Annotated in this window: 44 protein-coding genes and 2 pseudogenes (2 of these 46 cut by a window edge); 27 read left to right on the plus strand and 19 right to left on the minus strand. The window is 71.9% G+C overall.

Going from position 1 to position 57671, the window contains the following annotated elements:
* On the minus strand, positions 1-16 hold the start of the coding sequence (locus M2266_RS23990) for an ABC transporter substrate-binding protein (protein ID WP_277440042.1). The gene continues 941 nt to the left of window position 1, outside the view; 16 of the gene's 957 nt are visible here — the first part of the coding sequence; its start codon is at positions 14-16; the stop codon falls past the left edge of the window.
* 503 nt (positions 17-519) lie between these two features.
* Here M2266_RS23990 and M2266_RS23995 point away from each other — a divergent pair.
* Positions 520-1716 carry an NADP-dependent malic enzyme gene (locus M2266_RS23995; RefSeq protein WP_277440043.1) on the plus strand — a complete coding sequence of 399 codons (1197 nt, stop codon included), beginning with the start codon at positions 520-522 and terminating at the stop codon, positions 1714-1716.
* A gap of 281 nt (positions 1717-1997) precedes the next feature.
* Entirely contained in the window at positions 1998-2963 is a 966-nt protein-coding gene (locus M2266_RS24000) for a zinc-binding dehydrogenase (RefSeq protein WP_277440044.1), read from the plus strand.
* Between the two features lie 65 nt (positions 2964-3028).
* On the opposite strand, the gene M2266_RS24005 is transcribed toward M2266_RS24000, so the two are convergent.
* The 3 genes from M2266_RS24005 to M2266_RS24015 all read right to left on the minus strand — a co-directional run bounded on the left by M2266_RS24005 (position 3029) and on the right by M2266_RS24015 (position 5196).
* Positions 3029-4009, minus strand: coding sequence for a PadR family transcriptional regulator (locus M2266_RS24005; RefSeq protein WP_277440045.1), 981 nt, complete (start codon positions 4007-4009; stop codon positions 3029-3031).
* A gap of 1 nt (position 4010) precedes the next feature.
* Complete coding sequence (locus M2266_RS24010; protein ID WP_277440046.1) at positions 4011-4892, minus strand: DUF4097 family beta strand repeat-containing protein; 882 nt, start codon at positions 4890-4892, stop codon at positions 4011-4013.
* Positions 4893-5013: 121 nt separating this feature from the next.
* A complete protein-coding gene (locus M2266_RS24015) occupies positions 5014-5196 on the minus strand; it encodes a DUF6104 family protein (protein ID WP_269274433.1) in 183 nt (60 codons plus the stop codon).
* A 259-nt stretch (positions 5197-5455) separates the two neighbouring features.
* Between M2266_RS24015 and M2266_RS24020 the strand changes: the two genes are divergently transcribed.
* The 7 genes from M2266_RS24020 to fxsT all read left to right on the plus strand — a co-directional run bounded on the left by M2266_RS24020 (position 5456) and on the right by fxsT (position 18181).
* Positions 5456-7480, plus strand: a complete 2025-nt coding sequence (locus M2266_RS24020; protein ID WP_277440047.1) for a trypsin-like peptidase domain-containing protein — start codon at positions 5456-5458, stop codon at positions 7478-7480.
* Between the two features lie 100 nt (positions 7481-7580).
* Positions 7581-8630: a MoxR family ATPase gene (locus M2266_RS24025; protein WP_277440048.1), complete on the plus strand. Its 1050-nt coding sequence runs from the start codon at positions 7581-7583 to the stop codon at positions 8628-8630.
* Positions 8631-8634: 4 nt separating this feature from the next.
* Complete coding sequence (locus M2266_RS24030; RefSeq protein WP_277440049.1) at positions 8635-12063, plus strand: SAV_2336 N-terminal domain-related protein; 3429 nt, start codon at positions 8635-8637, stop codon at positions 12061-12063.
* A 96-nt stretch (positions 12064-12159) separates the two neighbouring features.
* Positions 12160-12387 (plus strand): FxSxx-COOH cyclophane-containing RiPP peptide, encoded by a 228-nt coding sequence (fxsA, locus tag M2266_RS24035; RefSeq protein WP_277440050.1) that lies wholly within the window; start codon positions 12160-12162, stop codon positions 12385-12387.
* A 220-nt stretch (positions 12388-12607) separates the two neighbouring features.
* Positions 12608-13714, plus strand: coding sequence for an FxsB family cyclophane-forming radical SAM/SPASM peptide maturase (locus M2266_RS24040; protein WP_277441331.1), 1107 nt, complete (start codon positions 12608-12610; stop codon positions 13712-13714).
* Positions 13711-15135, plus strand: a complete 1425-nt coding sequence (locus M2266_RS24045) for an HEXXH motif-containing putative peptide modification protein (RefSeq protein ID WP_277440051.1) — start codon at positions 13711-13713, stop codon at positions 15133-15135. Before M2266_RS24040 ends, M2266_RS24045 begins: the two co-directional genes overlap by 4 nt.
* Before the next feature lie 49 nt (positions 15136-15184).
* Positions 15185-18181, plus strand: coding sequence for an FxSxx-COOH system tetratricopeptide repeat protein (gene fxsT / locus M2266_RS24050; RefSeq protein WP_277440052.1), 2997 nt, complete (start codon positions 15185-15187; stop codon positions 18179-18181).
* A gap of 72 nt (positions 18182-18253) precedes the next feature.
* Here fxsT and M2266_RS24055 read toward each other — a convergent pair whose 3' ends face one another.
* From M2266_RS24055 to M2266_RS24065, 3 genes are all read right to left on the minus strand, one after another.
* Entirely contained in the window at positions 18254-22057 is a 3804-nt protein-coding gene (locus M2266_RS24055) for a multifunctional oxoglutarate decarboxylase/oxoglutarate dehydrogenase thiamine pyrophosphate-binding subunit/dihydrolipoyllysine-residue succinyltransferase subunit (protein WP_277440053.1), read from the minus strand.
* A gap of 230 nt (positions 22058-22287) precedes the next feature.
* The gene (locus M2266_RS24060) at positions 22288-23364 is read right to left on the minus strand and encodes an ATP-binding protein (protein WP_277440054.1); all 1077 of its coding nucleotides are present in this window, start codon (positions 23362-23364) and stop codon (positions 22288-22290) included.
* Positions 23365-23384: 20 nt separating this feature from the next.
* Positions 23385-24101, minus strand: a complete 717-nt coding sequence (locus tag M2266_RS24065) for a response regulator transcription factor (protein WP_277440055.1) — start codon at positions 24099-24101, stop codon at positions 23385-23387.
* A gap of 200 nt (positions 24102-24301) precedes the next feature.
* On the opposite strand from M2266_RS24065, the pseudogene lon reads away from it, so the two are divergent.
* Positions 24302-26720 (plus strand): annotated as a pseudogene (gene lon, locus M2266_RS24070) (endopeptidase La).
* Between the two features lie 129 nt (positions 26721-26849).
* Here the strand turns inward: lon and M2266_RS24075 are convergent.
* Positions 26850-27707: a lysozyme gene (locus tag M2266_RS24075; protein WP_277440056.1), complete on the minus strand. Its 858-nt coding sequence runs from the start codon at positions 27705-27707 to the stop codon at positions 26850-26852.
* Positions 27708-27918: 211 nt separating this feature from the next.
* On the opposite strand from M2266_RS24075, the gene M2266_RS24080 reads away from it, so the two are divergent.
* Positions 27919-28344, plus strand: coding sequence for a MarR family transcriptional regulator (locus tag M2266_RS24080; RefSeq protein ID WP_269274438.1), 426 nt, complete (start codon positions 27919-27921; stop codon positions 28342-28344).
* Between the two features lie 120 nt (positions 28345-28464).
* On the opposite strand, the gene M2266_RS24085 is transcribed toward M2266_RS24080, so the two are convergent.
* Positions 28465-29235 carry a protein phosphatase 2C domain-containing protein gene (locus tag M2266_RS24085; RefSeq protein WP_277440057.1) on the minus strand — a complete coding sequence of 257 codons (771 nt, stop codon included), beginning with the start codon at positions 29233-29235 and terminating at the stop codon, positions 28465-28467.
* Positions 29236-29603: 368 nt separating this feature from the next.
* Between M2266_RS24085 and M2266_RS24090 the strand changes: the two genes are divergently transcribed.
* Genes M2266_RS24090 through M2266_RS24110 form a run of 5 tightly spaced genes read left to right on the plus strand, consistent with a single transcriptional unit; the run spans position 29604 to position 34801 of the window.
* On the plus strand, positions 29604-31979 hold the full coding sequence (locus M2266_RS24090) for a nitrate- and nitrite sensing domain-containing protein (RefSeq protein WP_277440058.1): 2376 nt from the start codon (positions 29604-29606) through the stop codon (positions 31977-31979).
* Entirely contained in the window at positions 31976-32518 is a 543-nt protein-coding gene (locus tag M2266_RS24095) for a roadblock/LC7 domain-containing protein (protein ID WP_277440059.1), read from the plus strand. Before M2266_RS24090 ends, M2266_RS24095 begins: the two co-directional genes overlap by 4 nt.
* Positions 32518-32913, plus strand: coding sequence for a DUF742 domain-containing protein (locus M2266_RS24100; RefSeq protein ID WP_269274418.1), 396 nt, complete (start codon positions 32518-32520; stop codon positions 32911-32913). The genes M2266_RS24095 and M2266_RS24100 overlap by 1 nt, the downstream gene beginning before the upstream one ends.
* The gene (locus M2266_RS24105; RefSeq protein ID WP_277440060.1) at positions 32894-33502 is read left to right on the plus strand and encodes an ATP/GTP-binding protein; all 609 of its coding nucleotides are present in this window, start codon (positions 32894-32896) and stop codon (positions 33500-33502) included. The genes M2266_RS24100 and M2266_RS24105 overlap by 20 nt, the downstream gene beginning before the upstream one ends.
* A gap of 48 nt (positions 33503-33550) precedes the next feature.
* Positions 33551-34801: a styrene monooxygenase/indole monooxygenase family protein gene (locus M2266_RS24110; protein WP_277440061.1), complete on the plus strand. Its 1251-nt coding sequence runs from the start codon at positions 33551-33553 to the stop codon at positions 34799-34801.
* A gap of 58 nt (positions 34802-34859) precedes the next feature.
* On the opposite strand, the gene M2266_RS24115 is transcribed toward M2266_RS24110, so the two are convergent.
* The 6 genes from M2266_RS24115 to M2266_RS24140 all read right to left on the minus strand — a co-directional run bounded on the left by M2266_RS24115 (position 34860) and on the right by M2266_RS24140 (position 41344).
* Positions 34860-35975, minus strand: a complete 1116-nt coding sequence (locus tag M2266_RS24115) for a C40 family peptidase (RefSeq protein WP_277440062.1) — start codon at positions 35973-35975, stop codon at positions 34860-34862.
* Between the two features lie 228 nt (positions 35976-36203).
* The gene (locus M2266_RS24120; protein ID WP_277440063.1) at positions 36204-36908 is read right to left on the minus strand and encodes a PQQ-binding-like beta-propeller repeat protein; all 705 of its coding nucleotides are present in this window, start codon (positions 36906-36908) and stop codon (positions 36204-36206) included.
* Between the two features lie 602 nt (positions 36909-37510).
* Positions 37511-39121, minus strand: a complete 1611-nt coding sequence (locus tag M2266_RS24125) for a glycosyl hydrolase family 18 protein (RefSeq protein ID WP_346780956.1) — start codon at positions 39119-39121, stop codon at positions 37511-37513.
* A gap of 201 nt (positions 39122-39322) precedes the next feature.
* On the minus strand, positions 39323-39619 hold the full coding sequence (locus M2266_RS24130; protein ID WP_277440064.1) for a hypothetical protein: 297 nt from the start codon (positions 39617-39619) through the stop codon (positions 39323-39325).
* Positions 39616-40371: a TetR/AcrR family transcriptional regulator gene (locus M2266_RS24135; RefSeq protein ID WP_277440065.1), complete on the minus strand. Its 756-nt coding sequence runs from the start codon at positions 40369-40371 to the stop codon at positions 39616-39618. The genes M2266_RS24130 and M2266_RS24135 overlap by 4 nt, the downstream gene beginning before the upstream one ends.
* Positions 40372-40453: 82 nt before the next feature.
* Positions 40454-41344 (minus strand): diiron oxygenase, encoded by an 891-nt coding sequence (locus M2266_RS24140; protein WP_277440066.1) that lies wholly within the window; start codon positions 41342-41344, stop codon positions 40454-40456.
* 161 nt (positions 41345-41505) lie between these two features.
* Between M2266_RS24140 and M2266_RS24145 the strand changes: the two genes are divergently transcribed.
* The 3 genes from M2266_RS24145 to M2266_RS24155 all read left to right on the plus strand — a co-directional run bounded on the left by M2266_RS24145 (position 41506) and on the right by M2266_RS24155 (position 44742).
* Positions 41506-42621 (plus strand): ferritin-like domain-containing protein, encoded by a 1116-nt coding sequence (locus M2266_RS24145; protein WP_277440067.1) that lies wholly within the window; start codon positions 41506-41508, stop codon positions 42619-42621.
* Positions 42622-42725: 104 nt separating this feature from the next.
* Positions 42726-43865, plus strand: coding sequence for a CapA family protein (locus M2266_RS24150; RefSeq protein ID WP_277440068.1), 1140 nt, complete (start codon positions 42726-42728; stop codon positions 43863-43865).
* A gap of 106 nt (positions 43866-43971) precedes the next feature.
* Positions 43972-44742 carry a polysaccharide deacetylase family protein gene (locus M2266_RS24155; RefSeq protein ID WP_277440069.1) on the plus strand — a complete coding sequence of 257 codons (771 nt, stop codon included), beginning with the start codon at positions 43972-43974 and terminating at the stop codon, positions 44740-44742.
* A 24-nt stretch (positions 44743-44766) separates the two neighbouring features.
* On the opposite strand, the gene M2266_RS24160 is transcribed toward M2266_RS24155, so the two are convergent.
* Positions 44767-46218 (minus strand): penicillin-binding transpeptidase domain-containing protein, encoded by a 1452-nt coding sequence (locus M2266_RS24160; RefSeq protein WP_277440070.1) that lies wholly within the window; start codon positions 46216-46218, stop codon positions 44767-44769.
* Positions 46215-47600: an FtsW/RodA/SpoVE family cell cycle protein gene (locus tag M2266_RS24165; protein ID WP_277440071.1), complete on the minus strand. Its 1386-nt coding sequence runs from the start codon at positions 47598-47600 to the stop codon at positions 46215-46217. The genes M2266_RS24160 and M2266_RS24165 overlap by 4 nt, the downstream gene beginning before the upstream one ends.
* Positions 47601-47699: 99 nt before the next feature.
* On the opposite strand from M2266_RS24165, the gene M2266_RS24170 reads away from it, so the two are divergent.
* From M2266_RS24170 to M2266_RS24180, 3 genes are all read left to right on the plus strand, one after another.
* Complete coding sequence (locus M2266_RS24170; protein WP_277440072.1) at positions 47700-48350, plus strand: pentapeptide repeat-containing protein; 651 nt, start codon at positions 47700-47702, stop codon at positions 48348-48350.
* 31 nt (positions 48351-48381) lie between these two features.
* Complete coding sequence (locus tag M2266_RS24175) at positions 48382-48870, plus strand: glutathione peroxidase (protein WP_277440073.1); 489 nt, start codon at positions 48382-48384, stop codon at positions 48868-48870.
* 279 nt (positions 48871-49149) lie between these two features.
* Positions 49150-49785 (plus strand): hypothetical protein, encoded by a 636-nt coding sequence (locus M2266_RS24180; RefSeq protein WP_277440074.1) that lies wholly within the window; start codon positions 49150-49152, stop codon positions 49783-49785.
* A gap of 303 nt (positions 49786-50088) precedes the next feature.
* Here the strand turns inward: M2266_RS24180 and M2266_RS24185 are convergent, their stop codons facing one another.
* The gene (locus tag M2266_RS24185) at positions 50089-50280 is read right to left on the minus strand and encodes a hypothetical protein (RefSeq protein ID WP_277440075.1); all 192 of its coding nucleotides are present in this window, start codon (positions 50278-50280) and stop codon (positions 50089-50091) included.
* Between the two features lie 154 nt (positions 50281-50434).
* Complete coding sequence (locus tag M2266_RS24190; RefSeq protein WP_277440076.1) at positions 50435-51442, minus strand: LuxR C-terminal-related transcriptional regulator; 1008 nt, start codon at positions 51440-51442, stop codon at positions 50435-50437.
* A gap of 385 nt (positions 51443-51827) precedes the next feature.
* Between M2266_RS24190 and M2266_RS24195 the strand changes: the two genes are divergently transcribed.
* From M2266_RS24195 to M2266_RS24210, 5 genes and pseudogenes are all read left to right on the plus strand, one after another.
* A complete protein-coding gene (locus tag M2266_RS24195) occupies positions 51828-53648 on the plus strand; it encodes a fatty acyl-AMP ligase (protein WP_277440077.1) in 1821 nt (606 codons plus the stop codon).
* A gap of 356 nt (positions 53649-54004) precedes the next feature.
* Positions 54005-54310: pseudogene (locus M2266_RS32430) on the plus strand (acyl-CoA dehydrogenase); the annotation flags it as partial.
* A 155-nt stretch (positions 54311-54465) separates the two neighbouring features.
* Positions 54466-55608, plus strand: coding sequence for an acyl-CoA dehydrogenase family protein (locus M2266_RS32435; protein WP_346780928.1), 1143 nt, complete (start codon positions 54466-54468; stop codon positions 55606-55608).
* Positions 55566-55862 (plus strand): acyl carrier protein, encoded by a 297-nt coding sequence (locus M2266_RS32440; RefSeq protein WP_346780929.1) that lies wholly within the window; start codon positions 55566-55568, stop codon positions 55860-55862. Before M2266_RS32435 ends, M2266_RS32440 begins: the two co-directional genes overlap by 43 nt.
* Positions 55859-57671, plus strand: partial view of a beta-ketoacyl synthase N-terminal-like domain-containing protein gene (locus M2266_RS24210; RefSeq protein ID WP_277440078.1) — the 5' portion only. 1229 nt of this gene lie beyond the right edge of the window; only the first 1813 of its 3042 coding nucleotides appear in the window; it begins with the start codon at positions 55859-55861; its stop codon lies off the right edge, out of view. The genes M2266_RS32440 and M2266_RS24210 overlap by 4 nt, the downstream gene beginning before the upstream one ends.

The raw sequence follows: 57671 nt of genomic DNA on the forward strand, positions 1-57671 counted from the left end.
TGGTGCGTGCGGTCATTGCTGGTTCCTCCTGCGGAATGTGGGCGGAGTGGGGAAGCCGGTGGGTGGAGACCCCTGTTCGAGTGTCGCCACCCGGTGTGATGTGCGCATCTTGCCATCCGGACAGACCCAGACAGTGGTCCAGTTGTGTCAAAATCGGATAACGGGCGATCCCCGGGCTCTCACCGGGCCGGCACACCAAGGCCGGACCGCGGTGGGGCCACGCCGACCAGTCGCACACAGTATCCGCGGTTTCACCCTATTCGGGCTTTTTGCCGCGCTGTCTGCCGTGATATCCGATTCGCTCCCTGTTCATGGAACCGAATGGGCTCGTCAGCGGAATCGGTCTTCCGGTAGAACGGATCCTTACCCCTCATCCCGGGGCCCACGGCATGCGTGCGGCATGCCTGGCGCCGGTGCCTTCAGGACCACTCAAGTGCCTGGGTGTACCGATGCCGAGCCCGCCTATCTCCGTTTCTGGAGGTAGTACCCTCGACACCAAATCAGACAAAGGGGTCAATTGTGGCAGCGGAGATCGTCAATCCTCGGACCGATACGGATGAATTTCCCATCGATCCGGTCTTCGCCCTGCACCGCGGCGGAAAGATGGAGGTGACCGCGACCGTGCCGGTGCGCGACGCGGACGATCTGTCCCTCGCCTACACGCCGGGTGTCGCGAAGGTCTGCACGGCCATTGCCGAGCAGCCCGATCTGGTGAACGACTACACCTGGAAGTCCAACGTCGTGGCCGTGGTCACGGACGGCACCGCGGTGCTCGGACTCGGTGACATCGGCCCGGAGGCCTCCCTGCCGGTCATGGAGGGCAAAGCCATCCTCTTCAAGCAGTTCGGCGGGGTCGACGCGGTCCCCATCGCGCTGGCCTGCACGGACGTCGACGAGATCATCGAGACCGTGGTGCGGATGGCCCCGTCCTTCGGCGGCGTCAACCTGGAGGACATCTCCGCCCCCCGCTGCTTCGAGATCGAGCGGAGGCTGCAGGAGCGCCTGGACATCCCGGTCTTCCACGATGACCAGCACGGCACCGCCGTCGTGACGCTCGCCGCGCTGCGCAACGCCGCCAAGCTCACCGACCGGTCGCTGGGGCAGCTGCGCGCGGTGATCTCGGGCGCGGGAGCGGCCGGGGTCGCGATCGCCAAGATCCTCGTCGAGGCGGGCATCGGCGATGTCGCCGTCACCGACCGCAAGGGGATCGTGCACGCCGGCCGTGACGATCTGAACTCCGTCAAGCGCGAGCTGGCCTCGTACACCAATAAGGCTGGTCTTTCCGGTTCGCTGGAGACCGCCCTGGAGGGGGCCGACGTCTTCATCGGCGTCTCCGGCGGGACCGTGCGCGAGGAGGCGGTGGCCACCATGGCCAAGGGCGCCTTCATCTTCGCGATGGCCAACCCGACGCCGGAGATCCACCCGGACGTCGCGCACAAGTACGCGGCGGTCGTCGCCACCGGCCGCAGCGACTTCCCGAACCAGATCAACAACGTCCTGGCGTTCCCCGGCATCTTCGCCGGCGCCCTCCAAGTGCGCGCTTCGCGCATCACCGAGGGCATGAAGATCGCCGCCGCCGAGGCGCTGGCCGCCGTCATCGCCGACGAGCTCAGCGCGGACCACGTCATCCCGTCGCCCTTCGACGCACGGGTCGCCCCGGCCGTCACCGCCGCGGTCGCCGCCGCCGCCCGGGCCGAAGGCGTCGCCCGCCGCTGACCGCCTCCGGGCGGACCGTCGCAGAACAGGGAATGACGGCGGGCCGGCACCCACGGGGTGCCGGCCCGCCGTCACCGGTGCGCGGACGGCGGGCCGGCACCGGCCTCCTGCGTCATGTCGTCCCCACCCTCGCCCCCGTCCGGGGGACAGCCCGTCACTGTGTCGGTGCGCCGGGAGGTCCGCCGGGTTGCGGGGCCGGGCCGGTGGATCAGGGGTGACGTATGTCGCTTCGTGCGGCGGGCCCTTCACCGGACGTGGATCGCGCCGATAGTTTCTGCTGCATGTTCGCTGCCTATGCCGCACGTATCGACCGTGACCAGCCGCTGAACGGCCTGGAGCTGGGGGAGCGCCCCGAGCCGGAGCGCCGGGAGGGGTGGACGACGATCACGGTGAAGGCCGCGTCGCTCAACCACCACGACCTGTGGTCGCTGCGCGGGGTGGGACTCGGCCAGGAGCGGTTGCCGATGATCCTCGGCTGCGACGCGGCGGGCGTCGACGAGAACGGCGACGAGGTCGTGCTGCACTCCGTCATCGGCCAGTCCGGACACGGCGTCGGTCCTGACGAGCCGCGCTCCATCCTCACCGAGCGGTACCAGGGGACGTTCGCCGAGCGGGTGTCGGTGCCGGCCTGGAACGTGCTGCGCAAGCCGCCGGAGCTCTCCTTCGAGGAGGCGGCCTGCCTGCCGACCGCGTGGCTGACCGCGTACCGGATGCTCTTCACCAACGCGGGCGTGCGGCCGGGCGATTCCATCCTGGTGCAGGGCGCGGGCGGCGGCGTCGCGACGGCGGCGATCGTGCTGGCGAAGGCCGCGGGGCTGCGGGTGTTCGCGACGAGCCGGGACGAGGCCAAGCGCGAGCGCGCGGTGGAGCTGGGCGCGGAGGCGGCCTTCGAGCCGGGCGCACGGCTGCCGCGGCGGGTCGACGCGGTGATCGAGACGGTGGGCGCCGCGACCTGGTCGCACTCGGTGAAGTCGCTGCGGCCCGGCGGCACGCTGGTGATCTCGGGCGCCACGAGCGGTTCCAACCCGCCGGCCGCCGAACTCACCCGGATCTTCTTCCTGGAGCTGAAGGTCGTCGGCTCCACGATGGGCACCAAGGACGAGCTGGAGGATCTGCTCAGCTTCTGCGCGGCCACCGGAGTCCGGCCGGTGATCGACTCGGTGCTGCCGCTCGAACGGGCCCGTGAGGGCTTCGAGAAGATGGCGGGCGGCGATCTGTTCGGCAAGATCGTGCTGACGACGGGCTGAGCAGCCGGCGGGGGTGCGGGTTCCGTCCCCCGGAACCCGCACCCCCGCGCTCGTTCGTCCCCGCGTCAGTCCGTGCGACCGCGCAGCACGGCGGCGATCCGGGCCGCCGCCGTCGACAGGTGGCGCCGCGACTCGCGCAGCTGACCGGCGTCCACGCCCCGGTCGCGAGCGGCGTCACGGATGTCGTCGCGAAAGCGGTCCAGGAGGCGCTCCAGCTCGCGGCCCGGGTCGGCGACGTCCTCGGACGCGTTCTCCCTGGCCCAGTCGGGTGCGTCCGCCGGCACCTCGGCCGACTCGGCGTCCGCGTCGGTGGGAGCGCCCGGCTCCTTCCTGGCATGACCGGGCCAGGAGGCCGAGACGTGGCCGGTGGCCCGGCCCAGCGCGCCCAGTTCGCGGTTGAGTTCGGCGAGGCCCTCCTTGAGGCCGCCCTGCCAGTCGCCCTCGCGGACGTGGGACTGCACCTGCTCCTGGACCTGCTTGGCGATCCGCTGCACCTCGACGCGGGCGAACTCCTGGGCCTCCTTGGCCTGGAGGCGGGCGGTGCGCGCGTCCTCCTTGGCGCGGCGGCTCTCCTCCTTGGCGCGACGGGCCTGGTCCTTCCACTCCTGCTTCATCGCGCGGAAGTCGGTGCCGGATCCGTTGCCCGAGGGAGCGCTGCTGCGGGCCTGCTGCGCCGCGGCCCGGATCTCGCGGCGCAGGTCGCCGGCGGCGCCGCGGACGTCCTCGCGGATCTCGGCGGCCAGCGTCGAGACGGACTCGCGGATCTCGTTCTCCAGATCGGCGATCTCGTCGGCCCTGGCGGCCAGCTCGGCGCGGCCGCCGTCGGAGATGGAGTAGACCTTGCGGCCGCCCTCGGTGCTGTGGGTGACCAGGCCCTCCTTCTCCAGCTTGGCCAGCCGCGGGTAGACGGTGCCGGCGGAGGGGGCGTAGAGGCCGTGGAAGCGCTCCTCCAGCAGCCGGATGACTTCGTAGCCGTGGCGCGGGGCCTCGTCCAGGAGCTTGAGGAGGTACAGCCGCAGCCGGCCGTGGGCGAAGACGGGGGCCATGTCAGATGTCCTTCCGGAACGAGGGGGTCCCGTCGGCCGACGCGCCTACCGGCTCGTCGTCGACAGGTGGGCGGCGCAGCAGGGCGATGGCGCCGGAGACGGTGGTGGCCTTCAGGTGCGCGCCACCGGTGCCGATCCGTCCGGTGATGCGCTTGGCGCCCCACTGGCCGCTGACCCGCAGGTCCTCGAAGGCGCAGGAGACGGCGCCGCTCGCGGTGTTGGCGTCGACGTCGGCGTTCGCGGGATCGGGGATGCGGACGGCGATCTCGCCGGAGACGGTGTTCAGGCGGACGTCGGCGCCCGGGGGCGTCTCCGCCGGGGCCAGATCGAGCACCATGTTGCCGCTGACGGATTCCGCCTTGATGCGGGCGCTGCCGCCCTCGACGACGGTCAGGTCGCCGGAGACGGTGCTGACCTGCAGGTCGCCGGAGACCGCCTGGGCCTCGACGTTGCCCGAGACGGTGTTGGCGCTGACCGCGCCGGCCGCGCCGACCAGCGTGACGTCCCCGTTGACCCCGCGCACCTGGATGGGTTCGGAGAGACCGGAGATCACCGCGCTGGCGCCGACCACCCCGACCTCGGCGCGGGTGCGCTGCGGGACGGCGAGGGAGACGACCGCGTGCCGCTCCCAGCCCTTGCCGCCGAGCCACTTCAGGAAGCCCTTCCAGGGCAGGTCGTCGTAGCCGACCGTGAGCACCCCGTCGTGGAGGCTGACCAGCAGCGGCGGTCCGTTGAGCTCGCCGACCTCCAGCCGGGCCGGCCCCTCCTCGACACCGACGACGTTCACCGCCCCGCCGACGATGCGCACGCGCACCGTGTCGACGGGTGCGTCGAAGACGAGCTTCTGTGGTTCGGTGACGGTCCATTCCGACGTGCCGCTCATGTCGACCCCTCCTCGGTGGTACGGCAGGCAACGCAACATATCGCGTCTAAGTGATAGACACGATATATCGCGTACTGGAGAAGTCAAGCGGCCCGTTCCGAGGTGTCGAGCCGCCCGCGAGTCACTCCTCGTCGTCCTCGTCGTCCAGCCGGGCCAGCCAGGTGGCCAGCCGCTCCACAGGGATCTCGAAGTCGGGGTTGAGGTCGACGAACTCCCGCAGCCGGGAGGCCAGCCACTCGAAGGAGACCTCCTCCTCGCCGCGCCGGCTCTCCAGCTCCTCGATACCGCGATCGGTGAAGTACACGGGATGCTCCATAGCTCCAAGCAGTGGTCACCGGTGCGCACGGACACCGCGACACAGGGACGGTGGGACATTCCAGGCAAGGATAGGCAGCATTCCCCCACTCCCTCGCGCGGGTCCTCGCAGGCCGCTAGCCTTTCGTCACGGCCGGCCGAACGGGGGGTGACGCGGCGTGACAGGGGGGTATGGGGGCGCACAGGACGCACAGGGCGAGGACTCGGATCCTTTCGAGACCCTGGCGCCCCTGGTGAGAGCCTCCACCGTGCGTGTTCACGCGCCGCCGCCCGGGTATGCCCCGGACGGGTCCGGCGGTCCGTCCGCCGGGGACGTCGCCGTCCGCCCGTGGGGCAGCGGTTTCTTCGTCGCCCCCAACTGGGTGCTCACCTGCGCCCATGTGGCGCTCCGGGGCGAGGGAGGCGCGGTGGCTGACGGCGGACGGGAGGTCGGTCTCACCTTCGACGGGCGTACGGTGCGCGGCCGCGTCGAGTGGGCCGAGCCGCGGGAGAACCCGGGCTCCGGGCTGTGGCCCGCGCCCGACCTGGCGCTGATCCGGCTGCTGGACCCGGCGCCGCACGCGTGCGTCTGGCTCACCGAGCGCACCTCCAAGGTGTTCACCCGCAAGGAAGTGGCCTTCTTCGGCTGCATGGAGGTGGACGGCGAGGTCGAGGACGTCAGCGGCCGGTGCACGATCCGCGGCGAACTGGGCAGGGACGGCAAGCTCCGACTCGGCAACGAGGACGAGATCCCGTCGGGCGCTTCCGGCGGCCCGGTGGTCGACCTCGCGCGCGGCGAGGTGATCGGCGTGCTCAAGGCCCGCCGCGGCGGCCAGGACGGCGGACTGGCCATTTCCGTCCTGCAGTTGCGCGGACTGCCGCTCCCGCAGCTGCCGGCCAGGGCCGAGTCCGACGACCTCTTCCAGCGCGTGGTCCACGGCCACGACCGGCACCACGCCGACCGCCACCGGCTCGCCGACACCAACCGCACCACCTGGACCGACGCCCACAACCTGCTGGGAGCCACCGCCGGGCGCGCCCTGTCGCCCGGCATGCGCACCGAGCTGCTCGGGCTGCTCGCCGAACTCCCGCCGCCGGTCAGCACCTCGAGCCTGCTGGCGGCCGTGGACGAGCTGCGCGGCCAGCCCTGCGAGAACCTGCCGCTCGCCCCGCGGTCCTGGCGGGACGGGCTCGGGCTCCTCTACGACCTGCGGCGCGGCCAGAGCGAGTTGGAGACGATCCTGCGCTACTGCGTGCGCGTGGCGACGGCGGAGCGGCCGTACGAGGCGGCGCACGGCGCCGAGCGCAGGCTGTGGAACTGGGCGGCGGCCGTCGCCGCGCGGGAGCGGGACCTGTCGCGAGGCTTCCGCAACGACCTGGGCCGCGAGTGGCTCTCCCGGGTCAACGCCCGCCGGATGGACCCCGGCCCGTCCGGAGTACGGGTTGCGGCGGGCCCCGACGATCCGCCGCCCGGCGAGGCGGCGCCCGCCTCCTCGGTGCTGCTGGAGATCGACCGCCGCGGCTGGGAACGGGACAGCTACGACTGGCGGATTGCCATCGTGGACGCGGCGGGCGACGTCCGGCCGGTGGCCGAGGGCGCCGACGGCACGCGGCTGGGCGAGCTGCCGCAGCGGCTGAGCGCGCCGCTCGCCGAGGCCTTCCGGCGCTGCGACGAGCCGGACCGCCCCGCGGTCCTGCAGGTGGCGGTGGTCAGGGCGCTGCTCGAACTGCCGGTGGAGACCTGGCGCACCCGGCCGGACGGGCCGTCGCTGGGTGAGCTGCGCCCGGTCGTCGTACGCCCGGCCGACCCGGACTACGACCCGGACGAGGTCGGCGAGGACGCGGCACTGCGACGGGCCCGCTGGAAGCGGGTGCAGGCGGGACCGATGGAGCCGGTGGTCCTGGACTGCGACCAGGGGACGCCGGTGCCGGTGCCCGTCGACGCCGAACTGCGCTTCCGCGGGCTGTACTCGGTGCCGATCCTGTGCCGCGCCTCCGAGGCCGAGGACGGGCCCGCGGCCCTGCGCAGGGTGACCGGCGCCGGCTACGGGGTGGTGCTGTGGCGACGTGAACGCGCTGGTCGGGACCGGGTGTGCTCCGATTTCCACCGGGGGGTGGAGCGCACGGTCGCGGACGCGGGGCAGGCGGACCGGCTTCCGGAGGCGGTGCGCAGACTCCGGGCCGACCTGGCACGACGCGAGCCGGAAGCCTATATCTCGCAAGATCTGATCCTGCTGTTCGACGACCCCACCCGACCGCTGCCCGGCACCGATCAGCCGCTGGAGACGCCATGACCGGCCGAACACACCCCTTATGCTCCGCCCCCACTCCGTGGGACGGTCGACACGTGGTCTGCGCTCCTGCCATCGACGTACGAGCGACGAGGAGCACATAGTGCCTGACATCAACCCGCGGTCCGACGCCGCTGCCGGGTCCGACGGCATCGAAGAGAACGAGTGGCTCATCTACCGGGGCGCGGGGGAGCCGCACGACGGGATCAGCGCGCTGCCCGACCCGCCGCCCTGGCGGGACTTCGACGGCGGCCCCCTCGTGGAGCCCGGCCCCGGCACGGACAGCGCCTCGACCCGCCGCCTCGGCGCGTACCGGCACATGGCGCAGCTGCACCGGCCGAGTCCGGAGGAGCTGGAGATCGTCAACGCCGCGCTGTACCTGCGCCGTCCGTTGCTGGTCACCGGCAGTCCCGGCACGGGCAAGAGCACGCTGGCGCATGCCGTCGCGTACGAACTCGGTCTCGGCCGGGTGCTTCGCTGGCCCATCGTCAGCCGCACCACGCTGCAGGACGGCCTCTACCGCTATGACGCCATCGCCCGGCTCCAGGACACCCAGATCGCGGCGAGCAGCCGGGCCCAGACGCCGGGCGGCATCGGCAGCTACATCCGGCTGGGGCCGCTCGGCACGGCGCTGCTGCCGACGGCGCGGCCGCGCGTCCTGCTCGTGGACGAATTGGATAAAAGCGATATCGACCTTCCCAATGACCTGCTGAACGTGCTGGAGGAGGGCGAGTTCGCCATCCCCGAGCTCGAACGGCTCGCGGAGCGCGAACCGCGGGTCGAGGTGCTCACCGACGACAGTACGAAGGTGACGGTCGAGGACGGCCGGGTCCGCTGCCGGGCCTTCCCGTTCGTGGTCCTGACGAGTAACGGCGAACGGGACTTCCCGGCGCCGCTGCTGCGCCGCTGCATCCACCTGGAGCTGGGGCAGCCCGACCACAAGCGGCTGGCCACCGTGGTCAGGGCGCACCTGGGAACCGAGGCGGCCAGGATCGGCGACGACCTGATCACCCGGTTCCTGGAGCGCTCGCGCAGCGAACTCCTCGCCGCCGACCAGCTGCTGAACGCGATCTACCTCACGCACCACGCCGCGCCGCCGTCCCGCGACCGGCTCGCCGACATGCTCATCCAGCGACTCGACAGGCCGAGGTGAGGGTGTGACCTCGCAGCCACCGTCGCCGCCGCCTCCGGCGCAGCCGCCCCCGCCGGAGCCGGCTTCGTCGCGCCCGCGGCCGCGCCGTGATCCGCTCGCGGAGGTCATCGAGCGGCTGCGCGGGGCGGGCCTCGACCCGGACCTGGGCGAGCTCGCCGACGCCGTGTGGCTGGCGCGCTGGGCGCGGCCCACCGGGGCCGGCGCGGAGCCCGGCGAGTGGGCCGACGGCCCGCGCCCGGCGGACCGTGCGACGGGTGAGGACGTGGCCGGCACCCTGGAGCAGCGGCCGGCGACCCGCGGCGGGCCGGAGCCCACCGACGACGCGGGGGCGGAATCCGGCCGGTCCGGCGGCCGCTCCCTCGGCGGGAGTGTCGCGCTGTACCCGGCGGAGCGGGACCGTACGGGCGGCGGACAGGGCTCCGACCTGCCGGGCAATGCCATCTCCATCGGTGTTCCCGAGGCGCCGGCGCTGCCGGGACTGCTGGAACTGCAGCGGGCGCTGCGCCCGTTGCAGCGCTACCACAGCGCCGCCCCGCCGATCCGCAGCGAGCTGGACGAGTCGGCCACCGCGGAGTGCAGCGCACGCGCCGGCGGGCTGCTGATGCCGGTCTTCCGCAGCGTCTCGCGCGGCGACGCCTCGCTGCAGCTGCTGATGGACGCCTCCTCGTCGATGTACGTGTGGGAGCGCATGCTGGGCGAGTTCCAGCAGGTCTTCGGCCAGTTGGGCGCCTTCCGCGACGTGCACGTGCAGTACCTGCACCAGTCCCCGGACGGCAGCGCCGCGGTGAGCCGGCGCTTCGAGCCGGGCACCGCCGCGCTGCGCTCCGCCGACCAGCTCAGCGACCCGACGGGCCGTCAGGTGACGGTGCTCGTCAGCGACTGCGCCGGCCCGCTGTGGCGCAGCGGCGAGGCACACCGGCTGCTGCACCGGCTCTCCCGGTACGCGCCGGTCGCCGTGCTGCAGCCGCTGCCGCAGCGGCTGTGGTCCCGCACCCGGCTGCCGACCTCGTACGGGCTGCTGATGCGCGGGCAGGGCCCCGGGCAGTCGGCGGCGCTGCACTTCGAGGGCGAGGGCGTCACCGAGCGTCCCGGCATGGCTCCGATCCCGGTGCTGCCACCGACCGCCGCCGCGCTGGGGGCGTGGGCGCGGCTGCTGTCCGGGACCGGCACGGGCCCGGTGCCGGCCGCGGTGGGCTGGGTGCGCGCCGACCAGCCGGCCGCGCCGCCGTCCCGGCCGCGCCGGCCGCTGGCGCCCGCGGAACTGGTCGCCCGCTTCCGCTCCGCCGCTTCGCCGGGCGCGGCGCAGCTCGCGGTGTACGTCGCAGCGGCCCCGCTGTACCTCCCCGTCATGCAGTTGGTGCAACGGACGATGCTCCCCGACTCCGGGCCGGCGGAACTCTCCGAGGTGCTCCTCAGCGGCCTGCTCAGCAGGGCCGGCTCGGGCGGCTCCAACGGACCGGGGACGGAGACCCCCGCCTACGGCACGGTCGTCGAGACGACGCCTCCGTACGGCACCGTCATCGGCGAGGTGCCGGCGGCGCGCCCGCCCGCGCAGTGGTACGAGTTCGCGGACGGCGTCCAGGACGTCCTGCTGGGCCCGCTGGGGCGGGACGAGGCGCTGCTGGTGCTCAAGCACTGCTCCGAGTACGTCGAGCAGCGCTTCGGACTCGGCGGTCCCAACTTCCCCGCGCTGGCCATCGCCCAACTGGCGGACGACCGCCAGGGAGCCGCCCACGGGCGGATGCCGCTGCCGGACGGCGGCACGGAGGACTCGGCGCGGCGGGCGGCGCAGCCCTTCGCGCAGGTCGCGGCCAAGGTGCTGGAACGGTTCATCCCGCTGACGGACGTCGCCGAGCAGATCGGCACGGCGGGCGCCGACGGCCCCCGCTCCGAGGCGGCACTGGAACGGGCCCGGGCGCTCGTCACGCGCTTCGAGGCCGACGGGATGGTGCAGAGCCTGCTCGACGCCGTGCAGCTGCTGCGCCGGGCGGCGGCCGCGGGGCTGCCGACCGAGGCCGATCCCGAGCTGTGGAGCGAGCTGGCGCAGGACCTGCTGCGGCTGTGGCGGCTGCAGGGCGGGGCGCAGCTGCTGCGCGAGGCGCAGGAGGCCGCGGAGACCGCCGCCGCCGCGCCCGGCGCGGTGCGGGCCCGCGCGGTGCTGGCCAGGGTGCTGCACGCCGCCGCGTCCGATCTGCGCGCGCTGGGTCAGCGGCAGGGCGCGCTGGAACTGCTGCGGCGCGCGGACCGGGAGTTCACGGCGGCCGGCGCCGCCATGGACCTGGAACCGGACGAGACGCTGCGGATCACCCTGGAGCGCGCGGAGGTGCTGGAGGAGCAGTGGCGGCTCAGCGGGGACACCGGACCACTGGAGGAGACCATCGGCATGCTGGAGGCGTACTCCGACGGGCGCCCCTGGGCGGGGGAGGACGTGCCGCAGCCGGCCGGGCTCTCGCTGGCCCGTGGTCGGGCGCTGCTGATGCTGGCCGGGACGGCCGATGACGCGGAACGGTCCCGGGTGCACGCCGGGCAGGCCGCCGAGTCGCTGGAGTTCGCCCGCGCCTCGATGGAGGCCGGGCAGGCGCCGATCGAGGACCGGGTGCGCGTCCAGCTGCTGCTGACCGACGCGCTGCTGCTGGCGGGCGACCGGCTGGAGCAGGCGGGCCGGCTGGTGGCGAGGACCCTGGAAGACGTCAGGGAGCAGTCGTTGCGGGCCGAGGTCCTGGTCCGCTCCGCCCGCCTGTGGGTGCGGCGGTACGAGGCCGGCGGGCCGCCCTCCGACCTGGACGAGGCGGCCAACCGGTTCGAGGAGGCGGGCCGGCTGATGCTGCGGGACCGCCCCGAGTACGGCCAGCTGATGGAGGAGTGGGGCGCGGTCCTGCTGCGGCGGGCGGGCCTGGCCGGCGGCGCGGCGGTCGTCTCCCGGGCGATCCGGGTGCTGCGGGACTGCCGGATGCACTCCCCGGCCGGCCACTCCCGGCTCACCCACCGGCTGATGATGCTGGGCCGGGCGCTGCTGCTGCGGTACCGGACGCGGCGGGACCTGCTCGACCTGCGGGACGCCGAGCACATCTTCGGGCTGGCGGCCAGGAACGGCGGACCGCCGCTGGAGCGGGCGCGCGCCTGGCTGGCGCTGGGCGAGGTCCGGCACGTCGGCGGCTCCGACCGGTGGGACCAGGCGGCCGACGCCTTCCGCCGGGCCGCCGAGACGGCACGCCTCGCCGAGGAGGGGCTGTCCGACCCGGCGGCGGCGGTGCGGCTGGCCGCGGAGGCGCACCACTGGCGCGGTCAGGTCAACGAGTCCGCGCAGTGGCCGCGGGCGGCGCGGGAGGCCTACCGGGCGGCCCTGGAGGAGTGGCGCAGGTTGCCGGACGGCGGCGGACGGGACGCCGACTGGACGGCGGAGCGGCTGGCCGCCCTGGGCGGTGGACGGTAGGCGCGGCGGTCAGGACGCCGCGCCGGGGTTTTGCCCGCCCGGTGGGCGGGCATCCCAGATGGGCCCCAACTGCGGGGAAACTAAGGTGGTGTGACGATGCGTCAGTATAAGAACGCGGAGCGTACCGGAACGGCGGAAGGACCCGCGGCACCGAAGGGGGCCGGGACGTCGCAGAGCGCGGCGGGACTGCCTGATCTGCTGGATCTGGATCTGGAGACGCTGCGGGAGCTGGACCACCCCGTGCTGTCCGAGATGCTGGAAGGCCTGCGGACCCGGCTCGGCGAACCGACGGAGATGCTCTGGGGATTCGACAGCGCGTTTTGATCCGCTCGGTTTCGGTCCCATCCGACTTCTATCCGGACAACGTCGACGCGCCGGGGTTTGTGTCTCCGCACCGGAAGGAAAGCTCCGCGACGGACCGGGGGACAGGGGATACGCAGTGAGGCAGCAGCCGGAGCGGACGACGAGGAGTCCCGGGGAGCGGGAGACACCGCGGGAGTGGTCCGCCGAGGACGGCCCCGCCACTGTCCCCTTCCGCCAGTTCATCCTCAAGATGAACGGCCGTTGCAACCTCGCCTGCCGCTACTGCTATCTCTACGCGGGACCGGACAGCGGTTGGCGGCAGCGTCCCGCCGCGCCCACCGCTGAGGTGCTCGACGCGACCGCCGCACGGATCGCCGAACACGCCGCCACGCACGCGCTCGCCGACATCGCCGTCGTCCTGCACGGCGGCGAACCACTGCTCGCGGAAGCCGCCGTACTGGGTGCCGTCGTCGACCGGGTGCGTGCCGCGGTGCCCGCGCGGTGCACGGTGCACGCCACGGTCCAGACCAACGGCACGTTGCTCGACGAGGACCGGCTGCGTACTCTGGCCGCCCACCGGATCCGGGTCGGCGTGAGCCTCGACGGCGGACTGCCCGGCCACAACCTGGCGCGGGTGGACCACGCCGGCCGCCCGTCATGGCCGGCCGCCGCACGCGGGCTGCGGCTGCTCGCCGAGGACCGGCATCGGGAGAGCTACGCGGGCGTGCTGTGCGTCGTCGACCTCGCCTCCGACCCCGCCGAGGTCTACGAGTCGCTGCTGGACTTCGCGCCGCCCGCTATGGACTTCCTTCTTCCGCACGGCAACTGGAGCGCGCCGCCGCCCGGGCTGCCCGCGGCCGCCGAGCGGCCGGCCCCGTACGGAGACTGGCTGTGCACCGTCTTCGACCGGTGGTGGCGGTCCGACCACCTCCGGGTCCGGGTGCGGATCTTCGAGGCGTGCGTCGCCCTGCTCCTCGGCGCCCCCGCGAGCGCGGAGTCGCTGGGGCTGCGGCCGTTCGACGCCGTGGTGGTGGAGACCGACGGCAGCATCGAGCAGGTGGACTCCCTCAAGTCCGCCTACGAGGGCGCCGCGGCGACCGGACTCGACGTCTTCGGCCACGCCTTCGACGAGGCCCTCGCTCACCCGGGGGTCGCCGCGCGCCAGGGCGGCCTCGCCGCGTTGGCCGGACAGTGCCGCCGCTGTCCGCTGGTCCAGGTGTGCGGCGGCGGACACTACGCCCACCGGTACCGCGCGGGCGAGGGGTTCCGCCACCCGTCGGTGTACTGCGCGGACCTGCAGCGACTCATCCGTCACGTAGCGGGCCGGCTCGCCGAGGCGGCGGCATGACGCCGACCGCATCCGGCGGCGTCTCGGATGCCCTGCTCCGGGAACTCGGCAGGACGCACGGCGGACCCGACGCGCTGGCCGTCCTCATCGCCGGCCAGCACACGCTGCGGCTGCTCCAGCTCCGTGCGCTGTCCGACGCGGTCGCGGAGGGAGCCGCTCCCGCGGCAGTACCGTTCCGTCGGCACTGGAGGCTGCTGGAGGCCGCGGACCGGGCCGACCGGGACGCCACCCGGCGCGTGCTCTTCTACCCCCTGGTCGGCCCCTGGGTCCTGCGCTGCCTGCGCGGCATGGGCACCGACGGCGAAGCGCCGGAGCTCTCCGCCGATCTGTCCCACCTCGGTGCCCTCGCGGCAGCCGCAGCGGTGCGCGCGGGGCTGCGCGGAACCCTGCGGCTCGCTCACCGCGACGGCCTGGTCGCCCTGCCCACGCTGGGCGCGTTGGACATGTCCTGCGAACGGGCCGGCCGGGCGCCCGGATCGGTCGAACTCCGTTTCGCCGAAAGCCTGTTGATTGTCACCCCGCCGAACGGCGCACCGGTCGTGATCCGCCGGCGCCCCGACGGAACCTGGCGATCGGAGGACACCCGCTGGCGTTCGCTGCGGGTGCTCACCGGTGGTCCACGACAGGTCCTGCTCGACGATCTCGATCCCTTCAGGACGGCGGACAGCGGTCTGGAGCGGCACGGGCTGCGTCCGGGCGACCGGCCCTCGGCCGGCGAACTCGAGCAGTGGCGGTACGCCTGGCACGGCACCCTGCCGCTGATCCAACTCGGTGGCGAGTCGCGGATCGCGGAGGTGGAGGGGCTGCTCGAGTGTCTGGTGCCCTTGGCCGCGCCGCCGGGCGCCGCACCGCACGGCGGCAGCGCGGCGCACTGCAGCGGCACTCGGCGGGAGGCGTTCGGCGCGGTGCTCAGCAGCACCCCGCGCACTCCCGGCTTTCTCGCCGCGACCCTCGTCCACGAGCTGCAGCATGCCAAGCTCAGCGCCCTCTCCGACCTCGTCCCGCTGCACACGGCGGGCCCTCAGCACCGGTACTGGGCACCCTGGCGGGCCGATCCCCGGCCCTTCGACGGGCTGCTGCAGGGCGCGTACTCCCACCTGGCGCTCGCCGAGTACTGGCAGCTGTTCGCCCTCGTCGCCAAGGACGCGGGGGAACGCGACAAGGCATGGGCCGAGCACTCCCGCTGCCGTGAACAGGTCGGGGCGGCGCTGCCCGCCCTGGCCGGATCGCAGAGCCTCACCCGCGAGGGAAGGGTGTTCGTCGACGCCATGGTCCGACAGCTCACCCGATTGAAGGATCATCCGCCGCCCCAAGGGCACTTGGCCCGTGCGAGCGCCTATGTGGAGACCGCTCGCAGGATGTGGCGGAGGCACACGTCGGGAGGGGAACCACCGGTGTATGTTCCCAGCAGAGGCAACTAACGGCCCGTCAAGGTCGTACGTTCGTTCGCATCACGAGGGAGACGGTCGCATGGCCGTAGTGCGGAAGTCGACGGCAGTGGCCGAGAGGCAGCCCGTCACCATCAGTTTCGCGGGATTCAACCGGGCCTGGGCCGCGTGGATCGGCGACCGTCTCGAACGCCAGGGGCACCGGGTCTCGTTCGCGCGCTTCGACCCGCCTCCGGGCACCACGATCGAGCAGGCGCTGGAAGACCTGATGCTCGCCGAGGGACGCATCCTCATCATCCTCAGCGACTGGTACTTCCAGCTGGGTCCGCGCACCCACGAGGAGTGGAACAAGGCCCTGCGGACCGTGGTCGCGACCAACTCGGACCGGTTCGCCGCGGTCTCGGTCACCAACGCGTCGCTGCCCACCGCGACCGCCGCCCTCAGCGCCTCCTCGCTGTGGGGCATCGGCGCGCACGAGGCCGAACGCCGTCTGCTGGCCCGGCTCGGCACCGCCGACACCGCGCCGGCGGAGGACGCACCGGGCCGCGCGGGCCCGCGCTTCCCCTACGACCAGCCCCGCGTGTGGGGCGGTGTACCGCGCCGCAACATCCGCTTCACCGGCCGCGAGAACCTGCTCGGTGACATCTACCACCGGCTGCAGCAGGCGGAGCAGGGTGCCGCCATCGTCACACTGCTCGGCATGTCCGGCGTCGGCAAGACCCAGATCGCCGCCGAGTACGTCTACCGCTTCGGCTCCGAGTACGACGCCGTCTGGTGGGTCCCCGCGGACCAGCGCGGTACCCTGCGCCAGCGGCTGGCCGAACTCGCCCCGGCCCTCGGCCTCACCACCGGGCCGGAGTACGGCGAGCGGCTGCGCGCCGTGCTCGACGCGCTGCGCCGGGGCACCCCGTACTCGCGCTGGCTGCTCGTCCTGGACGGCGCCGACCAGGTCGGGGACATCGCGGACCTGCTGCCCAGTGGTCCCGGCCACGTCCTGATCACCTCGCAGAACCGGGCCTGGGGCGAGCACAACACCGCCCTGATGGAGATCCCGGTCTACACCCGCGAGGAGAGCGTCGCCTTCGTCCGCCGCCGGGCCGTCCGCCTCGACGTGAGCGACGCCGGCCGGCTCGCGGAGGCGCTGGAGGACCTGCCGCTGCTGCTCGACCAGACCGCGGGCTGGCTCAGCGACTCGACGATGTCCGTCGACGAGTACATCGGGTTGCTGACCAGGGGAGCCACCGCCGAGGCAGGTCTCAAGGTGGCCGCCGACTTCCCGATGACCTTCCAGACCGCCTGGTCGATACTGCTCAACCAGCTGCGTGACACCGAACCGGCGTCGATCGAACTGCTGCGGCTCTGCGTCTTCTTCGCACCCGGGCCGATCCCCGTCCGGCTGCTGCGCGAGCTGCCCCTGCGCGACCTGCCGGAACAGCTCGTCGGGCTGATGAACGACCCGCTGCGCTGGAACGACGCCACCGCCAAGCTCGTCCAGTACTCGGTGGTCCGCCGTGAGTCCCACGACGTGGGCGGCGACGAGCCGGGCGGCGGCTCCGACATCCTGCACATGCACCGGATGGTCCACCAGACCGTGCGCGACGGCATGCCGGAGGCCGACCGGCGCGAGTACGCGGGCGTCGTGCGCCGGGCGCTGGCCGCCGCCGACCCCGGCCGCCCCACCGACACCCGGCTGTGGCCGCGCTACGCCGAGCTGACGCCGCACCTCAAGGCGGCCGGGGTGCTGGAGAGCAGCAACCCCGAGGTCCAGCAGCTGGTGCTCAACTCGCTGCGCTACATGTACCTCTCCGGCGAGTACAAGTCCGGGCTGAAGCTGGCTCAACGCGGCTTCGCCGCCTGGAAGGAACTGCTCGGCGAGGTCCATCCCCGGATCTGGGACATGACCTACCACTACGCCAATCTGCTCCATGCGACCGGTGACTACGCGCTGGCCGAGTCGATCTCGCGGATCGCGGTGGATCATCTGCGCGAGGAGCGCGGCCAGCAGGACCTCGACCTGCTGCGCGCCGCGACCGGCCTGGCCGCCTCGCTGCGCGGCCTGGCCCGGTACGACGAGGCGTACGAAGTCTCCCGGCTGGTGCTGGACGGCTACCTGGAACTCGTCGGCGACCGCGACTCCCGCACGCTCGGCGCCCGCAACAACCTGGCGGTCTCGCTGCGCCTGCTCGGTCGCTACGGGGAGGCGTTCGAGTTCGACCGGCAGACCCTCGACACCCGCCGGGACGCCCTGCGTTCGCGCCACAACTGGACGCTTTCCTCGGAGATCAACTACGCGTGGGACCTACGGCTGCTCGGCCGGTACGACGAGGCCGTCTCCGTGCAGGAACGCAGTGTCCGTACCCATCGCGATGTCATGGGCCCGGACAATCCCCAGACGCTGCGCGCCGAGCACAATCTCGCCATGAGCCAGTACCGGGCAGGAGACCGCCGCGCCCAGGCGGTACTGGCCCGGCTGCTGGAGCGGGTGGAGCGGGTACTCGGCGAAAGGGAGCCGCTGACGCTGATGGTGGCCGCCGGCTACGCCTGCGTGGCACGCGAACACGGCGACCTGGACCGGGCGCGGGCCATCGGCGAGGCCGTCACCCAGCGTTACCGCGCCACGCTCGGCGCCGCCCATCCGTACGTGTTGGGGACCCTCGGCAACAACGGGCTGGTGCTGCGGGCGGCCGGCGAACGCGAGCAGTCGCGGGAGCTGGTCGAGGAGGCGCTCGCGGGCATGATCGAGGCCGTCGGCCCCGATCATCCCTGGACCCTGGGCTGCTCGCTGAACGCCACGGCGACCCGGAACTTCTCCGGCGACCCCGAGGCGGCCATGGAGCTCAGCCGCGACACCGCGGCCCGTGCCACGGCCTCGCTCGGGGCCGAGCACCCGCTGACGCTCTCCGCCCGGGTCGCGCTCGCCGCGGACCTGCGGGGGCTGCGCAAGATCCAGGAGGCGGGGAAGGTCGAGGAGGAGGCCATCTCGATGCTCGTCACCACGCTGGGCGCCCAGCACGTCCACACCGTCTCGGCCCGCTCGCGCACCCGCCCCTTCTGGGACTTCGAGCCCCAGGTCAACTGAGCAGTACGACGAGGGCCGGGCCCGCCACCTGAACTCAGGTGGCGGGCCCGGCCCTTGCGCGGGTTACCCGGGTCAGATCGTGAAGACCTCGTTGACCAGGGCCTCCTGCTCGGCCTGGTGGCGCTTGGCGGAGCCGACGGCCGGCGACGAGGACGACGGGCGGGACACCCGGCGCAGTCGGTCGGCGTTGTCGGGAGCGGCGCCCAGCACCAGGTCCAGGTGGTCGATCAGGTTCAGGGCGATGAACGGCCACGCACCCTGGTTGGCCGGCTCGTCCTGCGCCCACACGTACTTCTGGGCGCCGGTGTACTTCGCCAGCTCGGTCTGGATCTCCTTGCCGGGGAGCGGGTAGAGCCGCTCGATCCGGACGATGGCGACCTCGTTCGCGCCCTTGGCCTCACGTGCCGCGATCAGGTCGTAGTAGACCTTGCCGGAGCAGAAGACCACCTTGCGGACGGCGGACGGGCTGACCGTCGTGTCACCGATGACCGGCTGGAACCCGCCCGAGGTGAAGTCCTCGGACCGGGAGTTCGCGGCCTTCAGGCGCAGCATCGACTTCGGGGTGAAGACGATGAGCGGCTTGTGGTGCGGGTTGTGGACCTGCCAGCGCAGCAGGTGGAAGTAGTTCGCCGGCGTGGTGGGGCTGGCGACCGTCATGTTGTTCTGCGCGCACATCGCGAGGAAGCGCTCGATGCGGGCCGAGGAGTGGTCCGGGCCCTGGCCCTCGTAGCCGTGCGGCAGCAGCAGGGTGACGCCGGACGTCTGGCCCCACTTCTGCTCGGCGGAGGAGATGAACTCGTCGACGACGGTCTGCGCGCCGTTGACGAAGTCACCGAACTGCGCCTCCCACATCACCAGCGCCTCGGGCCGGGCCAGCGAGTAGCCGTACTCGAAGCCCATCGCCGCGTACTCGCTGAGCAGCGAGTCGTAGACGTTGTAACGGGCCTGGTCGTCCGAGAGGTAGAGCAGCGGGGTGTAGTCCTCGCCGGTCTCCCGGTCGACCAGCACGGCGTGCCGCTGGCCGAACGTGCCACGGCGGGAGTCCTGGCCGGCGAGCCGGACCGGGGTGCCCTCCATGAGCAGCGAGCCGACGGCGAGGGTCTCGCCCATCGCCCAGTCGATCGTGCCGTCCTCGACGCTGGCCGCGCGGCGCTGCAACTGCGGCAGCAGGCGCGGGTGGACGGTGATCCGGTCCGGGATGTTGGTCTGGGCGGCGGCGATCCGCTTGATGGTCTCCTGGCTGATCGCCGTGTCCAGCTTGACCGGGAACTCCTGCGTCGGCACCGGCATCTCGCTGGCGGCGGGCGTGGAGGCGGCCTCGCGGACCTCGGTGAAGACCTTCTCCAGCTGACCCTGGTAATCCTGCAGGGCCTGCTCGGCCTCTTCCAGGGTGATGTCGCCCCGGCCGATGAGGGACTCGGTGTAGAGCTTGCGCACCGAGCGCTTCTTGTCGATGAGGTCGTACATCAGGGGCTGCGTGAACGAGGGGTTGTCGGCCTCGTTGTGACCGCGGCGGCGGTAGCAGACCAGGTCGATCACGACGTCCTTGTTGAACGTCTGGCGGAACTCGAAGGCGAGCCGCGCGACACGGACCACGGCCTCCGGGTCGTCACCGTTCACGTGGAAGATCGGCGCCTCGATCATGCGGGCGACGTCGGTGCAGTACATCGACGAACGCGACGCGGCCGGGGCGGCGGTGAAGCCGACCTGGTTGTTGATCACGATGTGCACGGTGCCGCCGGTGCGGTAGCCGCGCAGCTGCGACATGTTCAGCGTCTCCGCGACGACGCCCTGGCCGGCGAAGGCCGCGTCGCCGTGCAGCGCGACCGGCATGACCGTGAAGTCGGTGCCCGCCTTGTTGATGATGTCCTGCTTGGCGCGCGCGATGCCCTCGACGATCGGGTCGACGGCTTCCAGGTGCGAGGGGTTCGCCGCCAGCGAGACGGTGATCTGCTCGCCGTCCAGACCGGTGAAGGTGCCCTCGGCGCCCAGGTGGTACTTGACGTCGCCGGAGCCGTGCATCGACTTCGGGTCGAGGTTGCCCTCGAACTCGCGGAAGATCTGCGCGTACGACTTGCCGACGATGTTGGCCAGCACATTGAGCCGGCCGCGGTGGGCCATGCCGATGACGACCTCGTCGAGCCGCGCCTCGGCGGCCGCGTCGATGACGGCGTCGAGCAGCGGGATGACGGACTCGCCGCCCTCCAGCGAGAACCGCTTCTGGCCGACGTACTTGGTCTGCAGGAAGGTCTCGAACGCTTCCGCCGCGTTCAGCCGGCGCAGGATCCGCAGCTGCTCGTCGCGCTCCGGCTTGGTGTGCGACCGCTCGACGCGGTCCTGGATCCACCGGCGCTGCTTCGGGTCCTGAATGTGCATGAACTCGACGCCGACGGTGCGGCAGTACGAGTCGCGCAGCACACCGAGGATGTCGCGGAGCTTCATCAGCGACTTGCCGGCGAAGCCACCGACCGCGAACTCGCGCTCCAGGTCCCACAGGGTGAGGCCGTGCTCGAGGACGTCCAGGTCGGGGTGCTTGCGCTGGCGGTACTCCAGCGGGTCGGTGTCGGCCATGACGTGGCCGCGGACCCGGTAGGAGTGGATCAGCTCGAAGACCCGCGCGGCCTTGGTGACGTCGTCGTCGTGCGCGGTGTCGATGTCGGTCCGCCAGCGGACCGGCTCGTACGGGATCCGCAGCGACTCGAAGATGTCGTCGAAGAAGCCGTTCTCGCCGAGCAGCAGCAGGCTCATCTGCCGCAGGAACTCGCCGGACGCCGCACCCTGGATGACCCGGTGGTCGTAGGTACTGGTCAGCGTCATGACCTTGGAGATGCCCAGCTTGTTCAGGGTGTCCTGCGACGTGCCCTGGAACTCCGCGGGGTAGTCCATCGCACCGACGCCGAGGATCAGGCCCTGACCGGGCATCAGGCGCGGCACGGAGTGCACGGTGCCGATGCCGCCGGGGTTGGTCAGCGACGCGGTGACGCCGGTGAAGTCGTCCATCGTCAGCTTGTTCGCGCGGGCGCGGCGGACGATGTCCTCGTACGCCTGCCAGAACTCGAAGAAGTTGAGCGTCTCGGCCTTCTTGATGGCCGCGACGACCAGTTGGCGGTCACCGTTCGGCTTCACCAGGTCGATGGCCAGGCCCAGGTTGACGTGGGCCGGCTTGACCAGGGTCGGCTTGCCGTCCTTCTCCGTGAAGGAGTGGTTCATCGACGGCATGGCCTTGAGGGCCTGCACCATCGCGTACCCGATGAGGTGCGTGAAGGAGACCTTCCCGCCCCGGGCGCGCTTGAGGTGGTTGTTGATGACGATGCGGTTGTCGAACAGCAGCTTCACGGGGACCGCGCGGACGCTGGTCGCCGTGGGCAGTTCGAGGCTCGCGTTCATGTTCTTCGCGACGGCGGCCGACGGGCCGCGCAGCGTGACGTACTCCGGTCCGTCCGCGGGCGCGGCCGGTTCCGCGGCCTTGGCCGGTGCGGCCTTCGCGGGAGCCGCCGTCTTCGCGGCAGCGGCGGCCGGCTTGGCCGGGGCCGGAGCCGGGGTGGCGGCCGCGGGCTTGGCTGCCGCGGCGGCCGGCGCCGGAGCGGCGGCCTTCGCGGCGGCCGGCGCGGCCTGTGGGGCAGGTACGGCAGCCGTGGCCTGCGCGGCCGGAGCCGGCGCGGCCGGGGCGGCCACGGACGAACCCGTGTCCGTCCCTGGCTTGTAGTCGGCGAAGAAGTCCCACCAGGCTCGGTCTACCGAGTTCGGGTCCTGGAGGTACTGCTGGTAGATCTCATCGACGAGCCACTCGTTGGGGCCGAAGCCCGCGGCAGGGCTCTTGCCCTGCCCGGTGGCGTCGATCGAGGTAGTCGAGCTATTGGGGGACTGTGGCGACACGGCGGCAACCGCCCTCTTCCGCTTCACAAGATGGTGGACAGCGGGAATAAAGGCTACGCCTACCTGGCCGTTCGGCGCAGGCCCGGGGGTCAGTCGTCGCGTAAGTCACACCGGAAGAGGGGTTTCGACGCTGTACGTGGCGGGAAATGGGGCCCTCTTGAGGGGTTGTGACGGCAGTCCCCCGTACGAGTACGGCCCGCTGTCCGCCGCACCCGTATTGCCAGCCTATGTCAACGTTGCGCGGGAACCGAACCCGGAAGCGTGACGCGGATGCGGCAGCCGCGCGGCGATTCGGCCACCTCGATGTCCCCGCCGTGCAGATCGACCGCCCAGCGGGCGATGGCCAGCCCCAGCCCCGTACCGCCGTCGCCTCCCGGGTGGGCGCCCCGGTTGAAGCGGTCGAAGACCCGGGTGCGCTCGGACTCCGGGATGCCGGGACCCTCGTCCCGCACGTCCAGGTCAAGACTCCCCGGCCCGACCCCGCGCCGGGCCCGGACCGTGACCCGGCCGCCGGGCGGGCTGTGCTTGACGGCGTTGTCGACGAGGTTGGCCACCACCTGGTGCAGCCGCTCGGCGTCCGCGAACGCGGCCAGCTCCGGCGGTGAGACGTCCAGGTGCAGGTGGACGTCGGCGCGGGGGCGGCTGCGCGAGGAGGCGCGGGCGGCGCCCTCCATGCCCAGGCTGGCCGTCTTCAGCACGGCCGACAGGTACGGCCAGACCTCGAACGGCTTGGCGTCCAGCCGTACCGCACCGCTGTCCAGCCGGGACAGGTCCAGCAGCTGGCTGACCAGCTTGCCCAGCCGCTCGGTCTGCTGCAGCGCGGTGCGCATCGTCTCCGGATCGGCCTCGGACACCCCGTCGACGACGTTCTCCAGGACCGCCCGCAGCGCCGCGATCGGCGTCCGGAGCTCATGTGAGACATTCGCCACCAACTCCTTGCGGTGCTGGTCGACGGCCTCCAGATCGGCCGCCATGCGGTTGAACGTCTCCGCCAGCTCGCCGACCTCGTCCCGCCGCACCCGCGCCACCCGGCGGCTGTAGTCGCCCTGGGCCATGGCCCGCGCGACCGCCGTCATCTCCCGCAGCGGCGCCGTCAGGCCGTGCGCCACGAACTGGGTGATCAGCAGACACGCGATGATCGAGAAGATCGTGATCACCCGCAGCTCGGTGGCCGAGTGGATCGCGACGATCACCAGCAGCGTGGTGATCAGCACCGAGACGACGACCAGCAGCTGCAGGGCGGCCTTGATGGACCGGAGCGGGTCGTAGGGCCTCAGCGCCGCCCACAGGCGCGCCCACAGCCTCATGGGGCCGGGGTCTCCGGGCCTCATGGCGCCGGGGTCTCCAGTGCGTAGCCGACCCCGTGCACCGTGCGGATCCGCTCGGCGCCGATCTTGCGGCGCAGCGCCTTGACGTGGCTGTCGACGGTGCGGGTGCCGGACGCGTCGGCCCAGTCCCAGACCTCGGCCAGCAGCTGCTCGCGGGAGAGGACGGCGCGCGGCTGCTGGGCCAAGCACACCAGGAGGTCGAACTCGGTCGGGGTCAGGTGCACGTCCGTGCCGCGCACCCGGACCCGTCTCTGCGAGTTGTCGATCTCCAGGTCGCCCAGTTGCAGACTGCCGCCGCGCGAGCTGTGCGCGGCTATCGTCGCGCGCTCCACGCGGCGCAGCAGCACGTGCACCCGGGCGGCCAGCTCCCGCATGGAGAACGGCTTGGTCATGTAGTCGTCCGCGCCGACCCCGAGGCCGACGAGCATGTCGGTCTCGTCGTCCCGCGCGGTCAGCATCAGCACCGGCACCGGCCGCTGGGCCTGGACCCGCCGGCAGACCTCCAGTCCGTCATAGCCGGGCAGCATGACGTCGAGCACCAGCAGGTCCGGCTGCCAGGCGATCGCGGTGTCCACCGCGGTGGGCCCGTCACCGGCTGTGCGTACCTGGAACCCCTCGGCGCGCAGCCTGGCCGCGATGGCGTCGGCGATCGTCGGATCGTCCTCCACCACCAGCACCCGGCGCTGTGCGCCCGGTGTCGTCTGTGTGCTGTCCATTGCCGCCCCAAGGTCGTCCCGGTTGGCATGCAGCGTACGGGGCGGCCGACACGCTCGGCTACGTGGCCTGAAAGGGACATTCGACGCCCTTTCCGGGCGCCGCGGAGGTGATCGCTCAGAGCGAACACCTGTTGGGGAACACCGGGGGCATCACCTGCATTGAGTCCACATAGCTCAACTTGCTTGCTTAGGGAGAGATCATGGCTGCTGTATCCGCACCGTCCGGACCGCTCACCCTGCCCGTGCTGCCACTGGACGACGCTGTGGTGCTGCCCGGCATGGTGGTGCCGCTGGACCTGACGGACACCGAGGTACGCGCGGCCGTGGAGGCCGCGCAGTCCGCGCACGTCTCAGGAAGTAAGAGCAAGCCGCAGGTGCTGCTTGTTCCGCGGATCGACGGCACGTACGCCGCGGTCGGCACGCTCGGCTCGATCGAGCAGGTCGGCCGGCTGCCCGACGGAGACCCCGGCGCGGTCATCCGCGGTGTGACCCGGGTGCGGATCGGGGCCGGGACCACCGGGCCCGGTGCCGCGCTGTGGGTGGAGGCGACCGAGGTCGAGGAGCCGGCGGTCACCGAGGCGCCCGGCGCCGTCGCCGAGCTCGTCAAGGAGTACAAGGCGCTGGCCACCAGCTGGCTGCGCAAGCGCGGCGCCTGGCAGGTCGTGGACCGGGTGCAGCAGATCGAGGACGTCTCGCAGCTCGCGGACAACTCCGGCTACTCCTCGTTCCTGACGACCGAGCAGCGCGTGGAGCTGCTGGAGACCAGCGACCCGGTGCGGCGGCTGCGGCTCGCCATCAGCACGCTGCGCGACCACCTCGCCGAGCAGGACGTCGCGGACACCATCCGCAAGGACGTGCAGGAGGGGATGGAGAAGGCGCAGCGCGAGTTCCTGCTCCGCCAGCAGCTGGACGCGGTCCGCAAGGAGCTGTCCGAGCTGAACGGTGAGCCGGAGGACGAGGCGGGGGACTACCGCGCCCGTGTCGAGGCCGCCGACCTGCCGGAGAAGGTCCGCGAGGCGGCCCTCAAGGAGGTCGAGAAGCTGGAGCGCTCCTCCGACGCCTCGCCGGAGGGCAGCTGGATCCGCACCTGGCTGGACACGGTGCTCGAACTGCCGTGGAACACCACCACCGACGACGTCTACGACATCCCGGGCGCCCGCTCGGTGCTCGACGCGGACCACTCGGGCCCTCGACGACGTCAAGGAGCGCATCACGGAGTACCTGGCGGTGCGCAAGCGGCGTTCCGACCGCGGTCTCGGCGTGGTCGGCGGCCGGCGCGGGGGCGCGGTGCTGGCGCTCGTCGGCCCTCCCGGCGTCGGCAAGACCTCGCTCGGCGAGTCCGTCGCGAAGGCCATGGGACGGAAGTTCGTCCGGGTCTCGCTCGGTGGCGTCCGGGACGAGGCGGAGATCCGCGGTCACCGGCGCACCTACGTCGGCGCGCTGCCGGGCCGGATCGTCCGGGCGATCAAGGAGGCCGGGTCGATGAACCCGGTGGTGCTGCTCGACGAGATCGACAAGGTCGGCTCCGACTACCGGGGCGACCCGGCGGCGGCGCTGCTGGAGGTCCTGGACCCGGCGCAGAACCACACCTTCCGGGACCACTACCTGGAGGTCGAACTGGACCTGAGCGACGTGGTCTTCCTCGCCACCGCCAACGTCCTGGACTCGATCCCCGAGCCGCTGCTCGACCGGATGGAGCTCGTCCGGCTGGACGGCTACACCGAGGACGAGAAGGTCACCATCGCCCGTGACCACCTGGTCCCGCGCCAGCTGGAGCGGGCCGGACTCCTCACCGACGAGGTCTCGCTCGACGACTCGGCGCTGCGCAAGCTCGCGGGGGAGTACACCCGCGAGGCGGGCGTGCGCACCCTGGAGCGGTCGATCGCCCGCATCCTGCGGAAGATCGCGGCCCGGCACGAACTGGGCGGGCAGAAGCTGCCGTTCACTGTCTCCGACGCGGATCTGCGGGCGCTGATCGGGCGGCCGCACCACACGCCCGAGTCGGCGCAGGAGCCGGACGAGCGGCGGACGGCCGTCCCCGGTGTGGCGACCGGCCTGGCCGTGACCGGGGCGGGCGGTGACGTCCTGTTCATCGAGGCATCACTGGCCGACCCGGAGACCGGTGGCTCGGGGCTGACCCTCACGGGGCAGCTCGGCGACGTCATGAAGGAGTCGGCACAGATCGCGCTCTCCTTCCTGCGCTCGCACGGCGCGGAACTGGAGCTGCCGGTCGGCGACCTGAAGGAGCGCGGTGTGCACATCCACGTGCCCGCCGGCGGTATCCCCAAGGACGGCCCGAGCGCGGGCGTCACGATGACGACGGCACTGGCCTCGCTCCTGTCGGGGCAGCGGGTCCGCACCGACGTGGCCATGACCGGTGAGGTGTCGCTGACCGGACGGGTGCTGCCCATCGGCGGCGTCAAGCAGAAGCTGCTGGCCGCGCACCGGGCGGGGATCACCACGGTGATCATCCCGAAGCGCAACGAGCCGGACCTGGACGACGTGCCCGCGGAGATCCTGGAGAAGCTCGACGTCCACCCGGTCTCCGATGTCCGCCAGGTGCTGAAGCTGGCGCTGGAGCAGTCGGTGGCGAACGACCGGATCCCGGTCGCCGCCTGATCGCTGCGGCTCGGCCGGCCGACGACCACGACAGGACTCGGCGGGTCCGACGACCACGACAGGGCGCTGCCCCTCCCCCCGTGCGGAGGGGCGGCGCCCTGTCCTGGGTGGTCTCGTGCGCGGGCTCGGCTAGCCGTTGGCGAAGGCCTGCAGCCGGTCGTAGGCGCCGTTGAAGCGGTCCTGGTCACCGGGGAAGACACCGGAGTCGGCGTACTGCCAGATGGTGTGGAAGCCCCAGCCGGCCGGCAGGGCGCCGACGCTGGTGGAGTAGCGCGGGATCCACAGCGGGTTGTTGGCCGAGAAGGCGCTGCTGTTGCCGGTGCACTGCGTCCACCAGTTGGTGGAGGAGTAGATCGTCGGGTAGCGGCCGGTTCGGGCGCGGTACTCGTTGCTGAACGCGGCGATCCAGTTGACCATGCTGCCGGCGCTCAGGCCGTAGCAGGTGGCGCCGTAGGGGTTGTACTCGATGTCGAGCGCCCCGGGCAGCGTCTTGCCGTCGCGGGACCAGCCGCCGCCGTGGTTGACGAAGTAGTCGGCCTGGGCGGCGCCGCCGGAGTTGTCCGGCAGCGCGAAGTGGTACGAGCCGCGGATCATCCCGATGTTGTACGAGCCGTTGTACTGCTGGGCGAAGTACGGGCTGGTGTACGAGGTGCCCTCGGTGGCCTTGACGTACGCGAACCGTCCGCCGTTGGACCAGGCGGCCGACCAGTTGACGTTGCCCTGGTAGCCGCTGACGTCCATACCCGGAGTCTGGGTGACCAGTGGGGTGGCCACGTGTCCGGTGGTGCTGCCGCCCTCGTGGGCGCGGATGGTCGAGCCCATCCAGTCGAGTTCGGGGTGGGTCATCGGGCCGCTGCCGGCCGCGCCCGCGGAGTCCGGCAGGGCGAGTAAGACGGTGAGGAGCGTGAGGAGCAGCCCGGCGGCGAGGGCTGTTCTGCTGCGGAGGGATCGTGGACCGTGCACGGCGGAACGGGCTCCGAAGGACATAGGTGCCTCCATGGGGGGACGGGGCCTGACGCGCAGGGGGCCTTGGGATGGCCATGACAGGATGAAGGTAAGTGCGGGATCTACGCGCATGGAAGAGCCCTCGAACACCGCCGTTGGTCTACACCTGCGAAATACTTGAGCAGCTGCGGGAACGACGAACGCTGGAAGAAACTTTCAGCCCTCTGAAAGCGAAAGCGCTGTGGACGAGCAGATGGAAGCCCTGGAACGCGAGCTGACGGTGTTCTACCGGCGGGCCCGTGCGTCCTCCGGCGAGATGGCGCGTGAACTCCACCCGGAACTGGAACCCGCCGCCTACGGGCTCCTGGTCCGGCTCCAGGAGTGCGAGCCCGAGCGCGCCACCGACCTCGCCGCGTACTTCGGCGTCGGCAAGGCCACGATGAGCCGGCAGCTGCGCGCGCTGGAGGTGCTGGGGCTGGTCACCCGCGAGCCCGACCCCGCCGACGGCCGCGCCTTCCTGATGCGGATGACGGCCGAGGGCCGCGAGCGCTTCTCCCGGGTGCGCGCCGCCCGGCGCTCCCGCTACCTCCGCCGACTGGCCTCCTGGGACCGCGGCGAGGTCAGCGAACTGGCCCGGCTGCTGCAGCGGCTGAACGAACTGCAGGGGTCCGACGACTAGAGGGTGTTGCGAAAGGAGCGCCGTTCGCCCGTTAGGCCGTGTCTGGTGCGTGCGACGGCAAGGCGGAGGGTCGTCCTCGTACTGGACGTACTGGGGTGAGCCCGACAACTGGGGGCACGCTCAGAGTTCCACCAGCGCGGCCGTCGCGTCGTCGAAGGGCTTGCCGCGCGGTACGTCGCGGCCCTCGGGATCGGCCGACTCCGTGGCGCGCACCCGCCGGATCAGCGTCTGCGGCCCCTCCTCCCGCAGCAGCGCGAAGGTGCCGGCCCAGTCGTCCGTGCGGAAGACCTCGACCAGCCGGCTCGCCCCGTCGGTCAGCGCGGCGAAGGCGCGGACGTCGGCGCGCGGGGTGGTGCCGGTGACCGCACGGGAGACCACCGCCGGATCGGCGGCGGCGGTGAAGAAGCCGCCCTCGGAGTTGCGCAGCGCGGAGACGGCACGGCCCTCGGCGACCAGCCGCTCGATGCGGCCGTCCAGCACCGGTGTGACCTTGCCGTCGGGGGCTTCGAGGAGCAGCGCGGAATCGGAGAGTACGAGATGCTCCACGCTGTCCTGATTCCACCGGACTGTGACCACGGTGGCCTGCGGTGTCAGCCGGTGAGAAAGATCACAGGTGTCCCGGTGTGCGTCCGCCGTACGGCGAATCGCGGTCGCCAAACAGTCGGCGAGCGTCATCTCCGATCGCGAAACGGACAGTTCGAGCAGGGCCCCGCCGAGCCGCGCAACGAACCACGGCACCGAGTGGACGCAGTCGCCGTTCCCCGGCGCCGGCGTCACGCCATCCAGCAGGACCAGCGCGCCACCCTGCCCGGAAGCGGGCAGGGCCAGGGCGAGGAAGTCCTCGTTGGGGCGGTTGGGAGTGCCGGGCTCGGTGCTGCTCTCGATGCGCATGGATCGATTCTGCCGGAGCGCCGTTCGAACCTCTTGGTCCGTACCTGGACACCTCCGGGTCACCGCATATTCCCGTTCCAGGGCACCTGACATGGGCAGATGGGATGCGGGCGGGCATCCTGCCAGGGTGCGGCCGCGACGCCAAACCTGATCGTCGATCACGGATTGAGACGTTCCGCTCCGGGGTTGTCCGTCAACTCATGCGTGCGATTCACTCGTTCGGGTGTCGGGGAGGGGGACGCGCGGCCCCGTCTACAACGGGCTGAGAGGGTCGGGCCCATTGACCAGGCGAGACGGGATTGCGAGCTCCGGTGCGAAGACGACGTGAACTCCGCGACGGGGTCCCCCCCGCGGCGGGCAAAGGACGGGTGCGCAGCCGGTTGCTGGCCGCCCTGCTGATCTGTGCCGTCATCGTGCCGGCCGCGGCCGCGCCCGGCGTGGTGGTCGCCGTGCGCGACGTCTCCGACGCGCAGGACGAGGTGACGGCGGCCGAGCTGGCCATCCGGGCCATCTCGCTGGCGCACTCGCTGGCCGACGAGCGTGACGACATGGCCGCCTTCGTCGCCGGCGGACGGTCCACCGCCCCCGGCACCGGCGCCCCCGGGCTCTCCGAGTCGCAGCGCAACCGGGTGGACCGGCAGGCGCAGGGCCTCTCGGCCGACGAGGACGCCGGCGCGGAGCTGCGCGAAGTGCTGGCGACCCTCCCGCAGATCCGGCAGGAGGCGCTGACCGGCACCGGCGCCCCGCAGGCCGTAGTCGCCGCGTACACCCCCCTGCTGGACGCCCTGAGCCGGGCGGCGACGGGACCGGTGGCCGCACCGCTCAGCCGCGCCACCGCGCTGGCCGCCACCGAGCGCGGGCTCCTGGTGAGCGCGCTCACCGGTACCGGCGCCCAGCGCCCGTTGGCCACCGACGCGCAGACCGCCGCCGTGCGGGAGCGGGCGGCGCTGGCCGACTTCCGCGCCACCGCGTCCCAGGAACTGCGCGACCAGTACAGCCAGACCGTCACCGGCGCGGATGTCGCCGAGGCCGAGAACGACCTGCGGCTCCTCACCGACCAGCCGCAGTTGGCCACCTCCGACCGCGCGCTCGGCACGGCCGCGGTCAAGGCCGCGCTCACCGCCAGGATCGGCCTGATGCGCAGCGTGGAGTCCTCGCTCGCCACCGCCGAGGCCGACGCGGCCGGCGAACGGCGGGACGACGCGGTGACCGCCCTCGAACTGCGGGTCGCCCTGGCCGCGCTGTGCCTGCTGGTCGCCGTCGGCGTCCTCGTCTCGACCGCCCGCTCGCTCACCCGGCCGCTCGCCGCGCTGCACCGCTTCGCCACGGGCCGGTCCGAGGAGGCGCGCGTCGTCGGCGACGACGAGTTCGCGACGGTCGCCCGCCGTATCAACGTGCTCGTCACCGAGTTGCGCGCCGTACAGGCCCGGGGCCTCGAACTGGGTGCGGAACAGACCCGGCTGCTGGGTATTCTCGACGCGCTCGCGACAGAACGCGACAGCCTGCTGCACCAGCACGACGCCATCAGCGCCGAACGGGCCGCGAGTGCCGGCACCGGCACCGACAGGACCGGCGCGCACACCACGTACGTCAACCTCTCGCTGCGCACCCTGGGCCTGGTGGAGCGCCAGCTCGCCCTGATCGAGGGGCTGGAGGAGCGCGAGCAGGACCCGGACCGGCTGGAGACGCTCTTCCGGCTGGACCACCTCGCCACCCGGATGCGCCGCAACAGCGAGAACCTGCTGGTCCTCGCGGGAACCGAGCACAGCCACGGCGGCGCCACCGCCAAGCCCGTGCCGCTGGTCGACGTGGCCCGTGCGGCGATCTCGGAGATCGAGCGCTACGAGCGGGTGCGGATCCAGGCACTGCCCGCCGGGCAACTGGCCGGGCACGCGGCCGACGACACCAGCCACCTGGTGGCCGAACTGCTCGACAACGCGACCGCGTTCTCGCCGCCGCAGGCCGAGGTGCAGCTCTCCGGTTGGATGCTGGAGAACGGCGAGGTGATGATCTCCGTCGAGGACGCGGGCATCGGCGCCCCGCCCGAGCGGCTTGCCGAGCTGAACGCGCTGCTCACCGACGCCGAGCCGGCCGCACCCGGCAACGCGACCGGTATGGGGCTGTATGTCGTGGCCCGGCTCGCCGCCCGGCACGGGATCCGCGTGCAGTTGCGCGAGCAGAAGCAGGGCGGCATCGCCGCCGTCGTGATCCTGCCGCGCCGGCTGCTGCCGGCCGGACGCCCCGAAGACGCTCCGGCCAACCCGGTGAAGGCCGCGATCGCCGGCGAGCCGATGCCGGTGGAGGGGACTCCCGCGCCGGAACGGCTGCCGGACGCCCCGGAAGCGATTCCGGCGGCCGTCGGGGCCCCGGAGAGCGTCTCCGTGGAGCACGCGGGACCGGGCCGCGTCGTACGGCCGCGGTCCGCGCCCGACGACGCACCGGCGGCACCGGCCGCGGCACCCGCTCCGCCGGCCGCCGAGCCCGACGGAGCCGTCACCGGCAAGGGCCTGCCGCAGCGCGTGCCGCGCAGCAGCGGGCTGACCGGCGAGCCGGCCGCGCGCCGCACCGGGATGAACGGACCGGTGGACGCGGAGGCGCTGCGGCGCAAGTTCGGCGGATTGCAACGAGGACTTCGGGACGGACGACGGGACGCGGAAGAGGAGACCCGGGCGGCAGACCCGGGGCAGGCAGGCCCAACGGGGGGCGCAGGCGCAGCTGGAACCATCGAGGAGGCGAGCCGTTGAACGCGGCGAGTACGGACACGAAGGACCTGAGCCATGAAGCCCGCAATCTGCGGTGGTTGCTGAGCAACTTCGTCGAGGAGGTGCCCGGCGTCCACTCGGTCGCCGTGGTCTCCTCCGACGGACTGCTCCTGATCACCTCCGATGCGGGCGCCGATCCAGAGGTGGCCGAGGAGTCCGGCGGGCAGCAGCCGCCGGCCGGCCCCGCGGACGCCCGGGCGGACCTGGCCACGGTCGTCTCCGGCCTCGCCTCGCTGACCCACGGCGCGGCGCGCCTGATGGACGGCGGCCGCGTCCGGCAGACCGCGGTCGCCATGGACGCGGGCAGCCTGTTCGTGATGTCGATCAGCGACGGGTCGCTGCTCGGCGTCCACGCCGCCGCCGACTGTGACATGAGCGTCGTCGGCTACCACATGGCGCTGTTCGTCGGCCGGGCCGGGCACGTCCTGACCCCCGCGCTCCGCGACGAGCTGCGGCGGTCCAGGGAAGCCGCCGGCGCCGAGCGGGAGACCGCCGGTTCCGAGCGGGAGGGCGGCCGCTGATGTCCATGTCCCTGCCCCAGCGCGGCGCCGACCGCCGCACCGCCCGGGTCCGCCCGTACGCGCTGACCGGCGGACGCACCCGCTTCGGCCATGTGCTCTTCGTCGAGACGTTCGTGGCGAGCATCGACGGCCAGGAGCCGGGTTTCGTGCTCACCGCGGGCCGCTGGGCCGAACGAGTGATGCCGGAGATGCGCGCGATCGTGGAGTTGTGCCGCAGAATGCGGTCGGTGGCCGAGATCTCGGCCTTGCTGCGGATGCCGCTCGGCGTCGTCCGTGTACTGCTCAGCGACCTGGCTGACCAGGGAAGGATCCGCGTCTACGGCACCGGGCACGGCCCGGGCAGTCCTGATCGCGCGTTGTTGGAAAGGGTGCTCGGTGGACTTCGCAGGCTTTGAGGAGACCGGCGGCACGCAGGAGTGGCAGACGGAGCGCGGGCGCGCGCCGGTCTCCACCAAGATCGTGGTCGCGGGCGGCTTCGGCGTGGGCAAGACGACGTTCGTCGGCTCGATCTCGGAGATCACGCCACTCACCACCGAGGCGGTGATGACGCGGGCCAGCGAGTCCGTGGACGACCTCGGCTCCACCCCGGACAAGACGACGACCACCGTCGCGATGGACTTCGGGCGCATCACCCTGGACCAGGACCTGGTCCTGTACGTCTTCGGCACGCCCGGCCAGCAGCGCTTCTGGTTCATGTGGGACGACCTGGTACGCGGTGCGATCGGCGCGATCGTGCTGGCGGACACCCGGCGGCTGGCCGAGTGCTTCCCCGCGCTCGACTACTTCGAGGGCTGCGGTCTGCCGTACACCGTGGCCGTCAACCAGTTCGAGGGCACCCCGGAGTACACCGAGCAGGACGTCCGCGAAGCGCTCGCCGTACCGCTGCACATACCCGTGTTGATCTGTGACGCCCGCAAGCGGTATTCGGTGGTGGAGGCGCTCATGGCGCTGGTGGCGCACGCACTGGCCGAACAGCCGCTCTGAGCGGTACGTACACGAACTTATAGACGAAGCGAAAGCCGGACCTTCATCATGCGCAAGATACTCATCGTCGGAGCCGGTCAGGCCGGCCTCCAACTGGCCCTGGGCCTGCAGGGCCGGGGCTACGAGGTCACCCTCATGTCCAACCGCACGGCCGACGAGATACGCGACGGCCGGGTGATGTCCACCCAGTGCATGTTCGGCACCGCGCTGCGGCACGAGCGCGATCTGGGCATCAACTTCTGGGAGGAGCGGGCACCGCGCATCGAGGGTGTCGGCGTCTCGGTCGCGGCCCCGGACGCGTCCCGCCCCATCGACTGGGTCGGCCGCCTGGACGGTTTCGCGCAGTCGGTCGACCAGCGGGTGAAGATGGCCGGCTGGATGGAGACCTTCGCCGAGCGCGGCGGCAAGCTCGTCATCCACGGCGTCGCCGTCTCCGACCTCGACTACTTCTCGCGCGCCTACGACCTGGTGCTGGTCGCCGCGGGCAAGGGCGAACTGGTCTCGATGTTCGCCCGCGACGCCTCCCGTTCGCCCTACGACGCCCCGCAGCGCGCGCTGGCGGTCGCGTACGTGCACGGCCTCGGGCCGCGCCCCGAACACCCCGACTTCCTGGCGGTCCGCTGCAACCTGGTGCCGGGCGTCGGTGAACTCTTCGTCATGCCGACCCTCACCACCTCGGGCCCCGCCGACATCCTGTTCTGGGAGGGCGTCCCCGGCGGCCCCCTGGACGTTTTCCAGGGCGTCAAGGACCCCGAGGAACACCTGCGCCTCACCCTGGACCTGATGCGGCAGTTCACCCCGTGGGAGTACGACCGGGCCCGCTCGGTGGAACTCACCGACGCGAACGGCACCCTCGCCGGCCGTTACGCGCCCACCGTCCGCCAGGGCGTCGCGGAACTGCCGTCGGGCGGGCTCGTCCTCGGTGTCGCCGACGTCGTCGTCGCGAACGACCCGATCACCGGGCAGGGTTCCAACAGCGCCGCCAAATGCGCCGCGTCGTACCTGGGGAGCATCGTCGAGCGCGCCGACCAGCCCTTCGACGAGGCGTGGATGCGGTCCGCCTACGACCGGTACTGGCAGATCGCCGAGCCCGTCACCAAGTGGACGAACGCGATGCTCGCGCCGCCGCCCGAGCACGTGCTGCAGCTGATCGGCGCCGCGGGCGGCCTGCAGCCCGTCGCGGACCGCTTCGCCAACGGGTTCGACGACCCGGCCGACTACGAGCAGTGGTTCTTCGACCCGGACCTGGCCGCGGCCTACCTCGGCGAGGTCCAGGCCGCGCAACCGGCGCAGGCGTGACACGAAGGGGGCCGGGCCGCTCGCGCTACGAGCGGCCCGGCCCCCCTTCCCGGTTCTCTCAGCCGACGTTGTTGCCCGCGTCGGAGCCGCCGTCGATCGGTGTCCTGGCGTCCGCCTTGGGGAGCGCCGGTGGCACGTAGTCCTTCATCGGGCCCTGGGCGGAGTCGGGCCTGACCGCTCCGAGGATCGGGTTGGCGGCGATGGGCGAGACCTTCACGAAGGCGCCGGGACGCGGCGCCTGGATGACGAGACCGTCGCCGATGTAGATGCCGACGTGCGTCGCGCCCGGGAAGTAGATGACGAGGTCGCCGGGGCGCAGCAGGCTCATCGGCACCTTGGGCAGCTGCGCCCACTGCTCCTGGCTGGTGCGCGGGATGGCCTTCCCGGCGTGCAGCCACGCCTGCGAGGTGAGCCCCGAGCAGTCGTAGGAGTCCGGCCCCTCGGCACCCCAGATGTACGGCTTGCCGAGCTGCAGGAACGCGTAGCCGACCGCGCGGTTGCCCGCCTCGGAGGGCGTCCGGCTGCCCGTGCCGAGGGCCTTGGAGTCCAGGAAGTCGGTCTGGGCCTGGTTGATGCCCTGCTCCTCGAGCTTCTGCAGCTCCTCGAGCTGAACACCCGTCAGGCCCGCGATGATCGTTTCGACGCGCTTGAGGTGCTCCTCGACCTGGACCTTCGCGGCACCCTGCTGGGTCTGCAGCAACTGCGCCTGGCCGAGCGCGGCCTGGGCGCCGGCGTTCAGCACGGCGATCCGCTTCTCGCCGCCCTTCAGCTGCTCCAGGAGTTCCGCCTCGCTGCCGGCGGCCCGCTGCAGCAGGTGCTTCTGCGAGAAGAGGTCCTGCGGCTCGTCGGCGACCAACAGGTTGAGGTACGGCGAGACGCCGCCGTCCTGGTACTGCCGGCGGGCGAGCATGCCGATCTGGTCGCGCGCCTCGGCGACCGCGACCCGCTGGTCGGCGAGCTGCTTGTCCAGCTGGGCGGCCGTGGCCTGCTGCTTGGTCGCGGCCTCCTTGGCCTTGTTGAAGGCCTCGGTGGCCTGCTCGGTCTGCAGGTACAGCGTCTGGAGCTGGGTCAGCAGCTGGACCAGCGGCTGTGACGGGGGGTCATGGGGCGCGGCGGCGGCTTGCTGGGCGGGGAGCGAGAGCGCGGCGGCCGCGAGGAGCGCACCGCATATCACCGCTCGGTGGATCCACCCACGGTTCCGTCGGGCCACTGACATCCCCTCACTTTCGGTCGCACAGCGGCGATCACCTGCTGCGTCAAGATCTTGTCATGGGTTGTCGTATCTTCGACAGTGGGAATAGGCGATTCCGCCCAATCCGGTCACCCCCGCGGTGCCTCCCCGTCACCTGGTCAGCCCATCGGCAGCGCCGTCACCGCGTTCCCGTTCTGAACGAACAGGACGCTACCCCGGGTGACGAGCCGTATGCCCGCGGCGGTTCCGCTTCCGCTTCCGGTTCCCGCGCCGGGGACCCGGTAGCTCCACACCGCCTTGCGGGTGCGGACGTCGAACGCCGCGACGCACGGCCGGCCGCCGGCGGTGGGGGCGTGCAGGACTCCGCCGTGCACCACCGGTGCGCACTGGGTGCCCAGCGGTGTCGCGGGGCCGCTCTCCCCACAACGGGTTGCCGGTGCGGGCGTCGAGGGCGAGCACGCCCGCGGCGGGTCCGGCGGCGTACAGGACGCCGTCGGCGATGACCGGATCGCTGTACGTCCGGTCGCGGGTGCTGTGCCGCCAGGCGACGGCCCCGTCGTCGAGGGCGACCGCGGTGACCCCGCCGCCCGCCACGTAGGCGCGCGGACCGGCGACCGCCGGGCGCCCGTTGGCGCTCCCCGGCAGGGCGCGCGTCCACTGCTGCTCGCCGGTCCGCCGGTCGAGGGAGGTCAGGGCTTCGCCGTCGCAGTACAGCAACCGGTCGCCCGCCAGCGCCGCCGCCGGCGCTTCGGACGGGCTGTGCCCCGCGGTCGCGCGCCACCGTTCGCGGCGGTCCTTGAGGTCGTAGGCGAGCAGCAGGGTGGTGTAGTCGTCGTCGAGCGGGCTGCCCTGGGACGCCGTCAGGTACAGCGCGCCGCCGTCGGAGGCGAGCAGCGCGTCCTGGGCGAACCGCACCCCCAGCCGCGGGCTCCAGGGTCCAGCGGACCCGGCCCTTGGCGGCCGGGTCGACCGCGCGCGGGGCGGCGGCGCCGACGGTGTAGGCCACGTCCGCCAGCAGGCCGTCACCGGTGGGCACCGGCGAGCCGTCGGGTTCGAAGCCGGCGGCGGTCCACAGCGGCTTCCCGGTGCGCGCGTCGAGGCCGATCAGACCGTCGTACCCCTTGAGGACGAGGAGGGCGTCGCTCACCGCCACCGGAGCGACGTCCACCAGGTCGGGGCCCTCGTACGTCCACAGCGGGGACGGCGCGCCGCCCGGCGGGCGGGAGCCCTTGGGGCGAGGGAGCGGGGAAGGGCTGTCGGTAGGGGAGGGGCGGCCACCGTTCCTGCCGGACGCGCCGCGGCCTTCGCGCAGCCACGCGATCCCGGCCGCGCTCGCCATGGCGGCGCCGCCGAAGGACACCGCCAGCAGCGCTCGCCGCGACATCCCGGCCGGCTGCTCCGACATCTGTGCGTGCCCCCTCTGGCCTGGACCTGTCGAGGGAGCGTACGACCGCCCCCGGCCGGAAGCCAGTCCGGCCGGGGGCGGTGCGGGGTTACGTCCGGTTGCCGCTGATTGGTCAGCTTCCGAAGTAGGACCGGAAGTTGTTGGAGAACTCCGAGCCGCCGAACTTGTCCCAGTTCACCGACCACGTCATGAGACCGCGCAGGGCGGGCCAGGTGCCGTGGGTGGTGTAGCCGCCGCAGTTCGTCTTCTTGGTGAGGCAGTCCAGCGCCTTGTTCACCTCGGCGGGAGCGGTGTAGCCGTTGCCGGCGTTGGTGCTCGCGGGGAGGCCGATGGCGATCTGTGAGGGCGCCAGCGGCGGGAACACGTTGGCGGTGTTGCCCGCGACGGGGAAGCCGGTGAGCAGCATGTCCGTCATGGCGATGTGGAAGTCCGCGCCGCCCATGGAGTGGTACTGGTTGTCGAGGCCCATGATCGAACCCGAGTTGTAGTCCTGGACGTGCAGCAGGGTCAGGTCACCGCGCATCGCGTAGATCACGGGCAGGTAGGCGCCCGCGCGCGGGTCCTGGCCGCCCCAGGGGCCCGAGCCGTAGTACTGGTAGCCGAGCTGCACGAAGAAGGTCTCCGGGGCCATCGTCAGGACGAAGCCGCTGCCGTACTTGGCCTTGAGGGTCTTCAGCGCGGAGATCAGGTTCACCACGACCGGCGTCGTCGGGTTCTTGAAGTCGGTGTCGCCGGTGTTGAGGGAGAGCGAGTGGCCCTCGAAGTCGATGTCGAGGCCGTTGAGCCCCCACTTGTCGATGATCGCACTCACCGAGGAGACGAAGGTGTCGCGGGCCGCGGCCGTGGTCAGCTGCACCTGGCCGTTCTGGCCGCCGATGGAGATGACGACCTTCTTGCCCTGGGCCTGCTTGGCCTGGATGGCGGCCTTGAAGTCGGCGTCGGACTCGACGCCGGCGCACTCGGTCGCGGGGCAGCGGTTGAAGCGGATGTCGCCGGAGGTGACGGAGGTCGGCTCCCCGAAGGCCAGGTCGATGACGTTCCAGGTACTGGGGACGTCGGCCATCCGGGTGTAGCCCGCGCCGTTGGCGAAGCTCGCGTGCAGGTAGCCGACCAGCGCGTGGGCGGGCAGTCCGCCGGAGGGCGGCGGGGTGGTGGGAGGCGTGGTGGGGGGAGTGGTCGGCGGCGTCGTGGGGGGCGTCGTCGGCGGTGTCGTGGGCGGTGTCGTGGGCGGGGTGGTGGGCGGGCTGGTCGGGCCGCCCGGCCCGCTGAGCGAGGCGTCGTCGGCGTAGTAGGCGGGCTGGCCGTACCAGCCGTGCAGGAAGACCGTGGCGCTGGTCTGGGTCGCGCCGGTCGTGAAGCCGACGCTCAGCTGCTGGTAGGCGCCACCGGTGCCGGGCGTCCAGGTGCTGGCGCCGCCGTCCACGCCGATGTACACGTACGAGCCCTTGACCTGCGCGGAGAAGGTGTACGCGGTGTTCGGCGCGACGGTGACGGTCTGCTTGCACTGCGCGGTGTCGCTCGCGCCCGGGGTGCCGGCGAGCGCGTAACTCCCGCTCTTGGCCTGCCCGGTGACCGCCTTGGCGGTCGCGTCGCAGGTCCAGCCGGACAGCGATCCGGTCTCGAAGCCGCCGTTGACCAGGAATTCGCCGGCGGAGGCGGAGGGGGCGAGTGCGACCAGGCCGCCGAGGGTGGCGGCACACGCGAGGGTGGCCGCACCGGCGATGGCGGATCTCGACCGGCCGCGGAAGGGGGATGTGAGCACGGGGGGATGCTCCTTCTGCTTCAAGGAGTGCGCATGACGCGGCGCGCCTGACAACGCGCAGCAAACAGGTCTGGACCAATCCTGTCAATGGTCTGAACCAACACCCGTGCGACATCCGTCGGACGCCGCCTCCCCGCGCGGCCGTCATCTGCCGTTATGTCGTCAATCCCCGGGTGGGCGCGTCCCCTTGTTCCGTACGCTCCTCGACCACGGCCACTTCAGCCGGGTGTCCGGCACGGTCCCCTCGGGGTCGTACACGAACACCCAGCGGGTCTGCCGTGCCGCGCGCGGGCCGGGGCTCGGCTCGCGGTGGTACACGTGCACCACGGGCTTGCCCCCGTCGGCGTCCGGTACCGGCACGGTGTACACCTTCGGCGGCTGCCCGGTCGCCCCCACCAGGACGCCCATCAGGCGCCCGTCCAGCGGGCCGCCGACGAACTCCGTGTTCTCGCTTCTCACGCGCCCAGCATCCCACGGTCGTCGCCGTCGGGGAGCAGATGCGCCACGGCCTCCGCGATCGGGGCGAGCCGTCGGGCCAGTTCGCCCGCCGGGCTGTCGGGGGTCTCCAGGGCCAACGCCGCCGCGGCGACCTCGGCGGTCTCCAGGTCCGTGGTCGCGGTGATCAGCAGCAGACCGGTGAGATGGTCGACGAGCCAGCCGCGCAGCTCCGGCAGCGGCGGCTGCTTGCCCTCGTCCAGCCAGGTCAGCGACACCGCCTCCACGGAGGCGATCCAGGAGCGGACCATCATCGCCAGACGCGGGCCGGGATTCGGCGCCCCCAGGTGCAGCAGCACCTGCTCGGCCGCGCTGCGCCGCACCCCGTCGACGATCGCGCCCGTCCGGCTGGTCTCCGCCACGCTGCCGCCGCGCAGCAGCGCGGAGTAGGCGGCGTCGTGCTCGTCGACGAAGGCGAGATAGCGGTCCAAGGCGTGCGCGAGGCGCTGCGTCGGTGCGCCCTCTGACGGTTCTATGAAGCATTTCCGCAGCTCATCAGCGGCATTGTGCATCGCGGCCTCGTACAACTGCTGTTTGCCACCGGGGAAGTACCGGTAGACCAGCGGCCGGGACACCCCGGCGGCGGCCGCGACGTCGTCGACCGACACGTCCTCGGGGCGGTGGTGCCCGAAGAGGTCCACCGCTGCCGCGAGCAACTGCGTACGGCGTTGCTCGACGCTGAGTCGGCGGTATGCGGGCGCCGCGCTGCCGTTCATGGGCGCAGCCTAGCCGCTGGGACCCGGCACCGGCCGGGTGACGAGTGCGGTGACGAGTGCGCACCGTACCGTAACGGGCCGTTCAGGCCAGCAGGCCGGAGGCGCGCCAGAGCCTGCGGCCGGGGCCGCGCAGCACGTCGATGTCCTCCAGGAACTCGACGAGCCGCTTCGCGGACTGCAGCATGACGTCCCGGCGGTGGCCGCTGGCCTTCACCTGCGCCATCGCGTGGGCCGGGTCGAGCCCGACCGCCGTGTACACCTGCGGGCTGATCAGCGAGCCGGCCACGACCCTGGCGATCTCGCCGGACGTCAGCCGGGTGAGCTCGCGCTCCCAGCGGGGGGCGGTCGTCATCTGGCGGGTCAGCTCCTCCCGGGCGTACCGCACGTGCCGGGCCTCCTCGACCACGTGGATGCGGGTCACCCCGCGCACCAGGGGCTGGACGCGCTCGTCCGGGAAGGTCAGCCGCTGCATCCAGTCGAGTATCTCCTCGACGAGCAGCGTCCCCGTGAAGGCGCCGGGCGTGGTGGCGTACGTCTTCAGGATCCGGCCGAGGTTCAGGTTGAGCCGGCTGGGCCGGTAGACCGGGGTGGCGGACTTCTTGACCAGCCGACCGAACATCATCGAGTGCCGGCACTCGTCGGCGACCTCGGTCAGCGCGTATCGGACGTGCTGGCTGGTCGGGTCGAGGGCGTAGATGTGCCGGGCGAGCAGCTGCATCAGGATGACCTCGAACCAGATGCCCATCGACGCGATGCTCGCGCCCTCGTGCCGGCTCAGCGCGATGCGCTGCTCCTGCGACATGTGCTTCCACAGCGGTGTGCCGTAGAGGGAGAGCAGCTCAGGGGGCCAATACCACTTCCCGTCCTCGAACGGGGCGTCCCAGTCCAGCTCGGTGTCGGGGTCGAAAGAGTGCTTGGCGGAGGCGGTCAGCAACCGCTCCGCGACCTTCTCGCGCTCCGTGATCTTGGGCATGATGGGGGCCATACCCTTATGAGACTGCTTGTCAGCAAGGACGTCAATCCCTCGCGCAGAACTTGTTGACCCGGCGGTAACCGGCGTGTGAGTCTGCCAACGACTGCACGGCCAACGACCGCACCCCGTAAGGACATCGGGCGAGTGACGAGGAGGCGTCAGTGTCGACGCACGAGCTGTACACGAAAGCACCGACCGAAGCGCTCTGGGAGGTCACGGCGAGCGGCGCCGCCCGCTTCTCCTGGGAGTACGACGACGGACGTGACCGCCTGCTGGCCCTGTACCAGAAGGGCAAGGACAAGCAGTGGGACGCCGTCAAGCGGATCGACTGGGACCTGGAGGTCGACCCCTACGACCCGTTGGGCGTCCCGGACGAGGCGCTGACGATCTACGGGTCCCGCTACTGGGACACGATGAACGAGCAGAACAAGAAGGACCTCCGGCGGCACTACGCGTCCTGGCAGTTCAGCCAGTTCCTCCACGGTGAGCAGGGCGCCATGGTCTGCGCCGCCCGCATCGTCGAGTCCGTCCCCGACCTGGACGCCAAGTTCTACTCCGCGACCCAGACGATGGACGAGGCGCGGCACGCGGAGATTTACGCGCGGTTCCTGCAGGAGAAGGTCGGAATGCTCTATCCGATCAACGACCAACTGCAGGGACTGCTCGGCGACACCCTGCGCGACTCGCGCTGGGACATGCCCTACCTCGGCATGCAGGTCCTCATCGAAGGGCTCGCCCTCGCCGCGTTCGGCATGCTCCGGGACACCACGGACAAGCCGCTGCCCAAGCAGATCCTGGCCTACATCATGCAGGACGAGGCCCGGCACGTCGCCTTCGGGCGGATGGCCCTGCGCGACTACTACCAGCAGCTCAGCGACGCCGAACTGCGGGAGCGCGAGGAGTTCGTCATCGAGGGCTGCTACCTGATGCGCGACCGGCTGCGCGGGGTCGAGGTCCTGGAGAACTTCGGCATACCGCTCAAGGACGCCGAGGAACTCAGCGAGAACTCCGAGTACCTCCACCTCTTCCGGCGACTGCTCTTCAGCCGGATCGTGCCCTGCGTGAAGGACATCGGCCTGTGGGGACCCCGGCTGCAGAAGGCCTACGTCGACATGGGCGTCTTCGAGATGGGCGACTCCAACCTCGACCTGCTCATGGCCGAGGACGAGGAGATCGCCGAGAAGCTCGACGCCGAACGCTTCGCCGCCGAGGAGTCGGCGCGGGTCGCGGAGGTCGCCGACGCGATCACCCTCGGCTCGGGAACGGAGACCGGCTGAATCGGACCGGCTGAATCGGACCGCCTGAATCGGACTGTCTGCTTCCCTTTTCGGACTTCTCCGGAGTGTCCGAAACACCCGTCCGGTAGTCGTACGCTTGCTCGATGCTTGAAGGACCGAGAGCGCGACGGCGCGCACGCATGGCGCTGGGGCTCGCACTGCTGACCCTCGGCGCCGCCTGTGGATCCGGCTCGAAGCCGTCGCCCGAGGTACTGGCGCCGATCTCCGGCACGCCCACCGCGAAGGTGGACGGCGCGCCGGAGGGCTCGGTGGCGCCGGAGCCGAAGATACCGCTGCCGCCGGGGACGATCACCCTCGCGTTCGGGGGCGACGTGCACTTCACGGAGCGCACCGAGCCCCGGCTGACCAACGGGATGACGGAGCCGGCGATCGGGCCGCTCTCCACGACCCTGGCGGCGGCCGACTTCTCCATGGTCAACCTGGAGACGGCGATCACCGTCCGGGGCACTCCGCAGGCCAAGAAGTACCACTTCAGGACCCCCGCCACCGCACTCGACGTGCTCAAGAAGTCGGGCGTGGACGCGGTCTCGATGGCGAACAACCACGCCGTCGACTACGGCGCGCAGGGGCTGACCGACACCCTCGCGGCGGTCAAGGACGCGCCGATCCCGGTCGTCGGCATCGGCGCGAACGAGGCCCAGGCCTACCGTCCGTACCTGAAGACGATCCGCGGGGTGCGGCTCGCCGTCCTCGCGGCCAGCCAGGTGCAGGACATCACCAACCAGAACTGGCGTGCCACCGCCACCAAACCGGGCATCGCCACGGCGCTGGAGCAGACCAGACTGGTGGCGGCGGTCAAGGCGGCCAGGAAGAAGGCCGACGTCGTGGTCGTCTATCTGCACTGGGGCACCGAGGGGCAGTCCTGCCCCGGCCCCGAGCAGAAGACCATCGCGGCCAAACTGGCCGCCGCCGGGGCGACCGCCGTCGTCGGCACGCACGCGCACGTGATGCTGGGCTCCGGGATGATGCGGAAGACCTACGTCGCCTACGGGATGGGCAACCTGCTCTGGTACGGCACCTCGCCGTACCCGAACTCCAACGACACCGGCATCACCACCCTGACGATCGCCAAGGGGAAGGTGGCCGGCGAACGCTTCACCCCGGCCCTCGTCGACCAGCGCGGTGTGCCCATGCCCCAGGAGGCAGCGGCGGCCCAGCGCATCAACGACCGCCGTGCCGGGCTGCGCGGCTGCACGGGATTGTCAGCGGCGCCGAAAAAGTAGGAACCGCCGCGCCGTCACCGGCATCTATCACTGCAGATGTGCGGGGGTTTGGCTGTGTGTTCAGTCCTGCCGTGCTGCGACGCGACGAGAGAAGGGGACTCAACCCATGGCGCGACTCACCGCGAGCCAGCGGAACATAGCGATAACCGTGGCATCGGTCATCGCCCTGATAGCCGCGATAGCCGGGGCGCTGGCGGTGTCCGGGTACAACAAGGCACAGGCGCAGGCGAAGGAGTCCAAGCCGACGGTGGACGCGAAGCCCGCCCGGCCGGTGCCGATCGAGATCGTGCACGTGCCGGAGAGCGGCGGCAAGGCCGTCAACATCACCATCGACGACGGCCCCGACCCCACGTGGACGCCGAAGGTGCTCGAGGTGCTGAAGCGGAACGACGTGAAGGCCGTCTTCTGCGTGATCGGTCCCCAGGCGAAGGCCCACCCCGACCTCATCAAGGCGATCGTGGCGGCCGGGCACCGGCTCTGCGACCACTCGATGACGCATGACACGGCGATGGACAAGAAGTCCGAGGCGTACCAGAGTCAGGAGATCCTTGACGCCCAGCGGATGATCGAGGAGGCGTCCGGTGGCGTGAAGGTGCAGTACTGGCGGGCCCCGGGCGGCGCCTTCACCCCCTTCGGCCGCCAGCTCGCGGCGGCGCACGGGATGCGGCCGCTCGGCTGGAACGTGGACTCCAAGGACTTCGAGAAGCCCGGGGTCAGCGCCATCGTGGCCACCGTCAAGCACGAGGTGGCGGGCGGACCGACGCTCCTCTTCCACGACGGCGGCGGCAAGCGCGAGCAGACCGTCGCGGCCCTGGAGAAGGTGCTCCCGTGGCTGCGGCAGCAGGGCTACGCGTTCAGCTTCCCGAAGATCTACTAGCCTCCGGCTTCAACGGCCCGCGGGTCACCCCAGGACGGCCCGCATGACGTCGCGGGCGATGGGGGCCGCGCTGCCGCCGCCGGAGATGTCGGCGCGGACGGCCTCGGCGTCCTCGACGACGACGGCCACCGCGACGGCCGGGCGGCCGCCGGCGGCCTTGGCGTAGGAGATGAACCAGGCGTACGGCATGCCCTTGTTGCCGACGCCGTGCTGGGCGGTGCCGGTCTTGCCGCCGACGGTGACGCCGGGGATGGCGGCGTTGGTGCCGGTGCCCTTGGTGACGACCGCCTCCATCATCTGCTGGAGCCGCACGGCGGTGCCGTAGCCGACCGCCTGGTGCAGGAGCCGGCCGGCGGCGGCCGAGACCGTGACGCCGTGCGAGTTGGTGATCCGGTCGACGAGGTACGGGGACATCAGCTCGCCGTTGTTGACCACGGCCGCCGCGACCATCGCCATCTGCAGCGGGGTCGCGGTGGTGTCGAACTGGCCGATGGAGGAGAGGGCGACCTGGTCCGGGCCCATCCTGGTGTCGAAGTTGCTCGGTGCGACGCTCGGCGGGATCCGCAGCCCGCGGTCGTTGAAGCCGAACGCCTGCGCCTGCCTGACCATGCCCTGCAGTCCGACGTCCACGCCGAGTTTCGCGAAGACCGTGTTGCACGAGACGGTGAAGGCGACGAGCAGCCCGGCGTCGGCGCAGCCCGGCGCCTCGTTCTCCAGCCGGGTCGTGGTGCCGGGCAGCGTGTAGGGCTCGGGCGAGCTGGTCGGGGCCTTCGGATCGGTGACCTTGCCGCTCTCCAGCGCCGCGGCGGCGGTGACGACCTTGAACGTCGAACCCGGCGGGTACGTCTGGCGGATCGCCCGGTCCAGCATCGGCTGCTCGGGATCGGCGTTCAGCCGGGCCCACTCGGCGCCGGTGGCCCGGCCGGTGCCCGTGATGCCCGAGGGGTCGTAGGAGGGCGTGGAGACCAGCGCCAGGATCCGCCCGGTGGTCGGGTCGAGCGCGGCCACCGCGCCGGTGCGGTCGCCGAGCCCGGCGAAGGCGGCCTGCTGGGCGGCCGGGTCGATGGTGGTGTGGACGTCCCCGCCCCGCTGCCGGGCGCGGGTGATCTCGTGCCACAGCGGAAGCGAGGCCAGTTGCGGGTCGGCGCCGGACAGCACGCCGTCCGCGGTGCCCTCCAGCAGCCTCGCCCCGTACATCTGCGACGCGAAGCCCGTGACGGGCGCGTACAGGGCCCCCTGGGCGTAGGTGCGCAGATACGTCAACTGGTCGCCGGTCGCACGCGAGCCGGTGACGGGCCTGCCCGCGACGAGGATGTCGCCGCGCGGCTGGTCCCAGCGGGCGATCAGGGCCCGCCGGTTGGCCGGATTGGCGTTGTACGCGTCGGCCTGGAAGAGCTGGACCCGGCCGGTGTTGAGCAGCAGTGCGACCAGCAGGACCAGGGAGCAGGCGGCGGCCCGCCGGATGTAGCGGATCACGGGGCGCCCCCGTCCGCGCCCGGGTCCCCGCCCGCGGCCTCGTCGTCGTCGGGCAGTGGGCGGCGCGCGCTGTCGCTGAGCCGGATCAGCAGCGCGACGATGATCCAGTTGGTGACGACGGACGACCCGCCCTGGGCGAGGAACGGCATCGCCATGCCGGTGAGCGGGATCAGGTCCATCACCCCGCCCGCGATCACGAAGACCTGCAGCGCCAGGATCGAGGCGAGGCCGATCGCCAGCAGCCGCCCGAACGGGTCGCGCAGCGTCAGCCCCGCCCGGTAGCCGCGGGCCACCAGCAGCGCGTAGAGCACCAGGAGCACGGTCAGTCCGGTCATGCCCAGCTCCTCGCCCACCGTGGAGAGGATGAAGTCGGACTTGGCGGCGAAGCCGATCAGGTACGAGTGGCCCTGCCCGAGCCCGGTGCCGAGCATGCCGCCGGCGCCGAAGGCGAACAGCGACTGGGCGAGCTGGTTGGGGCCGCCGCCCGCCTCGATGCCGGCGAACGGGTGCAGCCAGTCCTCCACCCGTGCGTGGACGTGCGGTTCGACCGACCCGACGGCGAAGGCGCCGAGCGTCGACAGCAGCAGCCCCACCGCGATCCAGCCGGTCCGCCCGGTCGCGACGTACAGCATCACCACGAAGAGCCCGAAGAAGAGCAGCGACGTGCCCAGGTCCCGCTCGGCGATCAGCAGGCCGACGCTGAGCAGCCAGATCGTCGCGATCGGGCCGAGCACCCGGCCGGTGGGCAGCTGCAGCTTCCGGAACCTGCGGCCCGCGTACGCCAGGGCGTCGCGGTTGGTGGCGAGGTACGCGGCGAAGAACAGCGCGAGCAGGATCTTGGCGAACTCGCCGGGTTGGATCGAGAAGCCGGCGAACCTGATCCAGATCTTGGCGCCGTTGATCGCGGGGAAGGAGATCGGGACGACCATGAGGAACAGGGCGGCGGCGCAGCAGAGGTAGGCGTAGCGCGACAGCACCCGGTGGTCGCGCAGCACCAGGACCACCGCGATGCAGAGCCCGATGCCCAGCGTCGACCAGACCAGCTGGGCGGGAGCGCCCTCGGGACCGAGTACCGGCTCCAGGTCCAGCCGGTAGATGAAGACCAGCCCGACCCCGTTGAGCAGGACGGCGATCGGGAGCAGCAGCGGATCGGCGTAGGGCGCGCGGGCTCGGACCGCGGCGTGGGCGAGCAGCGCCAGGATGCCGAGCCCCGCCCCGTACCCGGCCGCGTCGGGGGGCACGGCGCCGTTCCTGGCCAGCCCCACTTCCGCGTAGCCGTACACCGAGATGAGGACCGCACCGACCAGCAGGGAGAGCTCGACGCCGCGCCGCTTCGGCAGCAGGACGAGGGGCGGGGGAGCGTCGGTGATCGTTGCGCTCATGGGCTGCAACGTAGCAAGCAACGGGGCAGATGTCCCTTATGTGAACGATGGGGACCGCGCGCCCCGCTGTCGGGGCCGGGACGTAGGCTGCGGGATGTGATGCCACCCGAGGAGCTCGCCGACCTGCCCTTCGCCGACCTGCTGCGCCCGCACGAGGGCGGCCTGGAGGTCGACGTGCGGTATGACACCGTGCACTTCGACCGGCTCGCCTTCGAGGACGAGAAGGCCTCCGGGGCGCACTTCCTCGAATGCGCCATCACGGACTGCGGCTTCACCGGCACCCCGCTGCGCGGCGCCCGCTTCAACGACGTCTGGGCGCAGGGCACCCGCTTCACCGGCACGGCGCTCGCCGAGTCCTCCTGGCTCGACACCACGTTCACCGCCTGCGCCCTGGCGGGCATCGAGGCGTACGGCTCGGTGCTGCGGCGCGTCGTGTTCCGCCGGTGCAAGTTCGACTCGGTGAACCTGCGCGCCACCACGCTGCAGGACGTGGTCTTCGAGGACTGCGTGCTGCGCGATGTCGATCTCGGCGGCGCCAAGCTCACCGGGGTGACCTTCCCCGGCACCCGGCTGGAGCGCGTCCACCTGGCCCGCGCGACGCTGAAGAAGACCGATCTGCGCGGCGCCACCACCCTCGAACTCGCCGACGGCCACGAAGCGCTCAAGGGTGCCCTCATCACCACTCTGCAGCTCTTCGACCTGGCCCCGGCGCTCGCCCAGAACCTGGGCATCACCGTCAAGGACATGTAGTCCCGGTACCCAAGGACAGTAGGAGACCCCTGTGAGCCTGTACGACATCCCGCTGCGCACCCTGTCCGGCGAGCCCGCCTCGCTGGCGGATCAGCGCGGCAAGGCGCTGCTCATCGTCAACGTCGCCTCCAAGTGCGGACTCACGCCGCAGTACGAGGGACTGGAGCGGCTGCAGCAGCGGTACGCGGAGCGCGGCTTCACCGTGCTCGGTGTGCCCAGCAACCAGTTCGCGGGCCAGGAGCCCGGCAGCGCCGAGGAGATCCAGACCTTCTGCTCCACCAGCTACGGGGTGAGCTTCCCGCTCCTGGAGAAGGCCGACGTGAACGGTGAGGACCGGCACCCGCTGTACGCCGAGCTGACGCAGACGAAGGACGCCGAAGGCGAGGCCGGGGACGTCCAGTGGAACTTCGAGAAGTTCCTGGTCGGCCCGGACGGCGAGGTGGTGGCCAGGTTCCGCCCGCGCACCGAGCCCGAGGCCCTTGAGCTGGTCAAAGCCCTCGAGGCCGTGCTGCCCGCCTGACCTCGCAAGATCGCTGCGGGGCCGCTACGGGCGAGGCCACGCCATGGCGCGATCCGGCACGTTGCTATTCATTGTCGGGGCGGTCGGTCTCCTGCTTTTCTCTTCTTACCGCCTCGGCGAGGAAGGGACAGCGGAGTGCAGGAGAGCGAATTCCGTACCGGGCATCTTTGCGTGGACACGGATCCTGCGCTGTGCCTCCCTTGCCAGGAGCGGTTGGATCGGCAACTCGCCTTGCTTCCCCGGGTATATGGCGAGTTGGAGGCTGCGCTCGTTCCGGCTGTGGACGGTGGCGACCGTGTCACCGCAGGTGGCAGGCCCGGCATCCCGCTGAACGGGCCGGCTGTCGATGCGCGCGCCGACATCCGAGGCACCCTCGCCTCCTGGGCCGATCTGATAGTCGAGGGCCGCACCGTCCGCCTCCCCCTGCGGACGGTGCCGGCCCTCGCCGCATTCCTACGACGCCATCTGTCATGGCTGGCCGTCCACCCCGCGGCCGAGGACGCCGCGGCGGAGGTCGACGCGCTGGTGCGCCGGTGCATGAAGATCGCCCGCCCCCGACTGGAGCGCCGCATCCCCGTCGGCCCCTGCATCGCGCAGTCCTGCCGGGGTCGTCTCACCGCCGTCGTCCGTGAACCCGGCTCCACGCTTCCCCCGGCTGTGGAGTGCGATACGGACCGCGCGCACGTGTGGCCGCCGGAGCGCTGGCGCGCTCTGTACCGCGGCCGGGCCGGTGACGGGGTTCCGCCCGGGCTCAGCGCGCGGGAGATCTCCTCGGCCTGGCGGATTCCCGCAGGCACCGTCTACTGGCTCGCCAACGAGCACCAGTGGCGGCGCAAGCGCGACGGACGGCAGGTCTTCTACGCCCAGGAGGACGTTCTGCAGACGCTGGGCCGCGACCGCCTTACGACGGGTTGAGCGCGGCGGGTCCGCACCGGCTCGGCGCGGGCCGTCGGCGGTCCGTGGCCGACCCGGTGAGAACGGCTGAAAAGACTCGGTACGACCGTGGCCGGGAACAGCTGTTGTGGCTGAAAGGGCGTCCTTGTGTCACGCCGGGCTCCCTCTGACGGACTGCGCGACCCGCGGAGCCGTCCCTCCCAGCGATATGGCTGAAAATCGCTGCTGCATGGCCGAAAAGCGACCGGACGCAGAAAACGCTGCACGGCCCGCGGCATGGCCGCGAACCGTACAGCGCTGTGGGGGAGGGGGGAAGGTCTGTTGTCAGGCGGTCGCCGAAGCGGGAACCCAGATGGCAGGTGCGGCTGCCGGATCCCACAGCTGCTGGCTGCCGCTCTGTGGCGTGCGCTGCGACTCCGTGCCGGAGTCGTGCGTCGCGGCCATGGCGGTGCCGCCTGCTGAGGAAAGGGCGAGCACCAGGGCTGCGACCGCTGTGACCTTGGTCAGGTGCTGCATGCTCGACATCGTGATCCTTGTCTGGGAACGCAGGAAGTTGCTCACGGGTTCGGGATGCCCTTGTAGCAATCCCAGAGTGCCAAAAATGGACGGCAAGTGGCCAGTTCGGGCAGGTGCGTAAGTGCGCAATGGCGCGTATCGGAAGGTCATGAGGTCAGATGAAACCATGAGTGACCGCCAGGACTCCGGCCTGGAAACGGCTCTCGGCCTGCAGGTATCTCATCACCTCGGAGACCAGGCGACTCACGGTGCGCAGTGAGATGCCCAGTTTCCTGGCGATCCGCTCGTCGGTGAGGCCGTTGGCCAGCAGACGCATGGCCGTACGGTGCTGCTCGGTCAGCTCGCTCGCGGAGTCGAACCGGTCAGCCACTTTGGTCGAGTACGGCACCGAGCGCAACCAGCAGTCCTCGTAGAGGGCGCTGTAGGTGCGGACCAGCGCCGTACCGCGGACCAGGAGCGCGGCCTCCGACGGGTTGTCGGGGTTGGCCGCGAGGATCGCGGTGTGCATGTCGCCGATGCTCAGGTCCAGCGGGACCTGGGGCGCCAGCCGCACCTCCACGCCGGCGGAGGCCAGCTCGGAGAGGTACTTGCGCTGCCGGGGCGCCGAGTTGATCCCCTGGGTGTAGATCGCCTGGACCCGGATGCCGCGTTTGACCATGTCGGCGTCACCCTGCAAGGACTCGGCCAGGACCTCGGCGGGCGGCAGCGGCCCCGGATGCATGGACCGGGAACGGGTGGTGAGGGTGGCGTAGTAGTCACCGACCATCTGCCGCTTGCGGCCGTCGCCGGTGATGATCTCGACCTCGACCTTCGCCGCGTCCCGCTGGACGGCGGGACGGTAGCGCTCCATCAGGGATTCCGACGCCCTGACGATCGCCGTCAGTTCCTCGCGCTGCGCCTGCAGGGCGGCCCGCTGCCGGTCCAGCAGGCTGATCAGCGCGGTGTCCGGATCCACGGGGTCGACCTCCTCCGCGCTGCGTCCGGCGCGGATCAGCCCCAGTTCCCGGAGCTCCGCCCAGCCGTTCGCCGCCTCGGTGGCGCTGAGACCCAGCCGTGCCGCGGCCGCGGCCGGCGGGCACGACCCCTGATCACGCAATGCCTGGTACAGGGCAAGTCCGACATCATCGGATTCCGCCGCCCCGCCTCGAACAGTCACAGCCATGGCTACCCCCTCGCCCAGAGGCGACTTTAGCAACGGTTGTGCCATATGCCAGTGGCCCGCCGACGTGAGATGGCCGGTCGACGCGGTCATACGCCGCGACCGGGCCGTTTCGGCCGGTCTCCGCGGGTGAGGGTGGTAGAACGCTGTCCGGTACGCCGGGCTGTGCACGGGCCCCTCCAGGGGCTGCCGGGGTTCGCTCCGCAGGGCCGGTGACGCATGTCACCCACCGAATTTCCATCCTCTGGGCCGCCGGCCGGTCATGTCAACCGGTTCGCGCAACCGCTGCTTTAGCCGGGCCACGGACGATCCGACGAGATGAGCGGGACCCGTTCCACGCCGGGCTGTCAGCGGGCCGGTGGTTGCGCCGCGAGGGGATGTCGAGGGGATGTCATTGTCAGGCTTCGCCACTTTCACCGAGCTTGTCCTGGAACGGGCCGCGGAGCTCGCCGACGCCGACGCCCACGTCTTCCTGCGGGACGCGGGGCCGGCCATGGCGGCCGAGCATCTGACCTACGCGGAGCTGGACCGGGAAGCGCGGCGGATCGCCTCCGTCCTGCAGCTGCGCGGGGTCGAGGGACAGCCGGTGCTGCTCCTGTACCCGACGACCGCCGAGTTCCTGAAGGCGTTCGTCGGCTGCCTGTACGCCGGAGCGGTGGCGGTGCCTGCGCCGCTGCCCGGTGACGCGGGCCAGGAGAAGCGGCTGAGCCGTACCTCGGCGGTGATCCGGGACTCCGGGGCGCGCCTGGTGCTCACCGACCGGGCCAACGCCCCCGACATCGCGCTGTGGCTCTCCCGGGCCCGCCGCGAGGACGTGGTCTGCCTGGCCACGGACAACACCGGCTTCGGCGACCCGGCTGCCTGGCAGCCCGTCGCGGCCCGCCCCGACGACCTGGCGTTTTTGCAGTACACCTCGGGCTCGGTCTCCGACCCGCGCGGCGTCATGGTCTCGCACCGCAACCTGCTGGCCAACGAGGCGGCCATCGGCCGCTCACTCGGCACCACGCGGGAGGACCGGTTCGGCGGCTGGCTGCCGCACTTCCACGACATGGGCTTCATCGCCCACCTGCTGCACCCGCTGTGGCTGGGCAGCTCCTCGGTGCAGATGTCGCCCACCTCCTTCATCAAGCGGCCGGTGCGCTGGCTGCAGGCGATCGACGAGTACGGCGTCACCGCGGGCGGCGGCCCCAACTTCTGCTTCGAGCTGTGCCTGCGCCGCGTCACCGACGAGCAGATCGAGGCCCTCGACCTCTCCCGCTGGCGGCTCGCCCTCAACGGCGCGGAGCCGGTCCGCGCCGACACCCTGCGGGCGTTCGCGGAGCGCTTCGCCCCCGCCGGGCTGCGGCCCCAGGCGCTGTACCCCTGCTACGGGCTGGCCGAGGCCACCCTCATCGTCTCCGGCGGCGTCCCCGACGCCCCGTTCACCGAGAAGCAGGCGGACACCAAGGCCCTGGAACGCGACCAGTTGGCGGCGGCCGAGCCCGGCAGCCCGCAGCGGAACCTGGTCAGCAGCGGCCGCGTCACCGACTTCGACGTACGGATCGTGGACCCGGCCGGCTACCGGCAGCTGCCGGACGGCGCCGTCGGCGAGATCTGGCTGCGCGGCGACAGCGTCGCCCAGGGCTACTGGCAGCGGCCGGAGGAGTCCGACGCGACCTTCCACGGCACCCTGAACGACGGGGAGACCGGGTTCCTGCGCACCGGGGACCTCGGCGTGCTGGAGGACGGCGAGCTGTTCGTCACCGGCCGCCTCAAGGAAGTGATCATCATCAACGGGCGGAACGTGTACCCGCAGGACGTCGAGTTCGCGGTGCGCGCCACCAGCCCGGCGCTGAGCCACGGTGCCGGCGCGGCCTTCAGTGTCGAGGCCGGGCGCGAACAGCTCGTGGTGGTGCAGGAGGTCAAGGGCGAGGGCGCGAGCGCGGCGAGCCTGCGGGCGCTGGCCCAGCAGGTGCAGGCGATGATCGGCCAGGACTTCAACATCCCGGCGGGCAACGTCCTGCTGGTCCGGCCGGGCACGGTCCGCAGGACCACCAGCGGCAAGGTGCAGCGCACCCTGATGCGGCAGCTCTTCCTCGACGGTGAGCTGCGCGGCGAGTACGAGGCGCTGGACCCGGCCGTGCACGCCGTGGTGCGGGCCCGCGACACCCTGCTCGGTGAGGACCTGCTGCAACCGGAACCGGCCGGTGGGAGAGGCAGGCCGTGGTGACCAGGCCCGTGACCGGCACTGCCGCCTCCCTCGTCGAGGCGCCCGCACCGCAGCAGCGTGAGGCTGCGGTGCAGGCGCGCGTCGCCGAGTTGGAGCAGTTGCTCGGCGACCCCCGTGACCCGGACAACCCCTTCGGGCACGACGCGCTGCTCGCCGCCGACGACCGCAGCGAGCTCCTCCCCTCGGCGGAGGACGCGCTCACCGGCTTCGGGCTGAACCACGAGTTCGTGCCCGAGGACCTCGGCGGCCGGCTCGCCCGGGTGGACACCCTCGCCCGGGTGCTGCGCCCGGTCTTCCGCCGCGACGCCTCGCTCGCGCTGGGGTACGGGGTGACCTCGTTCCTCGCCGCGGTCGCGGTGTGGGCGGCCGGCACTCCGGAGCAGCGCCGGTGGACCGCCGACCTGCTGCTGGGCGGTGGCCGGCTGGCCATCGCGTACCACGAACTGGCCCACGGCAACGACTTCGTCCGCAACGAGTTCACGGCGCTGCCCGACGGCGCCGGCTTCCGGCTGGACGGCCGCAAGGAAGTGATCAACAACGCCGGGCGCGCCGAGGCGCTCGTCCTGTTCAGCCGCACCGCGAAGGAGGCCGGCGCCCGCAGCCACTCCGTGTTGCTCGTCGACAAGAGCGTGCTGCCCGCCGACCGGTTCGAGCACCTGCCGCGCTACCGCACGGTCGGGGTGAAGGGCTGCGAGATCGGCGGCTTCCACTTCCGTGACTGCCCGCTGCCCGGCGACGCGCTCGTCGGCGGCCTGGGTGAAGGCGTATCGAGATCGCCCTGCGGTCCTTCCAGATCACCCGCAGCGCCATCCCCGCGATGGTGCTGGCGGGCGCCGACACGGCGCTGCGCACCGTGGTCGGCTTCGCCGTCGACCGGCAGCTGTACGGCCGTTCCGTGCTGGAGATCCCGCATGCCAGGTCGACCGTGGCCGGCGCCTTCACCGACCTGCTGATCTGCGACTCCCTCGCCTTGGCCGCCACCCGGGCGGTCCATCTGCTGCCCGGCCAGACCAGCGTGTACGCGGCGGTGGTGAAGTACCTGGTGCCCAAACTGCTGCAGGACGCCACCTACGACCTGTCGATCGTGTTGGGCGCCAACTTCTACGTGCGCAACGGCGAGTACGGCATCTTCCAGAAGCACGTGCGCGACCTGCCGATGACCAGCCTCGGACACGCCGGGACCGCCGCCTGCCAGGCCACGATCATCCCGCAACTGCCGCGGCTGGCCCGCAAGTCGTGGTTCGCGGGCGAGCCCGCGCCCGCCTCGCTCTTCCGCAGCTGGGAGGGGCTGCCGCCGCTCGACACGAGCCGGCTGTCGCTGGCTGCGGAGGGCGACGCCCTCGCGGCGTCCCTGGTGAGCGGGTACGACTGGCTGCGGGCCACCGGCAGCGGCGGCACGGACGCGGCCGCGCTGATCGAACTCGTCCGCATCCTCGTCGAGGAGCTGCGCGAACTGCAGGGCGAGTGCACGGAGATGCCGCCCGAGGACCGCACCGTACTGGCCAGCCCGCACGCCTACGCGCTCGCCGACCGGTACGCCCTGGTGCTCGCGGGATCCGCCGTCCTGAACGTCTGGCGGGAACAGTTGGGGGGCGGCTCGCCGTTCCTGGCCGACCCGGCCTGGCCGACGGCCGCGCTCGCGCGGATCGCCCGGCGGCTGGGCCTGCCCGTCCCGGAACGCACCAGGGACGAGGTGGACTGGCTGCTCGGCGAGGTCCTCGACCGGTACCACGGCGAGCGCAGCTACGACCTCTACGACAGCCCCCTCCCCGGCCGGTTGAGCGGCACCGAGACACACAAGAGGAGTCGGACATGGTGGTTCCCGGCAGTGGTGTCCAGGAGCGGGAGTTTCGCGGGTGGCTCCTGGAGAAGCTCGGCCAGTACCTGCGACGGCCCGCGGCGGACATCGACATCAGCGTGCCCTTCGCGGAGTACGGCATCGACTCGGTGGCCGCGCTGAGCATCTTCGGTGACATCGAGGACGGATTCGGGCTCTACCTGGAGCCGACGGTGGCTTGGGACCACCCCACGGTGCAGTCCCTCGCCCGCTATCTGGCCTCCGAGTCCGCCCGCAGCGCCACCGGCCCGCTGACGGAGGCCCCTTACGGCGAACCGATCGGCGGGAACCAGGCGGGCGGCGATCCGACCGACCCCCGCGACGATCCCGGCACGGCGGGCTGGACACGGAACACGCCGGGGGGTGGACCGCGGTGAACCCGATCGCCGTTCTCGGCCTGGACTGCCGCTTCCCAGGGGCCCCCGACCCGGGGGCTTACTGGGACCTGCTCGCCGCCGGCGCCGACGGCGTCGGGCCGAGACCCGCCTCCCGCCGGGTCGGGGACACCCGCCGGACGAGCGGGCCCGTCGCCCGTCCCGACGGCGGGTTCATCGACGACGCCGACGCGTTCGACCACGTCTTCTTCGGCATCGGCCGCGCCGAGGCCGCCGCGATGGACCCGCAGCAGCGGCTGCTGCTGCAGACCGCCTGGCGCGCCCTGGAGGACGCCGGCATCAACCCCAGAAGCCTGGCCGGCAGCGGCACCGGCATCTACGTGGGCGCCATGGCCGACGACTGGTCCCGGCTGCGGCTGGCCGACGACGCGGCGATCACCCCGCGCACCGGCACCGGCGCCGGCCGGGCGATCCTCGCCAACCGGCTCTCGTACCAGCTGGACCTGCGCGGCCCCAGCCTCACCGTCGACTCCGCCTGCTCCTCCGCGCTGATCGCCGTGCACCTCGCGATGGGCGCGCTGCTGTCCGGCGAGTGCGACATCGCCCTGGCCTGCGGGGTCAACCTGGTGATGTCCGACGTCCTGGACGAGATCTACGGGCAGTCGGGGCTCGCCGCCCCGGATGGCCGCTGCAAGCCCTTCGGCGCGCAGGCCGACGGCATCGGCCGCGCCGAGGGAGTCGGCGCCGTCGTGCTGCAGCGGCCGGCGGCCGCCCGCGCGGCGGGCCGCCCGGTCCGGGCGCTGCTGCTGGGCAGCGCCGTCAACCAGGACGGTCGCAGCAACGGCATCATGGCCCCGTCCCGGCGTGCCCAGCGCGAGGTGATCGAGGCCGCCTGCCGGCGGGCCGGGGTGGAGCCGCAGCGGGTCGGGTGGGTCGAGGCGCACGGCACCGGCACCCCGGTCGGCGACCTCATCGAGGCCCGCGCGCTCGGTGACGTGTACGGCGGACTGCGGCCGGAACCCTGCGCGATCAGTTCGGTGAAGGGCAACATCGGCCACGCGGAGGGCGCGGCGGGCATCGCGGGCCTGATCAAGGCCGTGCTGGCTCTGGAGCACCGGTTGGTCCCGCCGGTCAGGACCGCCGGGGGCGAGCACCCGGGACTCGACCTGTCCTCGCACGGCCTGCGGCTGCTGACCGAACCCCTGCCGCTGCCCGAGGGGGAGATGCTCGCGGCCGTCTCCAGTTTCGGCATGGGCGGCAGCAACGCCCATGTGGTGCTGTCCTCCGCGCCCCGCCCGGCCCCCGCCGTTGTGCGGGACACGCACACCGAGGACGGCGGGAGCGGCGAGCACCCCGGCGTGTTCACCCTGACCGCGCCCAGCGCCGAGGCGCTGCGCCGCAACCTCGTGGTCCAGGCCCGGTCGCTCGCGGCCCGTGTGCAGGAGCCCGTCACCCCGCTGTGCTGGACCAGCAACGTGACGCGGACCGGTATGGCGTACCGGATCGCGATCCCGGCCGACGACACCGCGGGGCTCGCCGCCGCGCTGGACGCCGCCGCGGAGGCGGGGGAGGGCGTGCAGGAGCCGCCGGAACCGCCGGTCGTGGCGTTCCTCTACACCGGCCAGGGCGCCCAGTACCCGGGGATGACCAGCCGGCTGTACCGCGAGTCACCGCTCTACCGGCACTACCTCGACGAGGCCTCCCGCGCCCTGGAACCGCACCTCGGCGAGTCGGTCACCGAACTGCTGCTCGGCCGTGACGAGCGGGTGCACCGCACCGGCTGGACCCAGCCGGCCGTCTTCGCCGTGCAGTACGCGCTGACCGGCTACCTGCAGGAGCTGGGGGTGCGGC

The sequence above is a fragment of the Streptomyces sp. SPB162 genome, from assembly GCF_029504575.1.
GTDB lineage: Bacteria > Actinomycetota > Actinomycetes > Streptomycetales > Streptomycetaceae > Actinacidiphila.

Excerpts from the sequence above, each read along its gene's own strand:
- M2266_RS24155 (WP_277440069.1), top strand. The coding sequence starts at position 43,972 with ATGGCGCGACTCACCGCGAGCCAGCGGAACATAGCGATAACCGTGGCA.
- M2266_RS24080 (WP_269274438.1), top strand. The coding sequence starts at position 27,919 with ATGGAAGCCCTGGAACGCGAGCTGACGGTGTTCTACCGGCGGGCCCGT.
- M2266_RS24060 (WP_277440054.1), bottom strand. The coding sequence starts at position 23,364 with ATGAGGCTGTGGGCGCGCCTGTGGGCGGCGCTGAGGCCCTACGACCCG.
- M2266_RS24190 (WP_277440076.1), bottom strand. The coding sequence starts at position 51,442 with ATGGCTGTGACTGTTCGAGGCGGGGCGGCGGAATCCGATGATGTCGGA.
- M2266_RS24000 (WP_277440044.1), top strand. The coding sequence starts at position 1,998 with ATGTTCGCTGCCTATGCCGCACGTATCGACCGTGACCAGCCGCTGAAC.
- M2266_RS24170 (WP_277440072.1), top strand. The coding sequence starts at position 47,700 with ATGCCACCCGAGGAGCTCGCCGACCTGCCCTTCGCCGACCTGCTGCGC.
- M2266_RS24085 (WP_277440057.1), bottom strand. The coding sequence starts at position 29,235 with ATGCGCATCGAGAGCAGCACCGAGCCCGGCACTCCCAACCGCCCCAAC.
- M2266_RS24185 (WP_277440075.1), bottom strand. The coding sequence starts at position 50,280 with ATGCAGCACCTGACCAAGGTCACAGCGGTCGCAGCCCTGGTGCTCGCC.
- M2266_RS32435 (WP_346780928.1), top strand. The coding sequence starts at position 54,466 with ATGGTGCTGGCGGGCGCCGACACGGCGCTGCGCACCGTGGTCGGCTTC.
- fxsT (WP_277440052.1), top strand. The coding sequence starts at position 15,185 with ATGGCCGTAGTGCGGAAGTCGACGGCAGTGGCCGAGAGGCAGCCCGTC.
- M2266_RS24110 (WP_277440061.1), top strand. The coding sequence starts at position 33,551 with ATGCGCAAGATACTCATCGTCGGAGCCGGTCAGGCCGGCCTCCAACTG.
- M2266_RS24075 (WP_277440056.1), bottom strand. The coding sequence starts at position 27,707 with ATGTCCTTCGGAGCCCGTTCCGCCGTGCACGGTCCACGATCCCTCCGC.
- M2266_RS24165 (WP_277440071.1), bottom strand. The coding sequence starts at position 47,600 with ATGAGCGCAACGATCACCGACGCTCCCCCGCCCCTCGTCCTGCTGCCG.
- M2266_RS24045 (WP_277440051.1), top strand. The coding sequence starts at position 13,711 with ATGACGCCGACCGCATCCGGCGGCGTCTCGGATGCCCTGCTCCGGGAA.
- M2266_RS24065 (WP_277440055.1), bottom strand. The coding sequence starts at position 24,101 with ATGGACAGCACACAGACGACACCGGGCGCACAGCGCCGGGTGCTGGTG.
- M2266_RS24010 (WP_277440046.1), bottom strand. The coding sequence starts at position 4,892 with ATGAGCGGCACGTCGGAATGGACCGTCACCGAACCACAGAAGCTCGTC.
- M2266_RS24195 (WP_277440077.1), top strand. The coding sequence starts at position 51,828 with ATGTCATTGTCAGGCTTCGCCACTTTCACCGAGCTTGTCCTGGAACGG.
- M2266_RS24140 (WP_277440066.1), bottom strand. The coding sequence starts at position 41,344 with ATGCCCAAGATCACGGAGCGCGAGAAGGTCGCGGAGCGGTTGCTGACC.
- M2266_RS24100 (WP_269274418.1), top strand. The coding sequence starts at position 32,518 with ATGTCCATGTCCCTGCCCCAGCGCGGCGCCGACCGCCGCACCGCCCGG.
- M2266_RS24150 (WP_277440068.1), top strand. The coding sequence starts at position 42,726 with ATGCTTGAAGGACCGAGAGCGCGACGGCGCGCACGCATGGCGCTGGGG.
- M2266_RS24135 (WP_277440065.1), bottom strand. The coding sequence starts at position 40,371 with ATGAACGGCAGCGCGGCGCCCGCATACCGCCGACTCAGCGTCGAGCAA.
- fxsA (WP_277440050.1), top strand. The coding sequence starts at position 12,160 with ATGCGTCAGTATAAGAACGCGGAGCGTACCGGAACGGCGGAAGGACCC.
- M2266_RS24005 (WP_277440045.1), bottom strand. The coding sequence starts at position 4,009 with ATGGCCCCCGTCTTCGCCCACGGCCGGCTGCGGCTGTACCTCCTCAAG.